This window comes from Photobacterium lucens (assembly GCF_009873615.1).
In the GTDB taxonomy this organism is placed as follows: domain Bacteria; phylum Pseudomonadota; class Gammaproteobacteria; order Enterobacterales; family Vibrionaceae; genus Photobacterium; species Photobacterium lucens.
In genome coordinates this window covers 1-46,710 of sequence record NZ_SSMG01000186.1, presented here as the reverse complement: position 1 = coordinate 46,710, position 46,710 = coordinate 1, and the positions used below count along the sequence as shown (strand labels likewise).

Here is a 46,710-nt window from a genome sequence, read left to right as displayed (position 1 = left end):
TTGATTAAAATTAAATTTATCTAAAAATGTTTTTGTTATATTGCTTAACAATCGCTATCCTAAGCGCGCTTAAACCTAATTGTTGCTGTTAATTGTATTAACTGCAAGTTAAGCACCCTCAAGGATGAACCTGAATTGCAGGCAACTCAATTCAAATACTCAAGAATGAGCGCGAATTTCACCCTGATTAGACTGATGATTTAAACATCGTCTATTCTATGGGTACTTTTTTATTCAAACATGAATATCAACTTTCAGACAGATTATAGGTAGTCACTCATGTCTAAGCTGGTTTTAGTTTTAAACTGCGGTAGTTCATCTCTTAAGTTCGCAATCATCGATCCTGTATCAGGTGACGAACACCTTTCAGGTCTAGCAGAATGTCTAGGTCTTCCTGAAGCACGCATCAAGTGGAAACTTGACGGCAAGCACGAAGCTCAACTAGGTGAAGGCGCGGCTCACGAAGAAGCTCTAGCATTCATGGTTGACACTATTCTTGCTTCTAAGCCAGAACTTAAAAAGAACCTAGGCGCTATCGGTCACCGTATCGTACACGGTGGCGAGCAGTTCACAGCATCTGCACTAATCGACGACGTAGTACTTAAAGGTATCGAAGACGCTGCAACTTTCGCACCTCTTCACAACCCAGCTCACATCATCGGTATCGAAGCGGCTAAGCACAACTTCCCTGAGCTTAAGAACGTAGCAGTATTCGACACAGCTTTCCATCAGACTATGCCTGAAGAAGCATTCCTATACGCTATCCCATACAACCTATACAAAGAGCACGGTATCCGTCGTTACGGCGCACACGGTACTTCTCACCGTTTCATCGCACGTGAAACAGCATCTCTACTAGGTAAGCCTCTTGATGAACTAAACATCATCAACTGTCACCTAGGTAACGGCGCATCTGTATGTGCAATCAAAGGCGGTAAAGCAGTTGATACTTCAATGGGTCTAACTCCTCTTGAAGGTCTAGTAATGGGTACACGTAGTGGTGACCTTGACCCAGCAGTTATGTTCCACCTACACGACAAGCTAGGTATGAGCGTTGCTGAAATCAACACTATGTTCACTAAAGAATCTGGCCTACTAGGTCTTACTGGTGTGACTTCTGACTGTCGTTTCGTTGAAGAAAACTACGGCGAGAAAGAAGAAGCAACTCGTGCAATGAACGTATTCTGTCACCGTCTAGCTAAGTACGTAGCTGGTTACGCTGCAACTATGGACGGTCGTCTAGACGCTATCGTATTCACTGGTGGTATCGGTGAAAACTCTGCGCCAATCCGTGAAATGGTTCTAAACCGTCTATCTATCTTCGGTATCGAAGTAGACAACGAAGCAAACCTTAAAGCACGCTTCGGTGGTGAAGGTGTTATCACTACTGCTGACAGCCGCATCCCTGCAATGGTTGTTTCTACAAACGAAGAACTAGTAATCGCAGAAGATACAGCTAAGCTAGCTAACATCTAATCTCACGATTATCTTAACGGCTGGCTTTAAGTCAGCCGTTTTTTCATGACCTCCCGTCATGTTCTCATGTGGTGCTGTTCTATACTTATTCCCATTGTTTACACGTGAATTGTTATTGAACAGTGCTGTATCCATTCAATAGTTAGAGGAATTTATAGTGTCCCGTACTATTATGCTTGTTCCAGTTGGTGCTGGCGTAGGTCTAACAAGTGTTAGCCTTGGTGTACTTCGTGCAATGGAACGCAAAGGCGTTCGCGTTTCTTTCTTCAAGCCTATCGCTCAACCACGTAAAGGTGGCGATCAACCTGATTTAACTACGACTATCATTCGTGCAAACAGTGACATGCAAATCGCAGAGTCATTCTCAATGGCGAGTGCAGAAGAGTTAATCCGTAACGACAAAACTGACGTTCTTCTAGAAGATATCGTTGCACGTTTCAAAGAATCTACAGCTAACTCTGAAGTAACGCTGATCGAAGGTCTAGTTGCGACTCGTAAGCACCCATTTGCAAACCAAATCAACTTTGAAATTGCAAAAACGCTAGATGCTGAAATCGTATTCGTTGTTTCTCCTGGCACTGATAACCCAGCTCAACTTAAAGAGCGTATCGAAGTAGCATGTTCTAACTTCGGTGGTATCAAGAACAAGCAAATCTCTGGTGTTATTGTTAACAAACTTAACGCACCAGTTGATGCAGAAGGTCGCACTCGTCCTGACCTTTCTGAGATCTTCGACGACGCTGAAGGTACTGTTCCTTCAAACGTTGAAATCATGCAAGTGTTCAACTCAAGCCCAGTACGCGTACTAGGTTGTGCTCCATGGAGCGCAGAGCTTATCGCAACACGTGCAACTGATATCGCACAACACCTAAACGCTGAAATCATCAACGCTGGTGACATCGAAACTCGTCGTATTAAGAGCATCACTTTCTGTGCACGTTCTATCCCTAATATGGTTGAGCACTTCCGTCCAGGTTCACTACTAGTAACTTCAGCTGACCGTCCAGACGTAATCGTTGCAGCATGTCTTGCAGCAATGAACGGCGTTGAGCTAGGTGCACTACTTCTAACAGGTGGTTACGACCTACCAAAACCTGTTATGGATCTATGTGAGCGCGCATTCGCAACAGGTCTACCTGTAATGACTGCACAAGGTAACACTTGGCAGACTTCTCTAAATCTACAGAGCTTCACACTAGAAGTACCTGCAGACGATAAAGAGCGTGTAGAGCTAGTTAACGAGTACATGGCAAGCCACATCGACGGTAACTGGATTGAATCTCTAACTGAAGGTTCAACTCGAGAGCGTCGTTTAAGCCCACCAGCATTCCGTTACCAGCTAACTGAGCTTGCTCGTAAAGCGGCTAAGCGTATCGTTCTTCCAGAAGGTGACGAGCCACGTACAGTTAAAGCTGCGGCTATCTGTGCTGAGCGCGGTATCGCGGAATGTGTGCTTCTAGGTAACCCAGAAGAAATCCGTCGCGTTGCTGAGCAACAAGGCGTTACTCTAGGTGCTGGCGTAACTATCATCAACTCTGATGAAGTTCGTGAAAACTACGTTGCTCGTCTAGTTGAGCTACGTGGCGCGAAAGGCATGACTGACGTTGTTGCTCGTGAGAAGCTACAAGATTCAGTATTCCTAGGCACAATGATGCTTGAGAACGACGAAGTTGACGGTCTAGTGTCTGGTGCAGTTCACACAACTGCGAACACTATCGTTCCTCCGTTCCAAATCATCAAGACTGCACCAGATGCATCTATCGTATCTTCTGTATTCTTCATGCTACTACCTGACCAAGTATTGGTTTACGGTGACTGTGCGATCAACCCAGATCCAACAGCTGAGCAACTTGCTGAAATCGCTATCCAATCTGCAGATTCTGCAAAAGCATTCGGTATCGACCCTCGCGTTGCTATGATCTCTTACTCTACTGGTACTTCTGGTAAGGGTGCAGACGTAGATAAAGTACGTGAAGCAACGAAGATCGCTCAAGAGAAGCGTCCAGATCTAGTGATCGACGGTCCTCTACAGTACGATGCTGCTATCATGGAAAACGTAGCTGCTTCTAAAGCACCTAACTCTCCAGTAGCAGGTAAAGCAACTGTATTTGTATTCCCAGACCTAAACACTGGTAACACAACTTACAAAGCGGTACAGCGTTCTGCAGATCTAGTATCTATCGGTCCAATGCTTCAAGGTATGCGTAAGCCAGTTAACGACCTTTCTCGTGGTGCGTTAGTTGACGATATCGTGTACACAGTTGCACTAACTGCAATCCAAGCAGAGCAAGCTGCAGCTAAATAAGTTTTAAGACTTATTTAACCGACAGATAAACGCCCCTATACCTGCTATCAATTTTTATTGATAAAGCGTATAGGGGCGTTTTTTATTGCTGGCAACCAAAGATATTACCCTTTATGCTGACAAGCTCATTAACGGTTAAGGATGACCTGTTAGCATGGATTTACTCAACTCAATCGGGCTATTTGTTGGCTCGCTGATCTCAAATACCCTCGCATCACTCTCAGGTGGTGGCGCAGGCTTAATACAATTTCCGCTACTTATTTTTCTCGGCTTACCTTTTGGTATCGCCCTAGCAACCCACAAAGTCGCAAGTGTGGCATTAGGCGTTGGCGCAGCAATTAAACATTTACGCCAAGGCACATTATCTTGGGGATTTACCCTCTACGTTATTCTGACAGGCGCTATTGGCGTGATCCTTGGCGCGCACCTGATCCTCTCTTTTCCTGAAAATATCGCAGAAGCGGCACTCGGCATCTTAATCATTAGCCTTGGTATTTATTCGCTAATGAAAAAAGAGCTAGGACAAAACGAAAACAGCATAAACCGTGATACCAAAGGCATGGTAATCGGTGGGCTAGGCTTAGCCACTATTGGGGTATTAAACGGCTCATTAACCGCAGGAACAGGACTATTTGTTACTCTGTTTTTAGTACGTTGGTTTGGCTTTAACTACAAACAAGCTGTCGCACTTACACTTGTTAGCGTAGGGCTATTTTGGAATGGCATTGGCGCTGTCGCTATTTACCAAGCAGGCGCACCAATTTACTGGCCGTGGATCCCTGTACTTTTACTTGGTTCACTCTTAGGGGGTTACTTAGGTGCGCACCTTGCTCATCAAAAAAGTAATCAACTCATCAAACGTTGTTTTGAAGCCCTCACCTTCATTATTGGCTTCAAATTACTTTACTCACTATTTTAATCCACGCTATTTAAGGAGTTTTGCATGGATAAAGCGATCATTGATATCTACTACTGTCGTCAATGTAATTGGATGCTACGCTCCACTTGGATGACCCAAGAGTTGCTGCATACCTTCAGTGAAGAAATCCAAACCATCAGCCTTCACCCAGACACAGGTGGACGTTTTGAAATTCACTGTAATGGTCAGCTAATTTGGGAACGTAAAGCCGATGGTGGCTTTCCAGATGCGAAACAGCTAAAGCAACGCATTCGTGATGTTATCGACCCAGAGCGGGATTTAGGCCACGTTGATCGCCACAATAAACCATAAGCAATAATGCCTAGCTCTAAATACAATAACGCCCTGAATGTACTTTCTCTATTAAGTGGCTTTGCGCTTAAAACCAGAGAGCTACATTCAGGGCGTTACTTTTATCTCGTTGCGAATTAGATCTGAGTTTGAACCAGTACTTCACCGTCAAAGCTGATCACAGATAGCTGATTGCCATCTAATAGACCGTAGCTTGCCGGTAAGCCATTACGAGGAATAGCAACAGATCCAGGGTTAAACACAAACAGTTCATCTTGCGCTTCAGCCACAGGAATATGTGTATGACCCGATACAATCACATCGCCCGCACGTAAACGAGGATGCTTATTGGCATTGTATAAGTGACCATGCGTTAAAAACAGACGTTGACCTGTTGGCAATAACACAAGGTTATAGTCCGCCATAATTGGGAACTCAAGCAGCATTTGGTCAACTTCACTGTCGCAGTTACCACGAACAGCAGTAATGCGATCGCCATAGCGATTTAACAGCTCAGATACCTTGATAGGATCGTAGCCTTCTGGCAATGGGTTACGTGGGCCATGATTTAAAATGTCACCCAATAGAATTAAGTGCTCTGCACCGCTTTGTTCAAAAGCAGTAATCATCTTTTCAGCACTCACAAACGAGCCATGAATATCAGAAGCAAAAAATAATTTCATCATCAAAAACCAGTCATTAATACAGGTTCGAAGTCTACTCTCTGTATCATCAAATTACTATGTTATCGATATGAGACATCACCCACCACTGCAACCATACGCACTCACGCGCATAAATAATCGTGACCACACTCCGACGTCACAATATTAATAAGAGCATTTTTAGCGTTCAGTTATACTGATAATTCAACTTATATATACTATAAATAAGCGACACATCAGAATGTTAAGATGACGAACAGAAAACGGAAGATAACGATGAAGATTTTAATGACAGGCGCAACAGGCTTTATAGGACGAGCTCTTCTTCCTCATTTTAATCACGATCATGTTACGGTACTGACCCGCAACCCAACCCGTGCTTATCATCTGCTTGGTCATCATATTAATGCGGTAGACAACCTAGAGAGCTTCGACAACTTTGATGAGTTTGACGCCATCATTAACCTTGCTGGCGAACCCATCATGAACAAGCGTTGGAGCGAAAAGCAAAAGCAGAAGATCTGCCAAAGTCGTTGGGACATCACCAAGCAGTTAGTTGATAAGATCAATGCCAGCACTAACCCACCACATACCTTTATTAGCGGCTCTGCGGTTGGGATTTATGGTGATAATCAAGATAAAACCATTGATGAATCTACCCCGCTTGATATTAACGATAACGACTTTGCCCAAAACGTCTGTCACCGCTGGGAACAAATTGCCCTTGAAGCCCAATCAGAACAAACCCGTGTATGCCTTATCCGCACAGGTATCGTACTTGGCAAACAAGGCGGCGCATTAGCACGTATGTTACTGCCCTATCAATTGGGGTTAGGTGGTAAAATTGGCGATGGTAAACAGTACTTCCCGTGGATCCATATGCAAGACATGATCAAAGGCATCATCTTCTTGCTCAACCACCCAGAAGCGCAAGGTGTATTTAACTTTACTGCACCTACCCCTGTAACCAATAAAGTCTTTAGCCAAACTTTGGCAGCAACCCTAAAACGCCCACACTTTTTATTTACTCCAGTATGGGTATTAAAGCTTGGGCTTGGGGAATCAGCACAGCTATTGCTTGATAGCCAACGTGCACTGCCAAATAAATTACAGCAAGAAGGGTTTAACTTTAGCTTCCCTTGTATTGAACAAGCGTTAAAGCAGACGTTGTGCGATTGAGAAAAACAAAAACAGGGCTGAAGAGCCCTGTTGATATGCTTATTTATTAGTTATCTACTTTATCTTGTTCTTTAGGCTGGAAATCTTTCCACCAACCAATGTGATTACAATCAACACAAATCAGATCCATTGTATCCTGACCCATAATTTTCTCCTTTATTGGAGTTTTTTCTGAACCACATTGTGGACATACTGCACCTGCTCTCATAAAAACCTCAAACTGATTTAACGTGATACTTTTGTTTGCCAAACTCTTATTGGCTCACCTGTGGCTTCATCAACACAATCTAGTGTTGATACACCAAATAACTTTTCTGCAACGGCTAATGAAGCTTTATTCGAAATATCTACGCTTGTCTCAATATAATATTCATTCAGCTTTTGATTTTTTCTGAAGTATTCTAAAACTTTTTATATATAGGGAATAGTTATATTTGTCCCACGAAGCTCTGGTAGAGTTCCATAATAAAGACCAAAGCAAGGCAAGCTGTTTAACTCTTCTTTTCCGTTTAATACAACTGTCTGTAAAACTTTTAATTTATCTAATCGAGCATATGTATAACGGTAATACCCTAAAGCTACATCTCGAACGAAATATATATCATCACTGAAAGGTATACGCTTCATTCGAAATCCTTGAGAAAAAGCTAGCTCTAGTGTTTTAAACCCAGTCATTGGATCTTGATCTACATTCATAATCTCTCCCTTAAACAATATGCTCACTGTAACATAACAAGTATTCACACACTTTTTGAAGGGATAATTATGTGAATCATTTAGCAAAACGCTATGAATCGCGATTCTCAAATGAATAAAATTAAAACTATCGCAATGGCAACAACAGCTTCTTGATCTGCGAGCGTGACACTAAATACACCAGCCCTATTGCCAGCACAGGTAAGCCTAACCACATTAATGGGTGCAAGGTAAACGGCAGTTCAAAGCCTTTCACCACCAGCAAGCCGACAACAAATTCAGCGCCAATTGCTGCAATAATGCCTGCTAATAACGCAATAATGCCATATTCAAACCACAAGGTAGTGGCAATGCGTTTTCGGCTTGCACCGAGTGTACGATAAAGCTGAATTTCGGTTTGACGCTCTGAAATACTCAAGCGCAATAAGGTCATGATTAACAGCAATCCACTCAAAACACCTAAGCCAGCTAATACCGTCAGTGACCAACTCACTTGAGTTAACAAGCCTTGAATGCGTGTCGCCATCATACGCAAATCAAGCACACTCACGGTTGGGTAATTTTCAGCTAAGGTATTGAGTAAATCACTTTGCTGATCGTTTATGCGAAAACTCACTAACCATGTAGCAGGAAACGACTGCAATACATCTGGAGTGAAAATGAAATAGAAATTCGGCTTCATATTACGCCATTCTACATCACGAATGCTGTTTACTGTGGCGTTAAACTCTAACCCACCAACAGTAAAAGCTAACTTATCACCCAAATTAATATTTAGGCGTTTCGCAATACCCGACTCCACAGAAACACCAGAGTTATCTCCCCACTTACCTGTTATCACATCATTATGACTTGGTAAGGTTTCTGCCCATGTGAAGTTAAGCTCTCGTCTTAATGCGGGATCGCGTTCTGAATTACTGTTAGAAGATGCCTCTACTAATGCATCACTTTGACTTTCGTCTTCTGTTGAATAAAAACGTTGCTCGTTAATCGCAACTAATCGCCCACGGGTTACAGGATAGCCATCAGAACGGGCCAATTGATTCGCATCTAAATAAGCTAAATAGGCTTGTTGCTGCTCGGGCGCAATATTAATTGCAAACACGTTAGGCGCATCAGCAGGTAAGGTCTTTTTCCAATCCGCCAGTAGCTCGTTACGCAGTAAGCCAATCACGGCTAATAGCATTAACGAACAGGTTAATGCCGCCAATTGTGTCGCAGTTTTCGCTTTACTACGATTGACACGACTTAACGCCAACGCATAAGCAGAGCCAAACTTAATCTTCTTAAGTAATGCGATCGCTGCGATGCCAACTAAAGCCAGCAACACTAACAGTGCAACCATGCCCAATAAGGTAAGCCAAACAAACAGGTTAGTACCAATCCATGCAACGGCTGCCAGTACCGGAAAAATCAGTAACAGCCAAACAGGTGAGAATTTAGCAGTTGATACTTGGGTTGCTTGTACCGTATTCATAGCAGATGCATTGACCAAGCGAGACAGCGGAATACCCAATGCAGGCAATGAGATAAATAACGCCAATAATAAGCTGATCACTAACGGCGCAAAACCAATGCTCGGTAATTCATCAGGCAGCAATTGTTGCAATGGATAGCGCAGTAACCATTCAAGCCAAAAGCCCAAGATTAAACCCACGCCAATGGCAACTGAAAACACGACCGCAATTTGTTGTAATAACCATCGCCAGAGGAAACGGCGACTTGCGCCAAGGCTTTTCATCATCGCAACAGAGGTAATGCGGGTTGCGGCATAATGCTGACATGTAAGCACTAAAGTTGCAGATGCCATGAGTACCACTAGCACTAAAGTCAGTGATAGGTATTGCCTTGCTCGTTCAATAAAATCACCGCTGCGCCCTGCGTCGTTTTCAGTTAACCAACGTTGGCTCGGTGTTAGCGAAAATTGTTTACGAATATCAGCTAATGCTGAATCTGAACCTGAGAAGTAATAACGATAACTAAGTCTACTGCCTTCTTGAATTCCACCAATAGCTGCAATGTCTTGGTTATTAATTAGGACGGCTGGCATTTGGCTAAAAGGATTAAAAGAAAGCTCGGGATCTTCTAAGATTCGCCCACTGATGGTTAGCTCACCATCACCCACCATTAGCGTATCGCCCACTTTGACATCAAGTAGTGAAAATAAGCGTTCTGATAACCACAACTCACCGGGCTTCACATGATGCTGCACAGACTGATCTGTCGCTTGTAATCGTAAATCGCCACGTAATGGAAATTTCGCATCAACAGCTTTAACACTGACTAACTGCATACCGTTATCGCTAAATGCCATAGTACCGAAACGGGTTTGCTGTGAAGTGATTACATCTTTGATTGATAGCAACTCAAGATCGACCGCTTGAGAAGATCGCAATACCATGTCTGCGGCTAACGCAGAGCGACCTTGCGAAACTATGATCCCTTCAACTCGGCTTACCAATGCCGATAATGCAAACACACAGGCAATAATTAAGCTCAGAGCCAAGGTGACTAACCACAATTGTCCTTGGCGGATTTCACGCCACGCCCAACGCAAAAAGAATGGACGTTTTTTCATAGAAAGAGGATCACTTAGCATGACGTTCATCCCTCGCAAGTTTGCCGTTATCTAATCGCATTACCCGATCGCAACGAGCCGCTAACGCATCGTCATGGGTGACAAGCACCAGTGTTGTACCGCTGTTTTTATTAAGTTCAAACAGTAGCTCAATGATCATTGCTGCGGTGTGCTGATCAAGGTTTCCCGTTGGCTCATCAGCAAACAAGATTTTAGGTTTGATCATAAATGCACGAGCTAGCGCGACGCGTTGTTGCTCTCCGCCTGATAATTGGCTTGGTAAGTGCGTTTCTCGCCCTTTTAATCCCACAACCGCAAGCAATTCTTTTGCTCGCTCAATGTCTACTTCATTGTCTTGGATCAGACACGGCAAGGTAACGTTCTCCAGCGCATTCAACGTTGGGAGTAATAAGAAGTTTTGAAATACAAAACCAATAGATTCACTACGAAGTTGAGCGCGTTGCTCATCATCTAACGTAGAAAGGTTATGACCAAGCAGCTCTATTTCACCTTGTGTCGGCACATCAAGCCCTGCCAGTAATGTCATCAAGGTTGACTTACCTGCACCAGAGACACCGACAAGAGCAATAGATTCACCTTGCTCGACCTCAAGCGAAACATCCTGCAAAATAGTCATCGGCGACAAGGTAGTCGTGACCTGTTTTGATACAGAGTGCGCTTTAATTACGGAGACAGACATGATACGAATCCTTTCATTGTTGATGCTGGTGTTTTCATCCACCGCATTGAGTCAAACACTGTTAATCCTTGGCGATAGCCTCAGTGCCGGTTACCAGATGCCAGCAGAAAAAAGCTGGCCTGCACTGCTTCCCCCTTTATTAGCACAACAAGCACAGCCAACAACGGTAATAAATGCGAGTATCTCTGGTGATACCAGTGGTAACGGTCTTGCGCGATTACCTAAATTACTAAAACAACATAAACCGGATTTTGTTTTAATCGAATTAGGTGCGAATGACGGTTTACGTGGCTTCCACCCTAAAATATTACGTAATAACCTCAGCCAAATGATCACTGAGATCGAAAAAGTGGGATCACAGCCGCTATTAATGCAAATTGAAGTCCCACCTAATTATGGCAAACGCTATAACGAGCTGTTTCGTAATACTTATCCGTCATTAAGCGAAGCAACTAATGTACCTTTATTACCCTTTTTTCTGGTTGATATTATTGTCAAACCAGAGCTGATGATGAAAGATGGTCTGCACCCAACCGCAGAAGCACAACCACTTATTGCTCAGTTTATGGCAAAACACCTTCAACCTTATCTCAACAAGGAAAGCGCACAGTGACACAATCTATTTTAATTACCGGATGTAGCTCTGGTATTGGTTATTACTGTGCGAAAGCACTGACCGAGCAAGGCTTCAATGTGGTTGCCAGTTGCCGCAAAACAGAAGATGTAGAAAGGCTTAAGCAAGAAGGCATTCGCTGTGTTCAATTGGATGTCACGTCTGAACAATCCATCACAGATGGTTTACAACAAGCGCTTGCTATAACAGGCGGTTCGATTGATGTGTTATTCAATAATGCCGCTTACGGACAACCGGGCGCATTGGAAGATTTACCAACATCTGCCCTACGTCAGCAGTTTGAAGCGAATTTCTTTGGTTGGCATGAACTGACTAAACAAGTGATCCCACTGATGCTTGCCCAAGGCCGCGGCAAGATTGTGCAAAACAGCTCCGTGCTTGGTTTGGTTGCGATGAAATACCGTGGCGCATATAACGCCAGCAAATTTGCCATTGAAGGTTATACCGATACCTTACGTTTAGAACTCGCCAATACCCCAATTACGATTTCACTCATTGAGCCGGGACCAATTGAAAGCCAATTTCGAGCTAATGCAAAGCGCATGTTTGAACGTCATATTGATATGGAGAAGTCTCGCCATTATGACAACTACCAAGACACCCTATCTCGCCTTGGAAAAGAAGAAGTGACTAATAAGTTCACCTTAAAACCTGATGCCGTATTATGCCCATTATTAGACGTCATTAATAGCTCTCACCCAAAATCACGCTATTACGTGACACAACCGACCTACATTTTTGGTTTCTTGCGCCGTATATTACCGACATCATTACTTGATAAACTATTGATAAAAAGCAACTAAACCATCATCTCGCTGCTTAATATTAGGTATTTTAAGCAGCATTATCACTCTGTTAAAATTGGTGATAAAAACAACATTTATAAAATTAGAATAATAATAAATAGCTATTATTTAGTAACTAAAGTGTCATAAATAGCCCATATCCTCTTTGAGGATCGACTAAGCGACAAAAATCATAAGACGTAATATTACTGTCATATAAGCAACGTAAAGTAGCAACATCTCTTAAGCTAACTCTCTTGGTTAGTTTTTCTTCATAGCTCAAAAGGTGTATGTATGACGTTGCGCCAAATTAACTTACTTTGTGCTTGTATCACCCTTGCTCTTTTACTGACATTTGGTAATTAATGCTCTAGTGAATCACTCACTTGAGCATTTTTTACTTTTCGCTATCTCGACTCATGCTTTTCAACGATAGCTGCTTGATCCACATCGATTCATCCCCATATATTTGATATAGCCTTCAAATAGCCAATGGATCGAATTACATGTACCAAAATACAGCGCTAGAAATTAACGAACAAAATCTGCAACAGGTTATTGAGCAGTCAATGCAAACGCCTGTTGTTATCAGCTTTTGGGCGCCATCGATGCCTGAAACGCTAGAAGTTAACGCCACACTTGAAAAACTTGCCCGTGAATACCAAGGGCAATTTGTTCTGGCAACATTAAACTGTGAAACCCAACAAATGGTGGCATCGCAGTTTGGTGTTCGCGGCTTACCAACAGTCGCGCTATTTAAAAACGGTCAACCAACCGATGGCTCTGCAGGTCCACAAACCGAGCAAAGTCTACGTGAAATGCTAACCCGCCATTTGCCAAGCCAAGAAGAACTGGCATTAAAACAAGCATTAGTATTGGTTGATAATAAAGATTACGCTCAAGCCCTACCGCTACTGCGCCAACTTGCAGCTACGCAACCAAACGATAGTTTGGTCAATTTAGCGATTGCTGAATGTTTAATTGAAACGGCGCTATTTGATGAAGCAGAGCCGATCCTTGCTACGATTCCTATGCAAGATCAAGATGCACACTATAAGAGCTTAGTGGCGAGATTAGAACTACACAAACAAGCAGGTAATTCACCAGAGATCCAACAGCTTGAGCAAAAGTTAGCAGCTGATCCTGATAACGTAGAACTACGTTATGAATTAGTGATTCAATATAGCCAAGTGAACCGTAATGAAGAAGCGTTAGAGCTATTGATTGCGATTCTACGCAAAGACATGAACTATTCAGAGGGTAACGCGAAGAAGACCATGATGGATATTTTAACTGCATTAGGTCAAGGCAACCCAATGGCGGCATCTTACCGTCGTCAGCTTTACTCATTAATGTATTAATTACTTATTTAATTAGGTATCAGCAACTAAATACAAACAGCTGATATTAAAAAGCCCGATACGCTTTAACTACATAGAGTTAGCATATCGGGCTTTTTCGTATTCGCTTAACGCAGTAAATTACTTCTTACGATCGCGTAGTGCATTCGTTAGACGCTTACGTTGACGCTCTTGAGAAACCGTTAGCTTTTGCTTCTTGGTTTCAAATGGGTTTTCGCTGTTCTGAAATTGAATACGAATTGGTGTACCCATCATTTCTAATGACTTACGGTAGTAGTTCATTAGGTAACGCTTATAAGAGCCCGGCAGTTCATTCACCTGGTTACCGTGAACCACGATAATTGGTGGGTTGTAACCACCTGCGTGCGCATATTTTAATTTCACACGGCGACCACGGATCATTGGTGGCTGGTGATCGTCTTGTGCCATTTGCATAATACGTGTTAGTAGAGAGGTACTAATACGCTTAGTTGCAGATTGGTACGCTTCAATCACTGACTCGTATAAGTGACCCACGCCTGTACCGTGAAGTGCAGAAATGAAGTGAATACGTGCAAAGTCAACGAAACCTAAACGGCGATCTAGCTCAGATTTAACACGCTCTTTCACGTCGTTATCCAAACCATCCCACTTATTCACAGCGATAACCAATGAACGACCTGCATTTAGCGCAAAACCTAATAAACTTAGATCTTGATCTGAAATGTTTTCGCGCGCATCGATAACTAGCAATACAACGTTTGCATCTTCAACTGCTTTTAGCGTTTGAATAACAGAGAACTTCTCTACCGCTTGGTGCATGTTCTTACGACGACGGATACCCGCAGTATCGATCAGAACGTACTCTTGACCATCACGCTCCATTGGAATGTAGATAGAATCACGCGTCGTTCCCGGCATATCGTAAACAACCACGCGCTCTTCACCGAGAATACGGTTAGTTAGCGTTGATTTACCAACGTTTGGACGACCAATGATCGCCATCTTAATTGGTTGCTCTTGTAGGCGTTTGTAAGCCGCTTCCGCATCTTCTTCAGAAAGGTTCGCTTTCTCGATGTCTTCAACAGAAGTTAAATCTTCAATTGAAACTTCAGGCTCTTCACCTTCAGCAAGCTCTGCTTTTTTCATGTTTTCTGCAAACGGCGCTAGTGCACGCTCCATTAATGCAGTTACACCACGGTTTTGCGCTGCTGCAATTTGGTACATTGCATCAACACCTAGGCTCCAGAATTCAGCACATGCGCTATCTGCATCAATACCATCAACCTTGTTTACAACAAGGAAGGTAGGCTTTTCACGGCTACGTAAATGCTTAGCAATCGCTTCATCAGCAGACGTTAAGCCTGCACGACCATCAACAAGGAACAGAACAACATCAGCTTCTTCAATCGCTGCTAATGACTGCTCAGCCATTTTTGTTTCAACGCCTTCTTCAGTACCATCAATACCGCCGGTATCGATAACAATGAATTCGTGCTCTTCTAGCTCTGCTCTACCGTATTTACGATCCCTAGTTAAGCCAGGAAAGTCAGCAACAAGTGCATCCCTTGTGCGAGTAAGACGATTAAATAGCGTCGATTTACCCACGTTCGGGCGCCCGACTAGGGCAACAACAGGAATCATAACTACCTCTTACTTTTCATAGTCTTATTGACATTCTTACCGTTCATTCTTGCCTCCAGCCTATATTTTTATAAGCCTTCATCCGACAATAATATCTACAACGGATATAACAACAACGGCTCCAACTACTTATCGCAGTTGGAGCCGACAAATTTAATCTAGCGACATTATACCGATTTATTGCGGTATTTGCATTTTGTTGATTTCACCATCACGGGTCACAACAATAAAGCCATTATTGTCTAGTGCGACAGGCGGTACAGCAATACCACTGCTGTCAATTTTCTCTTGTGAAACGAACTCGCCGTTCTGAGTATCTAGCCAGTGTAGGTAACCTTCAGCATCACCCACCACTACATAGCCATCAATCATCGCAGGTGCGCTTAACTGACGGTATTGTAGATCTGTGTTTTGCCATAACTCAGTACCGCTACGTGCATCGACTGCTACAACATGATCTTTCGCTGTTACTAAGAATAGCTCACTACCATCAACAATAAAGTTTGTTGCTGAAGAATAGTTACGTTTCCAAACAATTTGTCCAGAACGTAGATCGATTGATACTAATGTACCGTTGTAACCCACTGCAAATAGACGATCACCAGCAATAACAGGAGAAGCATCAACATCAACTAAGCGATCAATTTCTGTTGAGCCTTTTGGTGCAGCAATTGATTGTTGCCACAGCAGGCGACCATCAGACATTAATGCGCCCGCTAAACGACCGTTTGCTAAGCCCCAGAATACACCACCAGAAACAGCGACAGGTGAGCTATCACCACGTAGTGTCAAGGTTGGTACTTCGTTGCTTACTTGCCATTTTGACGTGCCAGTTTCAACATCTAGTGCTTGTAATACACCACTGCTGGTATTTACAACAACTAAACCATCAGCAACAAGCGGTTTTGCTAATACTTCACCAGCAACCGTTGTACGCCAAACTTCTTTACCTGTTTCAGCATCTAATGCGATAACTTTCGCATTTTCAGTGCCAACAAAAACTTTGCCATCACCTAATACTAAACCGCCAGAAAGCTTCGCACTGTTGTCGCCTTCAAGATCGGTTTCCCACTCAACTTTACCTGTTGCTGGGTTTAGTGCTTCGATAAGACCTGCACGGTCAGCAACGAAAACTTTATCCAAACCTACAGCAGGCGTTAGTTTTGAGTAGTAGCCATTTACGCCATCACCGACGCTACGGCTCCAATCTGTTTTTGGTGTGAAAGTATTATCAACTTTTGGCAATGGTGCCATTTTAATTGAATCAACTTCACTCGCACAACCTGATAGCACACTTACTGCAACAGCAACGGCTAAAACACGTTTTAACACTTTTTGCATCGTCATCTGCCTTATTGCGCTAAATCATCAAGCTTCATTTGCAATGCAGGTGATGAACCGTCTTGCTGAGCTTCTACATAAGCTTCACGTGCGCCTGTGATATCGCCTTTTTGTAGCAAAATATCACCACGTAGTTCAGCAACTTTTGATTTCCAGCTTGGTACTGTTACTTTCTTAAGTTCAGCCAATGCTTCATCAAATTTTTGCTGTTCTGCATAAATACGAGCTAAACGTGTTGTTGCTAAAGGTAGAATCGCTTCGTCTTTAGTATTGTTAAGCACCCATTGAAGTTGCTCAACAGCGCCATTCAGATCTTTATTCTCAACCTGAACTTTTGCTAGCTGTAATGCTGTAAGCACTGCGTATTGACTGCCTTTGTTGGCATCAATAAATGTTTTCGCTTCAGCGACTGCGTCTTTGCTGTTTTCATCAAGCGCAGAAACAACTTGTGTGTAGCTATCCGATGCAACGTGTTTTGCAGCATGTACTTCAGACTGGTAGTAACGCCAGCCCCAAAGACCACCTAAACCAATCACGGCACCTAGAACAACGGCTTTGCCGTTCTCTTGCCACCACGATTTAATCGCTTCAACCTGTTGTTCTTCTGTGGCGTAGTCGTTCACTTCCTGTCCTCTCTTAAATCAGTGCTGCCAGTTTTGCAGCAACCTCATCCTGTGCCATGGTCGTCTGCTCACCGCCGTGTAAGTCTTTTACCACTACGGTGTTTTCAGCAATTTCATTTTCCCCAAGAACTAATGCAACAGCTGCGCCAACGTTGTCTGCGCGCTTAAATTGCTTCTTGAAGTTACCGCCACCAAAGTGCGTCATTACACGTAAACCTGATACTTCAGTACGTAGCTTCTCAGCCAGTGTCATACCTGCAGCCAGTGTACCTTCACCCGCTGTTACCACGTAAACGTCTACTGAACGACGAACTTCGTCTTGTTCTAGTGCTTCCATTAGTAATACTAGGCGCTCAAGACCCATTGCAAAACCAACAGAAGGTGTCGCTTTACCACCTAGTTGTTCAACTAGACCATCGTAACGACCGCCACCACAAACAGTACCTTGTGCGCCAAGGCTCTCTGTGATCCACTCAAATACAGTACGGTTATAGTAGTCTAAACCACGTACAAGACGTTCATTTACTTGGTATTTGATGCCAGCAGCGTCTAATAGTTCACATAAACCGTCAAAGTGTTCTTTAGATTCTGGATCTAAGTACTCAGAAAGCTTAGGCGCATCAACTAGGATTTCTTGAATAGCTGCATTCTTAGTATCTAGTACACGTAATGGATTGGTGTACATGCGACGTTTTGCATCTTCATCAAGCACATCTAAGTGTTGCTCAAGGAAAGCAATTAATGCTTTACGGTATTCTGCACGCGCTTCTAATGAGCCGATTGAGTTCAACTCTAGACGAACGTGTTCATGAATACCTAACTCACGCCATAGACGTGCAGTCATCATGATAAGTTCAGCGTCGATATCAGGACCGTTAAGACCAAATACTTCCACACCTACTTGGTGGAACTGACGGTAACGACCTTTCTGTGGGCGCTCATGACGGAACATTGGACCAATGTACCAAAGACGCTGTTCTTGGTTGTATAGCAAACCATTTTGAATACCAGCACGCACACAACCTGCTGTACCTTCAGGGCGCAGTGTTAGGCTATCGCCATTGCGATCTTCAAAAGTGTACATTTCTTTTTCAACAACGTCGGTCACTTCACCGATCGCACGTTTAAACAAATGTGTTGATTCAACAATCGGCATACGAATTTCGTTATAACCGTATGCACTGATCACTTGTTTAACAGTACCTTCGACTTTTTGCCAAAGTGGAGATTGTGTTGGAAGGCAGTCGTTCATGCCTCGAATTGCTTGAATTTGTTTCGCCACGTTTATTCTCGTTAACCGCTGGGAATTGGAATCGAATATATAATGTCTTTATGAAATAGTGAACCATGCTCAATCATTATGAGCATGGTTTTTTGATTATATATCTTGTTGTTTTACATCAATGCGGTTGTTTTGATCTAACATTGATGCCTTTGCTCGAATTTTACTCTCAAGCTGATCAATCACATTGTCGTTATCAAAGCGCTCTTTTTGACGGATACCGTCTTCATAGAAAGCACTCTTACGGTTACCGCCTGCAATACCTAAATGAGAAACTTCTGCTTCACCTGGACCGTTTACTACACAACCAATCACTGAAACATCCATTGGTACCACGATATCTTCGAGACGTTGCTCTAGCTCATTAACAGTACCGATCACATCAAACTCTTGGCGTGAACATGTTGGACAAGCAATAAAGTTGATGCCACGAGAACGGATGCGCAGTGATTTTAAGATATCAAAACCAACTTTGATTTCTTCAACCGGATCAGCTGCAAGAGAAATACGTAATGTATCACCGATACCTTCCGCTAGAAGCATACCTAGACCAACCGCAGATTTAACAGAACCTGCACGCGCACCACCCGCTTCAGTGATACCAAGGTGAAGAGGCTGAACAATTTGCTTTGCTAGTAAACGGTAAGATTCAACAGCAAGGAAAACATCAGAGGCTTTTACGCTAACTTTGAATTGATCAAAGTTCAGACGATCTAAAATTTCTACGTGACGCATTGCTGATTCAACTAAAGCTTGCGGTGTAGGTTCACCGTACTTCTGCTGAATATCTTTTTCTAAAGAGCCACCGTTAACGCCGATACGAATAGGAATGTTCTTGTCACGAGCACATTCAACCACAGCGCGAATACGATCTTCACGACCGATATTACCTGGGTTAATACGCAGACAATCTACGCCATATTCTGCAACTTTAAGTGCAATGCGGTAATCAAAATGAATATCAGCAACAAGCGGTACATTGACTTGTTGTTTGATCACTTTGAATGCTTCCGCTGCATCCATTGTCGGTACAGAAACACGGACAATATCAGCACCAACTTTTTCTAATGCCTTGATCTGTGCAACAGTCGCTTCGACATCTGTTGTACGCGTGTTGGTCATCGACTGAACGGCGATAGGTGCACCATCGCCAATAGGCACATTACCTACGTAAATTCGGCTCGATTGACGGCGTATAATTGGTGATTCGTTATGCATTGCTCTTTCTCTAAATTACTGCGGCAACTTAAGCGTTACTGGCTTAGATGCTGGGTAACGACTTAAATCAAAAGGTTGACCTTTGATGTTAATTTTAACGGCACTTGGTGCGCCAAGTCGAACGCGAAATGGTGCTTTACCTTCTAAATCTAAAACTTGACCGGCTTTCTTAATACCAGAGTCTAATCGCTTACCAGTCGCGTCACGGACATCAATCCAACAATCGGCAGAAAAAGCTAACTGAAGCTGAGGAGCATCAGCGTTTTGCTCTGTTGTTTCAGCTGGCATTGCATCTGTTGTTGCAGTCGTCGCTTCAGCGGTTGTCGCTGGAGCATTAGCACTGTCAGCAGGTGTTGCTGTTGAAGGATCAGAAGTCGGTGCTGCCGTTTGTGCCGCGTTTGATGTTGTTGATTCAGTGCTTGTAGGCGTTGTTGCCGTTGCTTCTGCTGGCTGCACTGTAGTATCCGTTGTCGCGGAATGATCAACATTGGTATCCACCGTCGCAGGTTTCGTTACGCTGATGGTTGCATCATCATTTGTTAAGGTTGTCACAATCGCCGAATCTTCACCCTGCTCTTGTTTTTCATGAGCAACAGTTTGATCTGCGGTTGTGTTTAAAGCATTGGTATTTTGATCAAGATGGATGTTCTGCCACCACCAAACAGCGGTCACACCTACAAAAACAGCCGCAAGGATCCAAGTGAGTCCCATAATACGGCTGTCATGTGCTTCACGTTTAGTTCGGCGAGAGAAACTCTGCATTTCTTGTGCTTTTGGCTTGGCGTGACCGCATTTATCCAACAGAGCAAGAACAGCATTTTCTTCTAAACCCACATATTTTGCGTATGAACGCACATAGCCACGCGTAAACGTGGCTAGTTGGGCTTGATCAAAACGGTTGTTTTCAATGTCATCAATAACAGAAAGACGTAACCTTAGACGGTTAGCAATATCCTTTTGTGAATAGCCAAGTTGCTCTCGAGCTTGACGCAATACGTCACCAGGAAGCTGATTCCCTTCTGTTATTTTTTGTTCTTCGTTATTTTCAGTATTCATTGGCCAAATAATTCTGATATTGCAGAGAATCTGGGTATTTCTCTTTCAGCAAAATAGCGTATTTGTTTGCCTGAGTTAAACGTCCAGCTTGTTTTTCCAACTGAATGAGTAACCACAAACTGTCTGCTGTGTACCCATATCTCTTATTAAATTTGAATAACTGTACGCGAGCATCTTTAAAATTGTTGGTCTCAATCTCAACTTGCGCCAGTTGCAACATAGATCTCGGACGATTCGGGTCATGGGCAAGCGCATTTTCAAAATAACCCGTTGCGGCTTCTAAATTGCCCTGCTTACGACTACATAAGCCTGCGTTTTCATAACTTGCCGAAATCAAATAATAATAAGGTTGTTCAATCGCTCTAACAAAAGCGGCAATGGCTTCATCGTAGCGCCCTTCACTACACAAGAATACACCATAGTTGTTTAAGACATCGCCATTTTTAGGTGAATATCTTAATGCTTGTTTGTACATCTTTTCTGCAGCGTCTTTATCACCAACTTTCTGATAATAATAAGCCATTGCGTTTTGTGCACGGTAGTAGGATGGATCATACTTTAACGCTAGTTCCAAATTTTCTCGTGCACGTTCCCACTGACCCTCTTTTAAATAATTCAGGCCGAGGTTTAATCTCGCTTCTGAGGCAGCTTTAGCATCAAATTCTCTACCATTATCTGCCACTTCTACTGTGGCACAGCCTGTAAATAACAGGCATGACAATAGTGGGTATACGCTCCATCGCATCATTTTTGCTCACCTCAACATCCATGTGAAATTACGCAGTTATTTATAGAAGTCTGTTTTTAGACCGCTTTTACTGCAATTTGTTCACCCGCATTCAATTTAGCTTGGGTGCGCTTGGTACGGTCGATGACATCACCAACTAGCTGACCACAAGCAGCATCAATATCATCACCACGCGTTTTACGAACAGTGACTGTAAAATCGTATTCCATCAGTGTTTTCATAAAACGGTCAATACGAGAATTGCTTGGCTTCTTATATGGTGAACCTGGGTACGGGTTAAACGGAATTAAGTTAATTTTCGCTGGTGTATCTTTTAATACCTTCGCTAATTGACGCGCATGTTCCATGTCGTCATTAACATGATCCAACAATACATATTCTACCGTTACTCGACCACGGTTCGCATTCGTTGAATTCACATAACGGCGAACTGCGTCCAAAAATGTTTCAATATCCCAACGGTTATTGATTGGCATGATTTGCGAACGTAGTTCATCTGTTGGTGCGTGCAATGAAATAGCAAGTGCCACGTCAATGTTACCGATCATTTGCTCAAGGCCTGATACTACACCTGATGTTGATACAGTTACACGACGCTTTGATAAACCAAAACCTAGATCATCAAGCATAATTTCTAATGCAGGGATCAGGTTTTTCATATTTAATAATGGCTCGCCCATACCCATCATTACAACGTTAGTAATTGGACGACGACCCGTTTCTTTTTGTACGCCGATTTCTTTCGCCGCACGCCATACCTGACCAATGATTTCAGATACACGTAAATTACGGTTAAAGCCTTGCTGTGCCGTTGAGCAAAATTTACATTCCAATGCACAACCTACTTGTGATGAAACACATAGCGTTGCACGATCTTCATCAGGAATGTAAACCGTTTCAACGTCTTGATCACCAACACGCATCGCCCATTTGATGGTACCGTCAGCTGAGTGTTGCGCTTCAGAAACATAAGGCGCACGAATTTCAGCAACACGCTTTAATTTCTCGCGCAGCTTTTTGTTGATGTTGGTCATTTGATCGAAGTCATCACAACCGAAATGATAAATCCATTTCATGATCTGATCTGCACGGAATGGCTTCTCATTAAGTTCTTCGGCAAAGTATTTACGCAGACCTTTGCGATCGAAATCCAGCAGATTGATTTTGACAGTTGTCATCGGTTGGTGCCTCACTAAAAATGACTATTGCTGCGCCTAAATAATCAGGTATTAAATGCAGACGTGATTATCTCGGGTTTAAGGCGCGAAATTGTACAGCCTTTACGGCATGGTTTCCACATGTTCACTCTATGGTTATTCTAGTGTTGCCAATTTAAAAACGCCACAGACAACAACGGGAAGCCTAAGCTTCCCGTTAAAAACATGATTAATCTATTCTTTCGCTAAAACCTAAGCCATCTGCTTAACATTGCTCGTCATAGATTTTTAACCATTAATTAGCCTCGTGGGCAAATTTCATCTTCAGCAAAGAAGTAGGCAATTTCACGCGCTGCAGATTCTGGGCTATCAGAACCATGTACAGAGTTATGACGCATGCTTAATGCAAAATCACTACGAATAGTGCCACACGCCGCTTCTTCTGGGTTTGTTTTACCCATTAATTCACGGTAACGCACGATCGCATTTTCGCCTTCTAACACTTGTACCATCACAGGACCTGAAGTCATGAATGCCACCAAGTCATCAAAGAAAGGTTTACCTTCATGCTCAGCGTAAAAACCTTGTGCTTTTGCACTGTCTAAATGCACCATTTTGGCAGCAACAATTTTCAATCCTGCATTTTCAAAACGCTGGTAGATCGCACCGATTAAGTTACGCTTTACCGCATCTGGTTTTACGATTGAGAAAGTTCTTTCGATTGTCATTATTATCGTTTCCTTTTGAGTCTTATTGCTTCCAACAAACAAAAAATGTTAGTTACAGCAACAAACCAGCAATATTAGCAAGACCTAACCCCGTTGCGCCAGCAGCCCAGCGCGGATCAGCACCATCACGGAAACTTGCTGCCAAATCGAAATGGATCCAACGGCTATTTTCTGTATCCACAAAACGCGATAAGAATGCCGCAGCATTTGATGCGCCTCCCATACCACCGCCTTTTTGTACTCGGCTATTGGCAGTATCTGCATAAGGCGATGGGCAATATTCCTGATGCCATTTTTCCAATGGTAACGGCCATGCCGGCTCATTCACCAATTCAGATAATTGCTGTGCTTGTTGTAATAATGGCTTATCTAACCCAAAGATAGCATTATAGTCACTTCCCACGGCTACCATCGCAGCCCCAGTTAATGTTGCGGCATCAATGATAAGTGGTGCGCCTGTCTCTGAGGCTGCAATTAAACCATCAGCCAACACTAAACGCCCTTCGGCATCGGTATTTACGATTTCCACCGTAACACCATTTTTATAACTTAGCACATCACCAAGCTTATAAGCGTTACCTGATACAAGGTTTTCGGCACAACATAAGATCAGCTTCACACGTTGGGACAAACCTTGCTCAATAGCATAGCCAAGTGCTGCCGTTACAGTCGCAGCACCACCCATATCACACTTCATTGTTACCATGCCTGCACTTGGCTTTATACTGTAACCACCTGAATCGAAAGTGATCCCTTTACCAACTAAACACGCAGATACTGGCGCTTTAGGATCCCCTGTTGGGTTGTAATCAACCGTTAGCATGACCGGTGGTCGAGTACTACCACGACCTACGCTATGAATACCAATCCAACCATCAGCCAGCAGCTCTTCGCCAACAATTTCTTCGGCATGGATGTTATCGCCAGCAATGTTTTTAAGAAAACTTACCGCTTCTTGCGCTAGTTTTTGAGGGTACATATCTTCAGGAGTGGCGTTCACCATAGAACGTAACCAATCTGAACACTGACGGCGGGCATTTAATAGCTCTAACTCATCCTCATCAATCGACGCCCATTGAATATCAACATGTGCCATGGTTGCTGCAAAACCACAATAGAACGCCCATTGACGTTCATAGTTCCAACCTTCACCAACCAGGCGAACAGCCAGTGCACCTTGCGACTGAATTTGACGGCCCGCTTGTTGAATGCGACGCAGTGGAAAATCACTACGATAGTGCACTGTTGCACTGTCTGACTCGTAACTTAACAGTGAATTTAATCCCCAAGGGCCATTAGCTTCTTCATTTGATAGATACACATTGAGCATGATGTGATTTCCTTTCTTATTCTGATAATGCAAAAAGCCTTCTTGCAGTAAGAAGGCTTTTAATATTAAGGCGTGACTTATTTAGTTAGAATATTTGCAAGTGTTCTTACACCCATACCTGTTGCACCCGCTGACCACTGATCATTGGCGCTCTTACGAAAAGTGCCACTAGCATCTATGTGCATCCAGCCTTTCTTATAATCATCAACGAAGTATGACAAAAACGCTGCCGCAGTACTTGCGCCAGGCATAAACTCACCACTAGAGATATTAGCAAGATCGGCAAAATTAGATGGCAGCATGTTACGGTGCATATCCGCTAACGGCAGCGGCCACATACCTTCATTTTCTTCAGCAGCGGCAGTTAATGCCTGGTGTGATAACTCAGCATCAAAACTCAATAATGCGTGGTAGTCATTACCCAATGCCATTTTCGCAGCACCGGTTAAGGTTGCGCAATCAATCACAATCTCTGGATTCTGGCTATTGGCGTAAATCAAACCATCAGCCAAGACTAAACGCCCTTCAGCATCGGTATTTAAAATTTCAACTGTTGTACCGTTTTTGTACTTAATAATATCGCCAAGTTTTAATGCGCGACCTGAAATCATGTTTTCTGCACAACACAGCACTAATTTAATGCGCTTATTTAAACCACGTGCCATCGCTAATGCTAAACCGCCAGTTGCTAGTGCAGCACCGCCCATGTCAGCTTTCATTGCTGTCATACCGCCAGACGGTTTGATGCTGTAACCACCAGAATCAAATGTAATACCTTTACCTACTAAACATGCAAAGACTGGTGCATCTGCATCCCCTGTTGGGTTGTAATCAAGGCGAAGCATTGCAGGACGGTGATCTGAACCTCGGCCTACAGCATGAATACCATTCCAGCCTTCATCTAATAAATCATTACCTTTAATGATCTTGTAGGTCACATGTTCTGGCGCAAGAGATTTAATAAACTCACCCGCACGTGCCGCTAACTGTGATGGGCGTACCACGTCTGCAGGTTGATTAATGATTTCGCGTACCCACTCAGTCGCTTTTAAACGTGCTGTAAGCTCAGCTTCATCACTGTCACTTAGCGCAGGCCATGTAACAGTATTACCCGGTTTAGAGTTACGGTGACCTTGGATAAATGCCCACACCTTTTCTAAATCCCAACCTTCGCCAGAAAGCGTAACCTGCTTAATGCCTTGCGCATCTAACTTACGCGCTGCACGCTGAAGATTACCCAAAGTGTCATTTTCTGTTAGATGCACAACTGCACCTTCAGGGCCAAAACTGACTAACGCATTATTACCCCATTGGGCATCCGCTGCCTGTTGAGAAAGAGAAACAGCCATGATCGTCGACATTTAAAACTCCTTGAATGTAGCAACAATGAGCATGCTAAAGAAATAAACTCGTTGTCGTTTTGAATATGTATACCCAAGTAACTTCAAAATGCAGTGTTCAGCGAGACGACCTTAGTTCTCAGGCGCGGCAACGATTCGTAGATATAGTGGTTCTATATTGAGAATCGTTAACAAAGTCTGAGAGCTAAGGACGCTCGCCCTTTGGGAGCGTGTCACTGAGCCGACTTCTTGCGTCAGACAACTTGGAAAGAGCTCGCTATTCCGCTTCGTTGCCTTCCTTGAATTCAACTCAGTGACTTCGCTCTGAATCAAGCATATTGAAGTCACTTGGGTATAGATAGTTATGGGGGTAAAGCGAGATAATTGCAATGCAATAAAGAGAAGAATTAGCAATTCTCACTGGAGGAGAAAACAAAAAAGCACCTAATTAAATTGTTTACAATCAATTAGATGCTTCTCTTTTAAATAGCCTTACTATTCAGCTTCTTCAATCCAACACATTTGTACGGCTTCTAATACCCTTTCACTACAATGGCTTGGTTCATCATCAAACTCATCTAACGCGAGGATCCATTCACGTAACTCAGTAAAACGGATTTGTGTGGGATCAATATCGGGATACTTTTCAAATAGTTCAATGGCGATATCGAGTGAATCTGTCCATTTCAAGCTCATAACTCTTCCTTCTTCATGTCTTGATAAGTCACTTAATAATAACGCTGAGATGAAAAAAAAGACTACCCTCAGGCCTGTCTCTTATACACAAATCCCTAAGCCAATGCTTGGGGATTTTTTTTGAACTAATTTTATGTTTCATGATCTGATCATCTAAGCAATGATAAGGATGATTATGATGACCTATATAGAACCCACTCTTTGGACACAAAAACAATTCGGTCAAGCCGATCTTAATGACCCAAGACGAACTCAAAGACTCGTCACTCTAGCGGCCTCACTGGCTGAGCAACCTGGTATACCTGTCTCAAAACTCATCATCTCCCCAGCCGATATGGAAGGGGCTTATCGTTTTATTCGTAATGAACAAATCAAAGCAGAAGATATTGCAGAAGCCGGATTTTATGTCACAGCACAAGAAGCTTTAGAGCAACAAACACTGCTTGCATTAGAAGATACTACTTCGCTAAGTTATTCACATCGCAGCATACGAGATGATCTCGGGCACTCTAATCAAGGTAATCGACACCGAGCAATGTTCGTTCACTCAACCTTGCTTTTTGCTCCCGAAACTCACACTGTAGTTGGTTTAATCGAACAGCAACGCTGGACACGAGATATTGAAAAACGTGGTCAAAGACACCAGCACGCAACTCGACCGTACAAAGAAAAAGAAAGTTATAAATGGGAACAAGCATCTCGACATGTCGCAGAGCGACTAGGCGATAAAATGTCAGATATTATTTCTGTGTGTGATAGAGAAGCCGATTTATTCGAGTACCTCACTTACAAGCACGAGCAACAACAACGATATATCGTTCGTTCAATGCAAAGTCGCTGTATTGAGGAGCATGATAATCGTCTTTATGACTACGCTTCCAAGTTGTTATCAGCAGGAAGCAAAGAGCTAAAAATACCGCAAAAAGGCGGTCGTAAGTCCCGCACGGCTCATCTAGACATCAAATATGCCCCCGTGACACTTAAGTCTCCCGCCAATAAAAAAGAGTTCGATAATATTCATCTCTACTATGTCGGATGTATAGAGCAAGGTGAAAGTGACGATAAACTCGCGTGGCATTTACTGACATCAGAGCCAGTAACAAATAAAGAAGAAGCACTTAAAATCGTCAGTTATTATGAGCGTCGTTGGCTGATAGAAGATTTTCACAAGGTTTGGAAAAGTGAAGGCACGCAAGTTGAACAATTGAGAATGCAAAGTAAAGATAACTTAGAAAGGCTCAGTGTTATTTTGGCTTTTATTGCCACTCGTTTACTCCAGCTAAGGTTTATGAACGAATCTGAAGCGTTATCCAATAACAGTTGTGAATTGGTGTTAAAAGGTAAGTCGTGGAAGCTCATGTGGTTAAAATTGGAGAAGAAAGCGTTGCCGAAAGACGCGCCGAATATATCATGGGCTTACAGAGGCATAGCCCAGTTAGGAGGTTGGAAAGATACCAAGCGGACAGGTCGTGCTTCTATAAAGACATTATGGCAAGGATGGTTTAGGTTACAAACCATCCTTGAAGGATATGAATTAGCTAAGTCTCTTGAACACAATGACTTGTGATCAAGAGACAGACCCTCAGGCAGCCTTTTTTACAACTTAGTGATTTTCAGACGCAAGGTTTAGCGTGTAGCGTGGAATTTCCACCACTAAATCTTCATCTGCAACACGTGCTTGACAGCCAAGACGCGATTCAGGCTCAAGACCCCATGCCTTATCTAGCATATCATCTTCTAATTCATCACTTTCTTCTAGTGAATCAAAGCCTTCACGGATCACTACGTGACAAGTAGTACATGCACAAGATTTTTCACACGCATGTTCAATACCAATGCCGTTACGTAACGCTACATCAAGGACAGTTTCACCCGCTTCAGCTTCTAATACTGCACCTTCTGGGCATAGGTCTTCGTGGGGAAGTACAACAATCTTAGGCATGCTTAAACCTCATCAATAGACTGACCAGCCAATGCTCGACGAATAGATTGATCCATTCGACGTGAGGCAAATTCTTGGCTCGCTTTGTCTGTTTTTTTAATTCCAGCTTCAATTGCTCGGGTATCTGTACCCTGACGCAATTGAACCAGTTCCATCATTATTGCTTCTAATTCTGCACGTTCATCTGCACTTAATAAAGTATCACCATCTGCAGCAAGTGCTGTGATCAAACCTTCTAGTACACGATCGGCTTCAACTTGTTGTTCAGCCAATGCACGCGCGTCTTTATCATCTTGTGCATAGGTCATTGAGTCACGCAGCATGGTTGCGATTTCATCTTCAGATAAACCGTAAGAAGGCTTAACTTGAATTGAAGATTGTACGCCGCTGCTCTTCTCCATTGCCGTTACAGACAATAAACCATCAGCATCCACTTGGTATGTCACACGGATATGTGCAGCGCCTGCTGCCATTGCCGGAATACCACGAAGGGTAAAACGTGCTAGTGAACGACAATCATCTACCATCTCACGCTCACCTTGAACAACGTGAACAGACATTGCCGTTTGGCCATCTTTAAAGGTGGTAAATTCTTGTGCGCGGGCAACAGGGATAGTGGTATTACGAGGGATGATTTTCTCAATCATGCCGCCCATGGTTTCAATACCCAGCGACAACGGAATCACATCAAGCAGTAACATGTCTGAATCAGGCTTGTTACCCACTAGAATGTCCGCTTGAATCGCAGCACCAATTGCGACCACTTTATCAGGGTCAATCGACGTTAATGGCGTTTTACCAAAGTAATCACCCACCATTTCACGCACTAGCGGTACACGTGTTGAACCACCAACCATCACAGTTTCAATCACTTCATCTGTCGTGATATCGGCATCTTTTAATGCGCGGCGACATGCCATCAGCGTCTTTTTCACTAATGGTTGAATTAATGTGTTGAATTGCTCTCGGCTGATCTCACCTTGCCAGCCCAATACATCCAGTGCTACAACATCAGCATCCGTTAGCGCCACTTTAGCCGCTTGTGCTGCATCTTGTAATGCACGACGCTGTTGTGCTGTTAGTGCTTCGGTGTAGTTAGCTTGCTCTAGGATCCAATTTGCCAATAAGTGGTCAAAGTCATCACCACCTAATGCTGAATCACCACCTGTCGCTAATACTTCAAATACGCCTTTTGATAAACGTAGAATTGAAATATCAAACGTACCGCCACCTAAATCGTAAACCGCAATAACGCCTTCTTGACCAGAATCTAAGCCGTAAGCAATCGCTGCCGCTGTTGGCTCATTCAATAAGCGAAGTACATTTAGGTTAGCTAATTTCGCTGCGTCTTTAGTACCCGCACGTTGGGCATCATCAAAATAAGCAGGAACAGTGATCACCACACCTTCAAGCTCGCCACCTAACGCATCTACAGCACGTTGGCTGAGCGATTTAAGAATTTCAGCAGAAACTTGAACAGGGTTAACTTTACCGCTACGGGTTACTAACTGTGGTAAGCCATTTTCTGATGCTTCAAACTGGTATGGCAGTTGTGGGTAACGTTGCTCAATATCAGCAAGAGAACGTCCCATAAGACGCTTAACTGATAAAATAGTATTTGCAGGATCTTGTTGAGCAAACGCGCGAGCGGCATCACCAGTTAAAACAGCTTCGTCAGCAAAATGTACAACAGAAGGTAAAATTGCACGGCCTTCTGCATCATTTAATGTTTCTGCAACGCCACTACGCACCGCAGCAACCAATGAATTCGTTGTACCTAGATCAATACCCACCGCTAACTTATGTTGATGCGGTGCAGCACTTTGACCTGGTTCAGCAATCTGTAATAGTGCCATTGTCATTCCTATCTAAATAGCGAATATGGATGATTAATCGAATAGCGACTCTTCAAGGCGCTCAACTTCATCACGCAATTTCACAATAAACTTTAATTTACGTACCGCATCAGCAGCTTCTTCCCACTTTTCGTTATTTAATAATACGGTAAGTTGGGCTAAGTGCTCTTTATACATCGCTGATGCTTGTTGCTCAAAATCAAACAATGCACTTTCGGGATCTGATGAATCAGGGATCGCTTCTAATGTTTCACGCAATTCCATTTGTTGCATCAAAAACGTCATATCTTGCAATGTTTTTTGCTCACCACGAATATCTTCATTACGTTCGGCCAGCATATATTCAGCACGAGAAACCGGATTTTTTAACGTTTGAAAAGCATCGTTAATTTGCGCTGCTTTTTGAACGGCAAGTAGGCGGTCACGCTCTGATGCTGTCGCATAATTATCAGGATGAAAATGACGTTGTAGTTCACGGAACTGAGTGGCAAGTTGGTTACCGTCCAGTTCAAACTGAAAAGGTAATCCAAATAATTCGAAATGATTCATATTTGCGACCATCTATAAAATTAAACCTGACAACCAATTCGCCTGCGACGATCAGCTATCAGGTTTAACTGAAACACTAAAAACGTTTATACGTTGAAGCTTTCACCACAACCACATTCGCTTGATACGTTAGGGTTGTTAAATTTAAAGCCTTCATTCAGACCTTCTTTAGCAAAATCTAATTCAGTCCCTTCAAGGTAAACTAAACTTTTTGCATCAACGATAATTTTAACGCCTTTCTCTTCGAAGACTTGATCACCTTCGTCAAGTTCGTCAACGAACTCAAGGATGTAAGCCATTCCTGAACATCCTGAAGTACGAACCCCAAGGCGTAGGCCAAGACCTTTGCCACGATTGGCTAAAAAAGTCGATACGCGACTTGCAGCCGCTTCAGTGATTGTAATGGCCATACCTCAACCCTCAGAAAGTTATTCTTGCTCGTGTTTCTTTTTGTAATCGCTAACTGCTGCTTTAATTGCATCTTCTGCAAGAATAGAACAGTGAACCTTAACCGGTGGTAGCTCAAGCTCTTCAGCAATCGCTGAGTTCTTGATTGCTGCAGCTTCGTCTAGCGTTTTACCTTTTACCCACTCAGTGATCAAAGAGCTAGATGCGATTGCAGAGCCACAACCGTAAGTTTTAAATTTCGCATCTTCAATGATGCCATCTTCAGTCACTTTGATCTGAAGTTTCATAACGTCGCCACATGCTGGTGCACCCACCATGCCGCTACCGATATTTTTGTCGTCTTTGTCAAATGAACCCACGTTACGCGGATTTTCATAATGATCGATGACTTTTTCACTATATGCCATGATAAATTTCCTCGAAATCAGTCTAACCGCAGATTAGTGGTGTGCCCACTCAACTGTGTCTAAATCAATACCTTCTTTATACATATCCCAAAGTGGTGACATTTCACGTAGCTTATCTACCGCACCTTTAATTTGAGATACTGCATAATCCACTTCTTCTTCTGTGGTGAAACGACCAAATGAGAAGCGAATAGAACTGTGTGCTAGTTCGTCATTTAGACCAAGTGCACGTAGTACGTAAGAAGGTTCTAGACTTGCAGAAGTACATGCTGAACCCGATGATACTGCAAGATCTTTTAATGCCATTAGTAGCGATTCGCCTTCAACGAAAGCAAAGCTAATATTTAGGTTATTTGGAACACGTTGTTCAAGATCACCGTTGATAGACATTGCTTCAATACCTTCTAGGCCTTTTAGCAAGCGATCACGTAGTTTAACAGCGTGCTTGTAATCTTGTTCCATTTCTTCTTTAGCAATACGGAATGCTTCACCCATACCCACGATTTGGTGAGTCGGTAGCGTACCAGAGCGGAAACCACGCTCATGACCACCACCGTGCATTTGTGCTTCAAGACGAATACGAGGCTTACGACGTACGTATAGTGCGCCAATGCCTTTTGGACCGTAAATTTTGTGTGCAGAGAAAGAAATTAAGTCCACTTTCATTTCTTGAACATCAATCGGTAGTTTACCAGCAGATTGTGCCGCATCTACGTGGAAAACAGTTTTGTTTTCACGACAAAGCTCACCAATTGCTGCGATATCTTGTACCACACCAATTTCATTGTTCACGTGCATAATTGAAACAAGAACTGTGTCTTCACGCATAGCATCACGAAGTTTCGCTAGATCGATCAGACCGTTTGATTCTGGCTCAAGGTAAGTTACCTCAAAACCTTCACGCTCTAGCTGACGACATGGGTCAAGAACCGCTTTATGTTCTGTTTTACAGGTAATAACGTGCTTACCTTTTTTGCTATAAAAGTGAGATGCACCTTTAATTGCAAGGTTATCTGATTCCGTTGCACCAGAGGTAAATACGATCTCACGAGGATCTGCATTTACTAAATCAGCGATATGTTCACGAGCAGCATCAACTGCTTCTTCTGCCTGCCAACCATAACGGTGAGAGCGTGAAGCTGGGTTACCGAAGTTACCTTCCATAGTTAAGCACTGCATCATCTTCTCGGCAACGCGAGGATCGACAGGGCAAGTAGCGGAATAATCAAAATATATTGGCAGTTTCATTTTCTTCTCCGAAAACACGAACGTCTGGTCTCTAGGAGCGGACATCGACACCTATTGTTGTGGCGCTGTCGTGTAATTTTTTATGTCCAAAAGATGCTTTAGCATTCCCCTGTAGGATCTCATCCTGACGATCAGAAATGCTTTGTACATCATTATCTTTCATCAACTCACCAAGAGTGATGTTATTTAAAAAGCCGCTAATACGATCGCTTAAGTCATGCCACAACGTGTGGGTTAGACAACGAGCACCGCCTTGACAGTCCCCTTTCCCATGACATTTTGTTGCATCCACTGACTCATCAACAGCTGCGATCACCATACCAACAGCAATATCTGACGCTTCTTCGCCTAAACGGTAGCCACCGCCAGGTCCACGAACACTCGTAACTAAACCTGCTTTACGAAGACGCGAAAATAATTGTTCTAAGTAAGACAATGAAATCCCTTGGCGTTCTGAAATATCCGCCAATGGCACTGGCCCACTATGCGAGTGCAATGCTACATCTAACATTGCTGTTACCGCGTATCTTCCCTTTGAAGTCAACTTCATAACATTGCTACCTGCTTGAATAGTTTCAGCAAGTTTCGCATAACCAACCAAAACGGTCAAGTATTTACCTGACCAATTTAGTTGGTTATTCACCCTTACGAGTAAAAAGGTTATTTATTGTTCTTTTCTAGGGTTTCAATAGTCTTTTCAACTGACGATAAAATACCTCGTAAGATATTCAGCTCTTGCTGCTCTGGGCGAGCACGAGTAAATAAGCGACGTAATTTTGCCATCACCATACCGGGATGATTTTTATTTATGAAGCGGGTTTGACGAGTGACTTGCTCAAGATGAACATAAAAACGTTCAAGCTCTTCAGCGCGAGGATATTCTTCAACTTGCGTTTTACCCGTATGCTTTTGGCTGTCCAAATAGGCCATACGGACTTCATAACTTACCGTCTGTACTGCCATTGCCAGATTCAATGAACTATATTCTGGATTTGCTGGAATATAGACATGGCAATGACATTTTTGTAATTCTTCGTTGGTTAAACCAGTACGTTCACGACCAAATAAGATCGCTACATTATGGTGCTCTGACTCAGCAACCACTTTAATACCGTTTTCACGAGGATCTAATTGCGGCCATTCTAATGTACGAGAACGCGCACTAGAGCCGACAACTAAACCACAATCTGATACTGCTTCATCAAGTGTTTTTACAATCTTTGCATTTTCAACCACATCGGCAGCCCCAGCAGCCAATGCAATTGTATGGCTATCAATCTCACAAGCCGGATCAACTAATACCAGATTCGTCAAACCCATCACCTTCATGGCACGAGCTGCTGAACCAATATTTCCTGGGTGTGATGTACCAACCAATACAACGCGAATTTTATCTAACATGATGAAGCAACATTCCACAATTAACTAAAGCTGAGGGATTTTAGCACAGCCATAACAAAAATGGGGAAAACATGTGTTTTTGATATCAGTAATTATCTATTACTACTATTCAATAATCAGATTGTGCTAATCAAGGTTATTTATCCATGTTTAGTACGTATTAACCAGCACAAACGCGCAATAGATTTGTATCAATGACGAAAAAATAACCACTTCCTTTTTTTTTTAGCTCTGTTATACTCGCCGCCGCTTTTTAGTTCTTTAACATCCGTTGGGAAGATCCTATGCATCCGATGCTTAATATTGCCATTCGCGCTGTGCGAAAGGCTGGTGACCATGTCATTAAATCTCTAGAAAAACCTCAAGCAATTGAAGTTGCTAATAAAGGTAATGATGTTGTTACCAACATCGATCATGAAGCTGAAGCTATCATCATCGATACAATCCTTAAGTCTTACCCTGATCACTGCATTGTTGCGGCTGAATCTGGTAACAAAGAAGGACGTGACAAAGAGTGTCAATGGATTATCGACCCAGTGGATGGCACCAAGAACTTCGTTCGCGGTTACCCACACTTTGCAATTTCTATCGCGCTACGTATGCGTGGTCGTACTGAAGTTGCTGCTGTTTATGATCCTGCTCGTAACGAACTATTCACAGCAACACGTGGTGCTGGCGCTCAGCTAAACAGCCAGCGTATTCGTGCTTCTCAACCTCGTGATCTAACAGGTACTGTTCTAGCAACAGGTCTACCTTTCGCTGCTAAGCAACACGCAGAAAGCTACCTAAAAATCCAAAATGCACTATTTATCGAGTGTGATGACATGCGTCAATCAGGCTCTACAGCATTGGATCTATGTTACCTAGCTGCTGGTCGTGTTGACGGCGTATTCAAACTAGGTCAAAAGCCTTGGGAAATTGCTGCGGGTGAACTAATCGCGCGTGAAGCTGGTGCTATCTGTGCTGACTTTACTGGTAACACTAACTACCTAACAACTGGCAATATCGTTGCTGGTAACGCACGTGTAGTTAAACCAATGCTTGCTAAAATCCGTGAATTCGGTAGCGACGCACTAACTAAATAATCATTTAGTTATCCAGTAAGATTAAAAACGCCCTGCTGAGTTTCAGCAGGGCGTTTTATTTATCTCTATGTCAAAACTTTGTTAGTTACCATATAATTACTTTATAGCAATAAATATACCTATAAAGAATTATGAATAATCTATCTCTTCGCCAATTATCGACTGAAGTTTATCCCCCTGAACTGGCAGAAAAATATAATCCACTTTGGCATTATCGACTGAAGTTTATCGCTCGCAGTCTTTTCTATAAGTCATCACTTCAAAAACTCGTTTATGGTATTGAACCAACATTACTCAATACATTATGTAAAAGACACAACCGTTTCATTGAAAAACCTTTTCGTCCTTACATAACAAATACCGCTGCACCTAGCCAGCGTGTAACGTTTATTACTCAGCACTATCAGTTCATTTCTAATGAATTACCATCAGCTACAAAAGAGCGTATTTTCGCCAATCATAATGGGTTGAAATTAACTTCATTCATTGTTGATGATGAAGAATACTCCCTTAATTTAACCTTTGATGGCCGTTACCAAAAAGAAGGCGAGCTTTGCTTAGTCTTGTTTGATGCCAAAGGTAATAACTTTTATACCGTAACGTTTATCGTGAATAATCAGGACGATAGACGGAGTATCATTATAGGTGGGTTACAAGGTCCTGCGAGTAACGACGAAAACAACCTTAAAATAAAAAGACTCACAAAAACACTACATGGGCAACGGCCAAAAGATTTGATGATAAAAATGATGACGTTTATTGCCAACTGCTGGCATATCGATCATTTATTAGCGATCAAAAACGAGTCCCATACCTATTGCGCCAAACGTTATAAATCTAAAAAATACGGTAATTCAAGGATCAAAACAGACTATAACCGCCATTGGGAAGCATTAAGTGGTACAGAATACGATGAACATTTTTATCAATTACCGATGGAAGATGTACGTCGAGATCCTGAAGATATTTCACGTCCTAAGCGTGCAATGTATCGCCGACGTTATGAATGGCTGGATCAAGTCAAAACTGAGATTCAACAAACCATCGCTTTAAAATAATAAAAAAAGGATCGCTTATGCGATCCTTTTTTAGTCTGAATTGATGCTTACCCATTATGGCATTGCATCAAATTCCTCACCTTCTTTTTCAACTGGCGTTGGCATCAAGTGCTCACGGGTAATACCCAGTTTAAGCGCTAGTGCTGATGCAACGTAAATTGAAGAGTAAGTACCGATAGTAATACCGATCAATAACGCCAATGCAAAGCCGTGGATCATGCTGCCGCCTAATACGAACAAGGCAATAACTACAAACAAAGTGGTACCCGATGTGATCAAGGTACGGCTCAATGTTTGTGAAATCGAATTATTCATGATTTCAGCTGGGCTTTCTTTACGCATCTTACGGAAGTTTTCACGGATACGGTCAAAGACAACGATAGTATCGTTCAATGAGTAACCGACAACGGTAAGTAACGCCGCCACGATCGTTAGATCAACTTCTACTTGTAATAGAGAGAAGATACCAACAGTAATGATGATATCGTGCGCCAATGACATTACCGCACCTGCAGCTAAACGCCATTCAAAACGCAATGACACGTAAAGTAAGATACATAGCAATGCAATCAGAATTGCCATACCACCCGCTTCAGCTAGTTCATCGCCCACATTCGGACCAACGAACTCAATACGACGCATTTCAACAGATTGCGCAGTACCTTGTTTTAAAGCATCGATGATTTGGTTACCTAACACTTCACCTTTAACATCATCACGCGGTTGTAAACGCACCATGACATCACGCGCTGTACCAAAGTTCTGTACAACGGCATCACCAAATCCCGCTTTCTCTAATGATTCACGGATCAAAGGTAAATTAGCAGGCTCTTTGAAACTCACTTCAATTAGCGTACCGCCAGTAAAGTCTAAGCCCCAGTTAAGCCCTTTTGTTGCAATCGTACCAATGGATCCTGCGATCATTAATAGCGAGAACACAAAAGCAACTTTTGACCAACGCATAAAGTCGACGACTTTGTCCGCATTCAATATTTGTCTCATGTCTGCGTCCTCTTAAATCGACAACTTATCTACGCGTTTACCGCCGTAGATCAAGTTAACTACGGCACGAGTGCCAACAATCGCTGTGAACATCGAAGTCAAAATACCAATCGATAATGTCACGGCAAAACCTTTGATCGCACCAGTACCTACAGCAAATAGAATAATTGCGGTAATCAAGGTCGTAATGTTCGCATCGGCAATGGTGCTAAATGCATTACCATAACCTTGCTGAATAGCTTGTTGTGGACTGCGACCTTCACGTAATTCTTCACGAATACGTTCAAAGATCAGCACGTTCGCATCAACTGCCATACCGACGGTTAATACAATGCCGGCGATACCCGGTAAGGTCATGGTAGCCCCTGGGATCATCGACATAACACCGATAATCAATACCAAGTTCATTATTAGTGCAAGGTTTGCGATCAAGCCAAAACCACGGTAGTAAAGCAGAGTAAATAGCATTACCGCCACCATACCCCAGATACACGCTTGTACACCCATATCAATGTTTTGCTGACCCATTGATGGACCAATGGTACGTTCTTCAACAATTGAGATTGGTGCAATCAAGGCTCCAGCACGAAGCAATAGCGACAAGTTATGCGCTTCTGCTTGTGAGTCGATACCTGTGATACGGAAGTTACGACCAAGTGCCGATTGAATCGTTGCTTGGTTGATAACCTCTTCATGTTTCTCAAGGATCACTTTACCGTCAGGACCACGTTTACCGCTGTCTTTATACTCAGTAAATACCGTTGCCATCAGCTTACCGACATTGTTCTTTGAGAACGCTGTCATCTTGCTACCACCTTCGGTATCTAGCGAGATATTCACCTGTGGGCGACCATATTCATCAGCACTTGAGCTTGCATCGGTAATGTGAGAACCCGCTAGGATCACACGTTTTTTCAGTACCGCAGGGCGACCATCACGTGTCATCTTCACTTCACTACCCGCAGGTACACGACCTGCAGCAGCGGCAGCTAAATCAGCACTACTGTCTACTTCACGGAACTCAAGGGTTGCTGTTGCACCTAAAATTTCTTTTGCACGTGCCGTGTCTTGAACACCCGGTAGCTCAACCACAATACGGTTTGCGCCTTGACGCTGTACCAGTGGTTCTGCCACACCTAGTTCATTTACACGGTTACGTAAAATGGTGATGTTTTGGTCAACAGCATAATTACGGATTTCCTGTAAGCGCTCTTCAGTAAATTTAGCCGTTAATACAAAACGACCATTTGTTTCACTGGTAGTGAACACCATATCAGGATGCAATTTTTCTAACGCTAGTTCAGCTTGTTCTAATTGCGCTTCATCACGCAGGCGAACTTGAACGCTGTCTTTCGTTTTACTGATTGCACGGTAGCGAATTTTTTCCTCACGCAGCTCCGTACGGAACGTTTCTTCTTGCTGACCAAGAAGTTTTTCCATTGCTGCGTCCATATCAACTTCCATTAAGAAGTGAACACCACCACGTAAATCCAGACCTAATTTCATTGGTGTCGCACCAATAGACTCAAGCCATGAAGGAGTGGAAGCGGCAAGATTTAGCGCTACAACGTAGTCTTTACCTAATTCACTATTAAGGATATCGCGGGCACTGATTTGAGTATCAGTATCATTGAAGCGGACAAGTACAGAGCCATTTTCAAAAACAGCTGACTTGTAAGGGATATTGTTCTTTTTTAAATCTTCGGTAACGGTATCCAGAGCGCTCATATCAACCGAGGCGCCGCGCGCCCCGGTGATTTGAATCGCTGGATCTTCACCGTACACGTTAGGAAGTGCGTAAAGCAAACCAATGATAAGTGCGAACAACACCATCAGGTTCTTCCATAGGGGGTATCGGTTAAGCACTGCTATGATCCTTCAAAGCGAATGTTTTATTTTTGCAGAATTAAAGAGACTGCATAGTGCCTTTTGGCAGAACTGCTGTAACGAAATCTTTCTTGATTGTTACTTCAGTATTGTTATTTAGCGCAATAACAATGTAATCACTGTCAGCAGAAACTTTAGTGATACGGCCAAGTAGACCACCGTTAGTCATTACTTCATCGCCTTTGCCCATTGAGCTCATCAGCGCTTTGTGCTCTTTCACACGCTTAGCTTGTGGACGGTAAATCATGAAGTAAAAAATAACAGCGAATAGACCAAGCATGATGAATAGCTGCATGCTACCGCCTTGAGGGGCACCTTCTGCTGCTGCGTGTGCTTGTGAGATAAATAAACTCATTAATAACGTCCTCGTTTAAACATTTAATGGTGGAACTTCACGGTCTCGACGAGCGTAGAATTCTTCTACAAACGCATCGAAACGATCTTCTTCAATTGACTTACGGATACTTTCCATCAAACGTTGGTAGTAGCGTAAGTTATGAATAGTATTTAAGCGTGCACCTAAGATTTCATTACACTTATCTAGATGATATAGGTACGCTTTTGAATAGTTACGACAAGTGTAACAGTCACAATGCGGATCTAAAGGCGTTGTGTCTGTTTTATGTTTCGCATTGCGGATCTTGATCACACCACCAGTCACAAATAAGTGACCATTACGGGCATTACGTGTTGGCATTACACAGTCAAACATATCAATACCGCGACGAACACCTTCCACTAGATCTTCAGGTTTACCTACGCCCATAAGGTAGCGAGGCTTATCTTCTGGAAGTTGTGGACATGTGTGCTCAAGAATACGGTGCATGTCTTCTTTAGGCTCACCTACTGCTAAGCCACCAACTGCGTAACCGTCAAAGCCGATGTTAGTTAGACCTTCAACAGACACATCACGTAAGTCTTCGTAAACACCACCTTGAACAATACCGAACAGTGCATTCGGGTTTTCAAGTTTATCGAAGTGATTACGGCTACGCTTAGCCCAACGTAGTGACATTTCCATCGATTTCTTCGCTTCTTCGTGTGTCGCTGGGTATGGCGTACACTCGTCGAAAATCATTACGATGTCAGAACCTAGATCTTTTTGAATTTCCATCGACTTTTCAGCGTCCATGAAAATCTTGTCACCGTTTACAGGGTTACGGAAGTGAACACCTTCTTCAGTGATCTTACGTAGAGAACCAAGGCTAAATACTTGGAAACCGCCTGAATCGGTAAGAATAGGACCTTGCCATTGCATGAAGTCATGTAAATCACCGTGTAATTTCATTACTTCTTGACCTGGGCGAAGCCATAAGTGGAAAGTGTTACCTAACAGGATTTGCGCACCTGTGTCTTTCACTTCCTCAGGCGTCATACCTTTAACTGTACCGTAAGTACCCACTGGCATGAATGCAGGCGTTTCTACTGTACCGCGTTCAAACTGCAAGCGACCACGACGAGCGCGTCCTTGAGTTTTATCTAATTCAAATTTCACAAAACCTCCAAAAGCCAGAGAAACAATCTGACGAATTTCCCATTACAGGACCTAGCTCCACCAGCACATGCTGAGAAACCACATAAACAATCATGATAACGATGATTGCCAGCTTAGCTTTAGCTACATTAATTACAAGATTAACTAAAGCGTAGCGGAAGAACGTCATGCTGTGACTGGGTTATATAACAGAATTTATACTAAGCTACAGACACAACAAAGGCTGCAATTGTAACAAAAAGCAGCCTTAATCTTTACTCGTTATAACAAGCGTTAAACTATCGGGTTTTACGCGTCTTTACGAGTAATGAACATTGAATCACCATAACTGAAGAAGCGGTACTTATTTGCCACTGCTTCATGATAGGCATTCATGGTATTTTCATAGCCAGCAAAAGCGCTAACTAACATAATTAGGGTTGATTCTGGTAAGTGGAAATTAGTAATTAATACATCCACTAACTGGAACTGATAACCAGGGAAGATAAAGATATCAGTATCACCAAAGAATGGCTTAAATTCAGTACCTTTCTTTAATGCATCTTGTGCAGCACTTTCTAAAGAACGCACTGATGTTGTCCCCACAGCAATAACACGACCACCGTTAGCACGCGTTTCATTAACTGCAGCGACTACATCTTCAGGTACTTCTACATATTCTGAGTGCATGTGGTGATCATTGATGTCATCCACACGTACTGGCTGGAATGTACCTGCGCCAACATGCAAGGTCACAAACGCAAAGTTAACACCTTTTGCTTTCAGATCAGCCATTAACTTATCGTCAAAGTGTAAACCCGCCGTTGGTGCAGCTACTGCACCCGGCTTTGCATTATAAACCGTTTGGTAACGCTCTTTGTCTGCATCTTCATCAGGACGATCAATGTAAGGCGGTAATGGCATGTGACCGACGATATCAAGGATCTCTAGTACTGTTTTATCGCTGTTAAAGCGAATTTCAAACAGTGCATCATGACGTGCAACCATCTCAGCTGAGAATTCACCATTTTCACCCAACAATAGCTCATTACCAGGCTTTGGCGGCTTAGAAGCACGAACGTGAGCCAAAATAGATTTGTCATCAAGCATGCGCTCAACTAGCACTTCAATTTTGCCACCCGACGCCTTATGCCCAAACATACGCGCAGGGATCACTCGAGTATTATTAAATACAAGTAAATCGCCCGGTTGCACAAGATCTAACACATCTTTAAAGCATTTATGTGCTAACTCACCCGTATTACCCGTCATTTGTAGTAAACGGCTTGCGGTACGTTCTGGTTGAGGATAACGAGCAATTAACTCGTCTGGTAGTTCAAAATCAAAATCTGAAACTTGCATTGTATTACGCCCTAAATCACAGCAAGCGGGCATTATATACTTAACTTCCCCCAAGATGCGAAGCCAACTGTTATTTCACTCGATTAAAATGGATAATTTTCGCTAAACCATTAAAACGAACGCTCATCACTTCCACTTAACCCAAGCAATATCCACATAGAATATATTGAAATATTTGATATTCATCATGCGTTTTTGCAACGCAATTCGATATATTGAAGAAAAGATAAGCAAATTACTCGTCTATTTGCTGTTTTAACCGCACTTGCATGGAGGTTAATATGTTCACTGTTGCTGATATGATGACACCCCAACCTCGAACCTTATCACGCAATGATACTTTGCTGGATGCAAAGGAAATGATGGAGAATTTATCTATTCGTCATATTCCTATTACTGATCATAATAATGAATTGATAGGACTCGTTAGCCAGCGTGATATTCTTTCCGCTCAAGATTCAAATCTCAAATCTATTATCGAAAACCCGCTATCCTCAACACTGGATGTTTTACTTGATCATTCAATGAACACAAAAGTAATGAGTGTTGATTATCGTGCAGGATTAAAACAAGCCGCACTGTATATGCAAAAACATAAAATAGGCTGTTTACCTGTAGTAAAAGAGAAAAAACTGGTCGGTATTATCACAGATTCAGACTTTGTCGCGATTGCGATTACATTAATAGAAACACTGGAAGAAGTTGATCCTATTGAGTCTGACTTCGAGATGTTAGACGAATAAAAAAGGGGAGCGTCATGCTCCCCGATGATAACGTAATAGTCAGTACTCATTTAAAGCTGCGGCCCATACTTAAGTACTGCTGATAACAACACTTTGCTAGGATAGTTAGTAAACACGTTATCTTAAAAATATTATTCATTGCGATGCAGCTTAATTACTTAAATTGATCTTCTTCTGTAGAGCCAGTCAGTGCTGTTACTGAAGAATTACCGCCTTGAATCGTATTAGTCATGGTATCGAAATAGCCCGTTCCCACTTCTTGCTGATGCGCAACAAAGGTATAGCCTTTCTCTGCAGCCTCAAATTCAGGACGTTGTACTTTCTCAACGTAGTGACGCATCCCCTCACCTTGCGCGTAAGCATGTGCTAATTCAAACATGTTAAACCACATATTATGAATACCCGCTAAGGTAATGAACTGGTACTTATAGCCCATGTCTGAAAGCTCTTGCTGGAATTTAGCAATGGTTTCAGCATCAAGATTTTTCTCCCAGTTAAACGATGGCGAACAGTTATAAGCCAGTAACTGATCTGGGTATTGCGCATGGATCGCTTCAGCAAATTTGCGCGCTTCTTCTAAACATGGGGTCGCGGTCTCACACCAGATTAAATCTGCGTATGGTGCGTATGCTAAGCCACGAGCAATCGCCTGATCGATGCCAGCACGGACACGGTAGAAACCTTCTGCAGTACGATCACCAATAATGAAGTCTTTATCATATGGGTCGCAATCTGACGTTAATAAATCCGCAGCATTGGCATCAGTACGGGCGATCACGAGTGTTGTTGTACCAGCCACATCAGCGGCTAAACGAGCTGCGACCAACTTTTGCACCGCTTCTTGAGTAGGCACAAGTACCTTACCGCCCATGTGACCACATTTTTTCACCGACGCTAACTGATCTTCAAAGTGAACACCGGCAGCACCTGCTTCAATCATGCTACGCATAAGCTCATAAGCATTAAGTACGCCACCAAAACCCGCTTCCGCATCAGCGACAATCGGTAAGAAATAATCAACACCGTCTTCTGGGTTACCACCATTCGCCCATTGAATTTGATCGGCACAGCGGAAAGAATTATTAATACGTTTCACCACAGCAGGCACAGAATCTACTGGGTACAACGACTGATCTGGATACATAGTCGATGCGGTATTATTATCAGCTGCCACTTGCCAGCCTGATAAATAAATCGCTTCAATACCGGCTTTTGCTTGCTGAACAGCCTGGCCACCTGTTAATGCACCCAAACAATTCACATACCCTTTTTTCGCTTCACCATTAACTAATTGCCATAACTTGTCAGCACCACGCTGAGCAATAGTATTAGCTGGAGCAAACGAGCCGCGTAGATTAATGACTTCTTCCGCACTATAAGTACGCTTAACATGTTTCCAACGTGGGTTTTCCGCCCAGTCTTTTTCAATTGCTTCAATTTGTTGTTGGCGTGTTAATGTCATAATGGTATCCCTCGTATCTATCCGCTTTCATCCGTTGGTATGACGGTTAATTGATACTAATTTTCAACATACATCTGGTACTGCGACCCTCAACTACCTCGGATTCTCTTTAGTTATACAAACGCTATGGCGCTTAATTTAAATATTCATAACCATGTAAGGTTAAGAAGTTTTCTAACTCTTCACTTGTGGTCAGCTTCGCCATCAATTCAGCTGCTTCATCAAAGCGTCCTTGATTAAAGCGAACACCACCTAACTCTTCTTTTAAGACCAACATTTCTTCAGCCAGCATTTGCTCAAACAACGCTTTAGTGACCACTTTACCGTTTGATAACGCTTGCTTATGTTTGATCCACTGCCAAATCGAGGCACGGGAAATTTCAGCGGTTGCCGCATCTTCCATTAATCCGTAAATTGGCACACAACCATTACCAGAAATCCATGCTTCAATGTATTGCACCGCGACACGAATATTGTGACGCATTCCCTCTTCTGTTCGTTCACCATCACAAGGAGCTAATAACTCATTTGCCGTAATCGGCGCATCGTTATCACGGGTAATATCTAATTGGTTTTTACGATCGCCGAGTACGTGATCAAATACGCCACATGCGGTATCAGCAAGACCTGGGTGCGCAACCCATGTACCATCGTGTCCATTACTTGCCTCAAGTGCTTTATCTGTTTGAATTTTATTTAATACCCATGCTTGGCGCTGTGGATCTTTAGATGGAATAAAGGCAGCCATCCCTCCCATAGCAAAAGCACCACGACGATGACACGTGCGAACTAACAAGCGTGAGTACGCATTAAGAAAAGGCTTTTCCATTGTTACGACTTGGCGATCAGGTAAGATGCGATCTGGATATTGGCGTAAGGTTTTTATATAGCTAAAGATATAATCCCAACGACCACAATTAAGCCCTACAATGTGCTCTTTTAGGTTAAATAAGATCTCATCCATTTCAAAAACAGCAGGCAGTGTTTCAATTAACACAGTGGCTTTGATAGTGCCTCGCGCTAATCCAAATTCATCTTCGGTATAGCTAAATACATCACTCCACCATGCCGCTTCTCGATATGCCTGTAATTTTGGTAAATAGAAATATGGACCACTGCCTTTAGCTAATAAGGCTTTTTGATTGAGGTAAAAGTACAGCGCAAAGTCTAATAGCGCCCCTGGAATGGGTTTACCATTCCACAGCACATGCTTTTCGGGTAAATGTAACCCTCGAACTCGGCATATCAATACCGCAGGATCATCGGCTAATTGATAATGTTTGCCATTCGCTGGATTAACATAATCAATGGTGCCATTAACTGCATCTCGTAAATTACGCTGTCCTTCGATCACTTCATTCCATGCTGGTGCAAAAGAATCTTCAAAGTCAGCCATGAACACTTTTACATTGGCATTAAGCGCATTGATCACCATCTTGCGATCAACAGGGCCTGTAATTTCCACGCGTCGGTCTTGTAAATCTTGAGGAATATTTTGAATTTTCCACTCAGCTTGACGAATAGATTCTGTTTCAGGATCAAAGTCAGGTAATTGACCTCTATCAATCTGACGCTGACGCTGTTCACGATCTTCTAGCAGCAAAGGAATACGCTCAGCAAAACGATCAACCAAACGTTCTAAGAAAAGTAATGCGTCATCCGATAAAATCTCACGCTGCGATTCTGTAAGCGGTTGCTGTAATGATAATTTCATTTGGTAGTTAGATTGAACGGCTGTATCTGTCATAACGCCCCACCCTTGTAACTTAATCACCACTTTTATCAATAAGCCGTAGTGAGCTTTTTATAAGCATTATTGCTTAACCTGTTCTTTACGTTGCAGCAACATATAGCAAAAAGCAAATCCATGCCTTCTATCTTAAAATAACAAAAAACAACAAAAACCAACAAAAACAATAACTTAAATAAATAAGAGTAAAAACTCAAAACACTAAATTAAAACAAAAGGCAGTAAATAACTCGGAATAGATACTTTGTTTTAAAAACGATACTTTTTGTATGCACTTACGTAATTTAATTACACAACAAAAGAATGAGTAATTAGTAATATTTTTCGTTTTAAACATCGATACTT

42 protein-coding genes and 1 pseudogene are annotated in these 46,710 nt (G+C 42.7%); 12 read left to right on the top strand and 31 right to left on the bottom strand.

Annotated features, from left to right (window positions below; all coding sequences use genetic code 11):
• Positions 1 to 279: 279 nt before the first annotated feature.
• The 4 genes from E5A76_RS09025 (at position 280) to E5A76_RS09010 (ending at position 5,012) form a co-directional block, all read left to right on the top strand.
• Complete coding sequence (locus E5A76_RS09025; protein ID WP_161118715.1) at positions 280 to 1,476, top strand: acetate kinase; 1,197 nt, start codon at positions 280 to 282, stop codon at positions 1,474 to 1,476.
• A gap of 157 nt (positions 1,477 to 1,633) precedes the next feature.
• The gene (gene pta / locus E5A76_RS09020; RefSeq protein ID WP_181319806.1) at positions 1,634 to 3,781 is read left to right on the top strand and encodes a phosphate acetyltransferase; all 2,148 of its coding nucleotides are present in this window, start codon (positions 1,634 to 1,636) and stop codon (positions 3,779 to 3,781) included.
• Positions 3,782 to 3,935: 154 nt separating this feature from the next.
• Complete coding sequence (locus E5A76_RS09015; RefSeq protein ID WP_161118714.1) at positions 3,936 to 4,700, top strand: sulfite exporter TauE/SafE family protein; 765 nt, start codon at positions 3,936 to 3,938, stop codon at positions 4,698 to 4,700.
• A gap of 24 nt (positions 4,701 to 4,724) precedes the next feature.
• Entirely contained in the window at positions 4,725 to 5,012 is a 288-nt protein-coding gene (locus E5A76_RS09010; RefSeq protein WP_161118713.1) for a SelT/SelW/SelH family protein, read from the top strand.
• A gap of 116 nt (positions 5,013 to 5,128) precedes the next feature.
• Here E5A76_RS09010 and yfcE read toward each other — a convergent pair whose 3' ends face one another.
• Positions 5,129 to 5,674, bottom strand: a complete 546-nt coding sequence (gene yfcE, locus E5A76_RS09005) for a phosphodiesterase (protein ID WP_161118717.1) — start codon at positions 5,672 to 5,674, stop codon at positions 5,129 to 5,131.
• Positions 5,675 to 5,932: 258 nt separating this feature from the next.
• On the opposite strand from yfcE, the gene E5A76_RS09000 reads away from it, so the two are divergent.
• Positions 5,933 to 6,835 (top strand): TIGR01777 family oxidoreductase, encoded by a 903-nt coding sequence (locus tag E5A76_RS09000; protein WP_161118712.1) that lies wholly within the window; start codon positions 5,933 to 5,935, stop codon positions 6,833 to 6,835.
• Between the two features lie 411 nt (positions 6,836 to 7,246).
• Here E5A76_RS09000 and E5A76_RS08995 read toward each other — a convergent pair whose 3' ends face one another.
• The 3 genes and pseudogenes from E5A76_RS08995 to E5A76_RS08985 all read right to left on the bottom strand — a co-directional run.
• A complete protein-coding gene (locus E5A76_RS08995; protein ID WP_161118711.1) occupies positions 7,247 to 7,531 on the bottom strand; it encodes a hypothetical protein in 285 nt (94 codons plus the stop codon).
• A 127-nt stretch (positions 7,532 to 7,658) separates the two neighbouring features.
• Positions 7,659 to 10,130, bottom strand: coding sequence for an ABC transporter permease (locus E5A76_RS08990; protein ID WP_161118710.1), 2,472 nt, complete (start codon positions 10,128 to 10,130; stop codon positions 7,659 to 7,661).
• Positions 10,120 to 10,707: pseudogene (locus E5A76_RS08985) on the bottom strand (ABC transporter ATP-binding protein); the annotation flags it as partial. The pseudogene E5A76_RS08985 and the gene E5A76_RS08990, both read right to left, overlap by 11 nt.
• A 100-nt stretch (positions 10,708 to 10,807) precedes the next feature.
• On the opposite strand from E5A76_RS08985, the gene E5A76_RS08980 reads away from it, so the two are divergent.
• The 3 genes from E5A76_RS08980 (at position 10,808) to E5A76_RS08970 (ending at position 13,589) form a co-directional block, all read left to right on the top strand.
• A complete protein-coding gene (locus E5A76_RS08980) occupies positions 10,808 to 11,422 on the top strand; it encodes an arylesterase (protein WP_161118708.1) in 615 nt (204 codons plus the stop codon).
• Entirely contained in the window at positions 11,419 to 12,246 is an 828-nt protein-coding gene (locus E5A76_RS08975) for an SDR family oxidoreductase (RefSeq protein WP_161118707.1), read from the top strand. Before E5A76_RS08980 ends, E5A76_RS08975 begins: the two co-directional genes overlap by 4 nt.
• 488 nt (positions 12,247 to 12,734) lie before the next feature.
• The gene (locus E5A76_RS08970; protein ID WP_161118706.1) at positions 12,735 to 13,589 is read left to right on the top strand and encodes a co-chaperone YbbN; all 855 of its coding nucleotides are present in this window, start codon (positions 12,735 to 12,737) and stop codon (positions 13,587 to 13,589) included.
• Positions 13,590 to 13,709: 120 nt separating this feature from the next.
• On the opposite strand, the gene der is transcribed toward E5A76_RS08970, so the two are convergent.
• The 12 genes from der to iscX all read right to left on the bottom strand — a co-directional run bounded on the left by der (position 13,710) and on the right by iscX (position 26,731).
• Positions 13,710 to 15,212: a ribosome biogenesis GTPase Der gene (gene der / locus E5A76_RS08965; protein WP_161118705.1), complete on the bottom strand. Its 1,503-nt coding sequence runs from the start codon at positions 15,210 to 15,212 to the stop codon at positions 13,710 to 13,712.
• A 177-nt stretch (positions 15,213 to 15,389) separates the two neighbouring features.
• Positions 15,390 to 16,553, bottom strand: coding sequence for an outer membrane protein assembly factor BamB (gene bamB, locus E5A76_RS08960; protein WP_161118704.1), 1,164 nt, complete (start codon positions 16,551 to 16,553; stop codon positions 15,390 to 15,392).
• Positions 16,554 to 16,564: 11 nt separating this feature from the next.
• The gene (locus E5A76_RS08955) at positions 16,565 to 17,176 is read right to left on the bottom strand and encodes a YfgM family protein (RefSeq protein ID WP_008987738.1); all 612 of its coding nucleotides are present in this window, start codon (positions 17,174 to 17,176) and stop codon (positions 16,565 to 16,567) included.
• Positions 17,177 to 17,189: 13 nt separating this feature from the next.
• Positions 17,190 to 18,458 (bottom strand): histidine--tRNA ligase, encoded by a 1,269-nt coding sequence (gene hisS, locus E5A76_RS08950; RefSeq protein WP_008987739.1) that lies wholly within the window; start codon positions 18,456 to 18,458, stop codon positions 17,190 to 17,192.
• Positions 18,459 to 18,554: 96 nt separating this feature from the next.
• The gene (gene ispG, locus E5A76_RS08945; RefSeq protein WP_008987740.1) at positions 18,555 to 19,676 is read right to left on the bottom strand and encodes a flavodoxin-dependent (E)-4-hydroxy-3-methylbut-2-enyl-diphosphate synthase; all 1,122 of its coding nucleotides are present in this window, start codon (positions 19,674 to 19,676) and stop codon (positions 18,555 to 18,557) included.
• Between the two features lie 15 nt (positions 19,677 to 19,691).
• On the bottom strand, positions 19,692 to 20,732 hold the full coding sequence (gene rodZ, locus E5A76_RS08940; protein ID WP_161118703.1) for a cytoskeleton protein RodZ: 1,041 nt from the start codon (positions 20,730 to 20,732) through the stop codon (positions 19,692 to 19,694).
• Positions 20,722 to 21,480, bottom strand: a complete 759-nt coding sequence (pilW, locus tag E5A76_RS08935; RefSeq protein WP_161118702.1) for a type IV pilus biogenesis/stability protein PilW — start codon at positions 21,478 to 21,480, stop codon at positions 20,722 to 20,724. Before pilW ends, rodZ begins: the two co-directional genes overlap by 11 nt.
• A 56-nt stretch (positions 21,481 to 21,536) precedes the next feature.
• Entirely contained in the window at positions 21,537 to 22,658 is a 1,122-nt protein-coding gene (locus E5A76_RS08930; RefSeq protein ID WP_008987743.1) for a bifunctional tRNA (adenosine(37)-C2)-methyltransferase TrmG/ribosomal RNA large subunit methyltransferase RlmN, read from the bottom strand.
• Between the two features lie 278 nt (positions 22,659 to 22,936).
• Positions 22,937 to 23,365: a nucleoside-diphosphate kinase gene (ndk, locus tag E5A76_RS08925; RefSeq protein ID WP_008987744.1), complete on the bottom strand. Its 429-nt coding sequence runs from the start codon at positions 23,363 to 23,365 to the stop codon at positions 22,937 to 22,939.
• Between the two features lie 52 nt (positions 23,366 to 23,417).
• Entirely contained in the window at positions 23,418 to 24,695 is a 1,278-nt protein-coding gene (gene pepB, locus E5A76_RS08920) for an aminopeptidase PepB (protein ID WP_161118701.1), read from the bottom strand.
• A gap of 77 nt (positions 24,696 to 24,772) precedes the next feature.
• Positions 24,773 to 26,056 carry an aminopeptidase PepB gene (pepB, locus tag E5A76_RS08915; protein WP_161118700.1) on the bottom strand — a complete coding sequence of 428 codons (1,284 nt, stop codon included), beginning with the start codon at positions 26,054 to 26,056 and terminating at the stop codon, positions 24,773 to 24,775.
• A 474-nt stretch (positions 26,057 to 26,530) separates the two neighbouring features.
• A complete protein-coding gene (gene iscX, locus E5A76_RS08910; protein WP_008987747.1) occupies positions 26,531 to 26,731 on the bottom strand; it encodes a Fe-S cluster assembly protein IscX in 201 nt (66 codons plus the stop codon).
• Between the two features lie 178 nt (positions 26,732 to 26,909).
• Here iscX and E5A76_RS08905 point away from each other — a divergent pair, with 178 nt between their 5' ends.
• Entirely contained in the window at positions 26,910 to 28,298 is a 1,389-nt protein-coding gene (locus E5A76_RS08905) for an IS4 family transposase (RefSeq protein WP_161118716.1), read from the top strand.
• Between the two features lie 36 nt (positions 28,299 to 28,334).
• Here E5A76_RS08905 and fdx read toward each other — a convergent pair whose 3' ends face one another.
• The 8 genes from fdx to trmJ all read right to left on the bottom strand — a co-directional run bounded on the left by fdx (position 28,335) and on the right by trmJ (position 34,542).
• Positions 28,335 to 28,673, bottom strand: coding sequence for an ISC system 2Fe-2S type ferredoxin (gene fdx / locus E5A76_RS08900; RefSeq protein WP_008987748.1), 339 nt, complete (start codon positions 28,671 to 28,673; stop codon positions 28,335 to 28,337).
• 2 nt (positions 28,674 to 28,675) lie between these two features.
• Positions 28,676 to 30,529, bottom strand: a complete 1,854-nt coding sequence (gene hscA / locus E5A76_RS08895) for a Fe-S protein assembly chaperone HscA (protein ID WP_107279772.1) — start codon at positions 30,527 to 30,529, stop codon at positions 28,676 to 28,678.
• Between the two features lie 33 nt (positions 30,530 to 30,562).
• On the bottom strand, positions 30,563 to 31,078 hold the full coding sequence (gene hscB / locus E5A76_RS08890) for a co-chaperone HscB (RefSeq protein WP_161118699.1): 516 nt from the start codon (positions 31,076 to 31,078) through the stop codon (positions 30,563 to 30,565).
• 86 nt (positions 31,079 to 31,164) lie between these two features.
• Positions 31,165 to 31,488 carry an iron-sulfur cluster assembly protein IscA gene (gene iscA, locus E5A76_RS08885; protein WP_023931415.1) on the bottom strand — a complete coding sequence of 108 codons (324 nt, stop codon included), beginning with the start codon at positions 31,486 to 31,488 and terminating at the stop codon, positions 31,165 to 31,167.
• Positions 31,489 to 31,506: 18 nt separating this feature from the next.
• The gene (gene iscU / locus E5A76_RS08880; RefSeq protein WP_053987140.1) at positions 31,507 to 31,893 is read right to left on the bottom strand and encodes a Fe-S cluster assembly scaffold IscU; all 387 of its coding nucleotides are present in this window, start codon (positions 31,891 to 31,893) and stop codon (positions 31,507 to 31,509) included.
• Between the two features lie 33 nt (positions 31,894 to 31,926).
• Positions 31,927 to 33,141 (bottom strand): IscS subfamily cysteine desulfurase, encoded by a 1,215-nt coding sequence (locus E5A76_RS08875; protein WP_053987141.1) that lies wholly within the window; start codon positions 33,139 to 33,141, stop codon positions 31,927 to 31,929.
• Positions 33,142 to 33,172: 31 nt separating this feature from the next.
• Entirely contained in the window at positions 33,173 to 33,691 is a 519-nt protein-coding gene (iscR, locus tag E5A76_RS08870) for a Fe-S cluster assembly transcriptional regulator IscR (RefSeq protein WP_053987186.1), read from the bottom strand.
• Between the two features lie 110 nt (positions 33,692 to 33,801).
• Positions 33,802 to 34,542, bottom strand: coding sequence for a tRNA (cytosine(32)/uridine(32)-2'-O)-methyltransferase TrmJ (gene trmJ / locus E5A76_RS08865; protein ID WP_053987142.1), 741 nt, complete (start codon positions 34,540 to 34,542; stop codon positions 33,802 to 33,804).
• A gap of 284 nt (positions 34,543 to 34,826) precedes the next feature.
• Between trmJ and suhB the strand changes: the two genes are divergently transcribed.
• Together suhB and E5A76_RS08855 are read left to right on the top strand one after the other, a co-directional pair.
• A complete protein-coding gene (suhB, locus tag E5A76_RS08860; RefSeq protein WP_053987143.1) occupies positions 34,827 to 35,627 on the top strand; it encodes an inositol-1-monophosphatase in 801 nt (266 codons plus the stop codon).
• A 131-nt stretch (positions 35,628 to 35,758) separates the two neighbouring features.
• Positions 35,759 to 36,685 carry a VirK/YbjX family protein gene (locus E5A76_RS08855; protein WP_161118698.1) on the top strand — a complete coding sequence of 309 codons (927 nt, stop codon included), beginning with the start codon at positions 35,759 to 35,761 and terminating at the stop codon, positions 36,683 to 36,685.
• Positions 36,686 to 36,739: 54 nt separating this feature from the next.
• Here the strand turns inward: E5A76_RS08855 and secF are convergent, their stop codons facing one another.
• From secF to queA, 5 genes are all read right to left on the bottom strand, one after another.
• A complete protein-coding gene (secF, locus tag E5A76_RS08850; protein WP_053987145.1) occupies positions 36,740 to 37,687 on the bottom strand; it encodes a protein translocase subunit SecF in 948 nt (315 codons plus the stop codon).
• A gap of 12 nt (positions 37,688 to 37,699) precedes the next feature.
• Positions 37,700 to 39,553, bottom strand: coding sequence for a protein translocase subunit SecD (gene secD, locus E5A76_RS08845; protein ID WP_161118697.1), 1,854 nt, complete (start codon positions 39,551 to 39,553; stop codon positions 37,700 to 37,702).
• Between the two features lie 40 nt (positions 39,554 to 39,593).
• Positions 39,594 to 39,929 (bottom strand): preprotein translocase subunit YajC, encoded by a 336-nt coding sequence (yajC, locus tag E5A76_RS08840; protein WP_008987760.1) that lies wholly within the window; start codon positions 39,927 to 39,929, stop codon positions 39,594 to 39,596.
• A gap of 15 nt (positions 39,930 to 39,944) precedes the next feature.
• Complete coding sequence (gene tgt, locus E5A76_RS08835; RefSeq protein ID WP_008987761.1) at positions 39,945 to 41,069, bottom strand: tRNA guanosine(34) transglycosylase Tgt; 1,125 nt, start codon at positions 41,067 to 41,069, stop codon at positions 39,945 to 39,947.
• Between the two features lie 288 nt (positions 41,070 to 41,357).
• Positions 41,358 to 42,410, bottom strand: a complete 1,053-nt coding sequence (gene queA, locus E5A76_RS08830) for a tRNA preQ1(34) S-adenosylmethionine ribosyltransferase-isomerase QueA (protein ID WP_161118696.1) — start codon at positions 42,408 to 42,410, stop codon at positions 41,358 to 41,360.
• Between the two features lie 281 nt (positions 42,411 to 42,691).
• Here queA and E5A76_RS08825 point away from each other — a divergent pair, with 281 nt between their 5' ends.
• Entirely contained in the window at positions 42,692 to 43,153 is a 462-nt protein-coding gene (locus E5A76_RS08825; protein WP_107165542.1) for a CBS domain-containing protein, read from the top strand.
• A gap of 154 nt (positions 43,154 to 43,307) precedes the next feature.
• Here the strand turns inward: E5A76_RS08825 and aceA are convergent, their stop codons facing one another.
• Both aceA and aceB read right to left on the bottom strand, forming a co-directional pair.
• On the bottom strand, positions 43,308 to 44,615 hold the full coding sequence (gene aceA / locus E5A76_RS08820) for an isocitrate lyase (RefSeq protein WP_161118695.1): 1,308 nt from the start codon (positions 44,613 to 44,615) through the stop codon (positions 43,308 to 43,310).
• A 133-nt stretch (positions 44,616 to 44,748) separates the two neighbouring features.
• Positions 44,749 to 46,362: a malate synthase A gene (aceB, locus tag E5A76_RS08815; RefSeq protein ID WP_161118694.1), complete on the bottom strand. Its 1,614-nt coding sequence runs from the start codon at positions 46,360 to 46,362 to the stop codon at positions 44,749 to 44,751.
• Positions 46,363 to 46,710: the final 348 nt, after the last annotated feature.

Bases quoted from the DNA above. Each gene is read 5' to 3' on its own strand.
- iscR (WP_053987186.1), bottom strand. From the start codon at position 33,691: ATGAAGTTGACTTCAAAGGGAAGATACGCGGTAACAGCAATGTTAGAT.
- yfcE (WP_161118717.1), bottom strand. From the start codon at position 5,674: ATGAAATTATTTTTTGCTTCTGATATTCATGGCTCGTTTGTGAGTGCT.
- bamB (WP_161118704.1), bottom strand. From the start codon at position 16,553: ATGCAAAAAGTGTTAAAACGTGTTTTAGCCGTTGCTGTTGCAGTAAGT.
- yajC (WP_008987760.1), bottom strand. From the start codon at position 39,929: ATGAGTTTATTTATCTCACAAGCACACGCAGCAGCAGAAGGTGCCCCT.
- E5A76_RS09025 (WP_161118715.1), top strand. From the start codon at position 280: ATGTCTAAGCTGGTTTTAGTTTTAAACTGCGGTAGTTCATCTCTTAAG.
- ndk (WP_008987744.1), bottom strand. From the start codon at position 23,365: ATGACAATCGAAAGAACTTTCTCAATCGTAAAACCAGATGCGGTAAAG.
- suhB (WP_053987143.1), top strand. From the start codon at position 34,827: ATGCATCCGATGCTTAATATTGCCATTCGCGCTGTGCGAAAGGCTGGT.
- ispG (WP_008987740.1), bottom strand. From the start codon at position 19,676: ATGCATAACGAATCACCAATTATACGCCGTCAATCGAGCCGAATTTAC.
- aceB (WP_161118694.1), bottom strand. From the start codon at position 46,362: ATGACAGATACAGCCGTTCAATCTAACTACCAAATGAAATTATCATTA.
- E5A76_RS08930 (WP_008987743.1), bottom strand. From the start codon at position 22,658: ATGACAACTGTCAAAATCAATCTGCTGGATTTCGATCGCAAAGGTCTG.
- hscA (WP_107279772.1), bottom strand. From the start codon at position 30,529: ATGGCACTATTACAGATTGCTGAACCAGGTCAAAGTGCTGCACCGCAT.
- iscX (WP_008987747.1), bottom strand. From the start codon at position 26,731: ATGAGCTTGAAATGGACAGATTCACTCGATATCGCCATTGAACTATTT.
- der (WP_161118705.1), bottom strand. From the start codon at position 15,212: ATGATTCCTGTTGTTGCCCTAGTCGGGCGCCCGAACGTGGGTAAATCG.
- E5A76_RS08905 (WP_161118716.1), top strand. From the start codon at position 26,910: ATGACCTATATAGAACCCACTCTTTGGACACAAAAACAATTCGGTCAA.
- E5A76_RS09010 (WP_161118713.1), top strand. From the start codon at position 4,725: ATGGATAAAGCGATCATTGATATCTACTACTGTCGTCAATGTAATTGG.
- pepB (WP_161118701.1), bottom strand. From the start codon at position 24,695: ATGCTCAATGTGTATCTATCAAATGAAGAAGCTAATGGCCCTTGGGGA.
- queA (WP_161118696.1), bottom strand. From the start codon at position 42,410: ATGCAAGTTTCAGATTTTGATTTTGAACTACCAGACGAGTTAATTGCT.
- E5A76_RS08855 (WP_161118698.1), top strand. From the start codon at position 35,759: ATGAATAATCTATCTCTTCGCCAATTATCGACTGAAGTTTATCCCCCT.
- hscB (WP_161118699.1), bottom strand. From the start codon at position 31,078: ATGAATCATTTCGAATTATTTGGATTACCTTTTCAGTTTGAACTGGAC.
- E5A76_RS09015 (WP_161118714.1), top strand. From the start codon at position 3,936: ATGGATTTACTCAACTCAATCGGGCTATTTGTTGGCTCGCTGATCTCA.
- E5A76_RS08980 (WP_161118708.1), top strand. From the start codon at position 10,808: ATGATACGAATCCTTTCATTGTTGATGCTGGTGTTTTCATCCACCGCA.
- E5A76_RS09000 (WP_161118712.1), top strand. From the start codon at position 5,933: ATGAAGATTTTAATGACAGGCGCAACAGGCTTTATAGGACGAGCTCTT.
- pilW (WP_161118702.1), bottom strand. From the start codon at position 21,480: ATGATGCGATGGAGCGTATACCCACTATTGTCATGCCTGTTATTTACA.
- iscU (WP_053987140.1), bottom strand. From the start codon at position 31,893: ATGGCATATAGTGAAAAAGTCATCGATCATTATGAAAATCCGCGTAAC.
- fdx (WP_008987748.1), bottom strand. From the start codon at position 28,673: ATGCCTAAGATTGTTGTACTTCCCCACGAAGACCTATGCCCAGAAGGT.
- E5A76_RS08970 (WP_161118706.1), top strand. From the start codon at position 12,735: ATGTACCAAAATACAGCGCTAGAAATTAACGAACAAAATCTGCAACAG.
- E5A76_RS08825 (WP_107165542.1), top strand. From the start codon at position 42,692: ATGTTCACTGTTGCTGATATGATGACACCCCAACCTCGAACCTTATCA.
- aceA (WP_161118695.1), bottom strand. From the start codon at position 44,615: ATGACATTAACACGCCAACAACAAATTGAAGCAATTGAAAAAGACTGG.
- E5A76_RS08995 (WP_161118711.1), bottom strand. From the start codon at position 7,531: ATGAATGTAGATCAAGATCCAATGACTGGGTTTAAAACACTAGAGCTA.
- E5A76_RS08990 (WP_161118710.1), bottom strand. From the start codon at position 10,130: ATGCTAAGTGATCCTCTTTCTATGAAAAAACGTCCATTCTTTTTGCGT.
- rodZ (WP_161118703.1), bottom strand. From the start codon at position 20,732: ATGAATACTGAAAATAACGAAGAACAAAAAATAACAGAAGGGAATCAG.
- secF (WP_053987145.1), bottom strand. From the start codon at position 37,687: ATGAGACAAATATTGAATGCGGACAAAGTCGTCGACTTTATGCGTTGG.
- iscA (WP_023931415.1), bottom strand. From the start codon at position 31,488: ATGGCCATTACAATCACTGAAGCGGCTGCAAGTCGCGTATCGACTTTT.
- pepB (WP_161118700.1), bottom strand. From the start codon at position 26,056: ATGTCGACGATCATGGCTGTTTCTCTTTCTCAACAGGCAGCGGATGCC.
- trmJ (WP_053987142.1), bottom strand. From the start codon at position 34,542: ATGTTAGATAAAATTCGCGTTGTATTGGTTGGTACATCACACCCAGGA.
- E5A76_RS08875 (WP_053987141.1), bottom strand. From the start codon at position 33,141: ATGAAACTGCCAATATATTTTGATTATTCCGCTACTTGCCCTGTCGAT.